Origin of the sequence: Streptomyces sp. TM32 (assembly GCF_004122755.1) — a bacterium.
Classification (GTDB): Bacteria; Actinomycetota; Actinomycetes; order Streptomycetales; family Streptomycetaceae; genus Streptomyces; species Streptomyces sioyaensis.
The window spans coordinates 1-51,602 of sequence record NZ_SDIG01000035.1; the positions used below are offsets into that span (position 1 = coordinate 1).

Below are 51,602 nucleotides of genomic sequence, written 5' to 3' on the forward strand. Positions count from 1 at the left end.
GGTGTGTTCCTGGCGGGCGGCGACTCCGGGAAGGGCGGTAGTGCGGCGCCGCGCGCGTCACCCCCGTAGGCGCAGGCCCCGTGGGGTGGGGTGGAAGCCGGCGGACTCCAGGGTGGCGGCGAAGGGGGAGGTGAGCGCCGCGGTGCCATTGATGCGTTCGGTGGTGATCGTGCCCAGGGCGCCGGCGCGGGCGGCGTCGGTGAGGGCCTCGACGGCGAGCTGGAGGCGCGGCTCGGTGGCGGCCCGGGCCGGGTCATGGCCGAGCGGCCAGACCAGCAGGGTCTTGCCGCCGCGCTCCATGTAGAGCGTCAGCTCGCCGTCGACCAGGACGACCAGGGAGCCCGCCTTGCGGCCGGGCTTGTGGGTGGACCCTTCGGGCGGCTCGGGCCAGGGCAGGGCGGCGCCGTAGGCGTTGGCGGGGTCCGCGGCGGCCAGCAGGACGGCGCGCTGCGGGCCGCCGCGCCGGGACGGCGCCGGGCCGCCGTCCGGCGGCGCCGCATCGGCGGTGCGCTCCCGCTGGGTGCTGACCGCGCGCAGCCGGTCCACCGCGCCGTCCATCGCGAACTGGGCGGCGCCCAGCCCTTCCACCACGTAGCCGCGGCGGGCCTGCCCGGACTCCTCGAAGGCGGCAAGTACGCGATAAGCCGCGGAGAAGCCGCCCTCGACGCCCTCGGCGGCGACCGCACCGCGGGTGACGATGCCGTGGCGGTCGAGGAGCGTACGGGCCAGGGCGTGGGCGCGGTGCGTCGGGTCCGGTTCGGTCGTGGGCAGCAGCGACCAGCGGCCGCCCACGGTCGGCGGGCCGGACCGGGAGGCGGTGGGGCGGCCGCCGCGGCCCGCGCCCGTGGGGTGTCCCCAACGACCCCGGGGAGTGGCGCGGCGGGCGCGATGGGCGGTGGAGCCGGCGGTGCGGCCCGAGCCGAGGAGGGCGCGCAGCGGGGCCAGGGTGTCATTGGTCAGCCGGCCCGACCAGGTCAGTTCCCACAGCGCGTCGGCCAGTTGCGGGTCGGTGGCATCGGGGTGGGTGGTGGCACGGACCTGGTCGGCGAGCTGGCGGAAGAACAGGCCGTATCCGGGGGCGAGGGCGGTCAGCAACGACTCGTGCAGCGCGGACAGTTCCAGCGGGAGCGGCGGCGGGAGCAGCAGCGGGGCGGTGTCGGCCAGATGGAGGGAGAGCCAGCCGTCCTTCCCGGGGAGGGCGCCGGCGCCGGCCCACACCACCTCGCCGGTGGCGGTGAGTTCGTCCAGCAGAGCAGGGGTGTAGCCGCCGACGCGGGATGGGAGCACCAGTTTCTCCAGGGCGGACGCGGGCACCGGTGCGCCCTGGAGCTGCTCGATGGCGCGGGCCAGGCCGTCGATGCCGCGCAGACCGTGCGACGCGCCGCCGGACACCGCCGGCGCGCCGCTCACCGGGGCCGGACGCGGGGCGCCGACGTGCTGCCACTGGGGGAGGAAGGCGGCGAGCGCGGCGGGCGGCACCGGCTCCAGCTCCTCGCGCAGGGCGGCCAGCGAGCGGCGGCGCAGCCTGCGCAGCACCTGGACGTCGCACCACTCCTGGCCGATGCCCGCGGGATGGAACTCTCCCTGGACGACCCGGCCGGCGGCGGCGAGGCGGTGCAGCGCGCCGTCCGTGACGGCCGTGCCCAGGCCGAAGCGGGCGGCCGCCTGCTCGGAGGTGAACGGGCCGTGGGTCCGGCCGTACCGGGACAGCAGATCGCCGAGCGGGTCCTTGACCGGTTCGGTGAACGACTCCGGGACGCCGACCGGCAGCGCCGTGCCCAGGGCGTCGCGGAGCCGGCCGGCGTCCTCGACGGCGGCCCAGTGGTCGGCGCCGGCGATCCGCACCCGGAGGGCGCGGCGGGCGGCGGCCAACTCCCCGGCCCATGCCGGATCCGCGCCGCGTTCGGTCAGCTCGGCGTCGGTCAGCGGGCCCAGCAGCCGCAGGACATCGGCGACCCCCTCGACGTCCTTGACCCGCCGGTCCTCCGTGCGCCACTGCAGCTCGCGCTCCAGCTCGGCCAGCACCTCGGCATCCAGCAACTCACGCAGCTCGGCCTGGCCCAGCAACTCGGCGAGGAGCCGGGAGTCCAGGGAGAGCGCGGCGGCGCGGCGCTCGGCGAGCGGCGAATCGCCCTCGTACAGGAACTGGGCGACATAGCCGAACAGCAGCGAGCGGGCGAACGGGGACGGCTCGGGGGTGGTGACCTCCACCAGGCGGACCCGGCGGGCCTCCAGGTCGCGCATCAGCTCCGTCAGGCCCGGTACGTCGAAGACGTCCTGGAGGCATTCCCGAACAGCCTCCAGCACGATCGGGAACGACCCGAACTCACTGGCCACCTGAAGGAGTTGGGCGGCCCGCTGACGCTGCTGCCACAGCGGGGTGCGCTTGCCGGGGCTGCGCCGCGGCAGCAGCAGGGCCCGGGCGGCGCACTCACGGAAACGGGAGGCGAACAGCGCGGACCCGCCGACCTGGTCCGTGACCAGCTGGTCGACCTCGCCGTGGTCGAAGGCGACATCGGCGGCTCCCACCGGGGACTGCTCCGGGTCGTACTCCGTGCCGCGGGTGTGCAGGCCCGGGTCGGCGGCCGGGTCGAAACCGGCGTCGCCGTCGAGGAGGTCGAGGCCCATCAGATCGGCATCGGGCAGCCGCAGCACGATGCCGTCGTCGGCGTGCATCACCTGGGCGTCCATGCCGTAGCGCTCGGTGAGACGGGCGGCCAGTGCCAGCGCCCAGGGGGCGTGCACCTGCGCGCCGAACGGGGAGTGGATGACCACCCGCCAGTCGCCCAGCTCGTCGCGGAACCGCTCCACGACGATCGTGCGGTCATCGGGGACATGGCCGCAGGCCTGCTTCTGCTCGGCGAGATAGCTCAGCACATTGGACACCGCCCAGTCGTCCAGCCCGGCGGCGGACAGCCGGGCCCCGGCCTCCTCGGGGCCGAGCGAGCCGACCTCACGGAGGAACGCGCCGAGCGCCCGGCCCAGTTCGAGGGGGCGGCCGAGCTGGTCGCCCTTCCAGAACGGCAGCCGTCCCGGAACCCCGGGGGCGGGGGTGACCAGCACCCGGTCACGGGTGATGTCCTCGATGCGCCAGGACGTCGTGCCGAGCGTGAAGACATCGCCGACGCGGGACTCGTAGACCATCTCCTCGTCGAGCTCTCCCACCCGTCGCCCACCACCGCCCTTCCCGGAGTCGCCGCCCGCCAGGAACACACCGAACAGGCCGCGGTCGGGGATCGTGCCACCGGAGGTGACGGCCAGCCGCTGGGCTCCGGGACGGCCCGTGACGGTCTGTGCGACGCGGTCCCACACCAGACGCGGCCGCAGTTCGGCGAAGGCGTCGGAGGGATAGCGGCCGGCGAGCATGTCCAGTACGGCCGTGAACGCCGACTCGGGGAGCGCGGCGAACGGGGCCGCCCGCCGGACGACGGCCAGCAGCTCCTCGACGTCCCAGGTGTCCATCGCGGTCATGGCCACGAGCTGCTGGGCGAGCACGTCCAGGGGGTTGGCCGGCACCCGCAGCGCCTCGATGGAACCCGAGCGCATCCGCTCGGTGACCACGGCCGCCTGCACCAGGTCGCCGCGGTACTTGGGGAAGACGATGCCCGTCGAGACCGCGCCGACCTGGTGCCCGGCCCGGCCGACGCGCTGCAACCCGGACGCCACCGACGGCGGGGACTCCACCTGGACGACCAGATCGACCGCGCCCATGTCGATGCCCAGCTCCAGGCTGGACGTGGCGACCACGGCCGGCAGCCGGCCGGCCTTCAGATCCTCCTCCACCTGGGCGCGTTGCTCCTTGGACACCGAGCCGTGGTGGGCACGGGCCAGCACGGGCGGCGCACCCTTGGCGGCGCCGGCCTCCGCCATCAGCTCCGCGGGGGAGTGGTGCTCGGGCAGGACCTCTCCCGTCGCCCGCTCGTAGGCGATCTCGTTGAGGCGGTTGCACAGCCGCTCCGCCAGGCGGCGGGAGTTGGCGAAGACGATCGTCGAGCGGTGGGCCTGGACGAGGTCGGCGATCTTCTCCTCGACCTGCGGCCAGATGGACGGCTTCTCGCCGGTCTCGCCCTCCTGGACCGGTGAGCCGCCCAGTTCGCCCATGTCCTCCACCGGGACGACCACCGAGAGGTCGAAACGCTTCCCGGACGGCGGCTGCACGATCTCCACCCGGCGCCGCGGCGACAGATAGCGGGCCACCTCCTCCACCGGGCGGACCGTCGCCGACAGCCCGATCCGCCGCGCCGGGCGGTCCAGCTGCTCGTCCAGCCGCTCCAGGGACAGCGCCAGATGCGCGCCGCGCTTCGTGCCGGCGACGGCATGCACCTCGTCCACGATCACCGTCTCGACGCCCGCCAGCGCCTCCCGGGCCGAGGACGTCAGCATCAGGAACAGCGACTCGGGGGTCGTGATGAGGATGTCCGGCGGGCGGTTGGCGAGCGACCGGCGCTCGGCGGGCGGGGTGTCCCCGGAGCGGATGCCGACCGTGATGTCCGGCTCCGGCAGTCCCAGGCGGACCGACTCCTGGCGGATGCCCGTCAGCGGGCTGCGCAGATTGCGCTCGACATCGACGGCCAGTGCCTTCAGCGGCGAGACGTACAGCACCCGGCAGCGCTTCTTCGGCTCGGCGGGCGGGGGAGCGCTCGCCAGCGCGTCCAGGGAGGCGAGGAAGGCGGCGAGCGTCTTGCCGGATCCCGTCGGTGCCACCACGAGGACGTCACAGCCCGCGCCGATCGCCTGCCAGGCACCTTCCTGCGCGGCGGTGGGCGCGCTGAACGCCCCGGCGAACCAACCGCGGGTCGCGGGCGAGAACGAGTCGAGCGCTGCCTTGACCATGTCCCCCATCGTGCACCGGACCACTGACAACGCGGTCCCCGCCCGCTGTCACCTGTGGATTCCCGGCCGTCGAGGCGCCCGCCGTCCGGCCGTCCACCCCTCGGACGTGCAGACCGGCGACCTCCGGGCCGGACGCAGAATGACGGCATGGTCATGGTCAGCGGGGACGGTGCGGCCGACGGCGGCCCCGGCGCGGGCGCCGTGCCGCGGGCGGGCGGCGAGTGGGCGCGTCACTGGCGGTACGCGGGGCTGCCCGGCCTCGATCTGCTGCGCGCCCGCTATGTCCGGCACTCCTTCCCCCGCCATGCCCACGACGGGTACGTCGTCTGCGCGGTCACCTCCGGCATCGAGGAGGTCGGGCTCCAGCAGGGGACCGTCCGGGCCGGCCACGGCGGCATCATCATGATCAACCCGGAGGTTGCGCACACCGCGCGGGCGGGTGCCCCCGAGGGCTGGACCTACGCCACGCTCTACCCCTCTTCCGGCGTCGTCGCCGAGATCGCCGAGGAGACCACGGGGCTGCGCGGCACCGCGGGGTTCCACGAGACGGTCGCCGAGGACCCGCACCTCGGCCACATGATCACCGAGATCCACCGGGCCGCCGAGGCCGGTAACGCGCTCGCCGCCGACAGCCTGCTGCGGCTCCTCGTCGCCCGGCTGCTGCGCCGCTACGGAGGCCCGCTCCCGGTGCGCCACCCCCGCAGTGCCGGCGCCCGTACCGCCGCCCGCGCGCGGACCGTCCTGGAGGAGCGGATGGCCGACCCGCCCTCCCTGGAGCGGCTGGCCGAGGAACTCGGGACCGGCCCGTTCGCGCTGCTGCGGGCCTTCCGCAGCGCCTACGGGATGCCGCCGCACACCTGGCTCACCGATGCCCGGGTGCGCCGGGCCCGCCGGCTCCTGGAAGCGGGCAGCGCTCCCGCCGACGCGGCCGTCGCCGTCGGCTTCACCGATCAGCCCCACCTCAACCGGCACTTCACCCGGATCGTCGGGGTGCCACCGGGTGCGTACCGCAGGGAGCGCACGGCACCGCCGGGCGGCACGGGGGCCGCCGGTGGCGGGCAGCCCGCCTGGGACGCAAGAACGTACAAGACCGCCGAGGGCGCCCGCTCCTAAGGTGCGGGGCGTGGCAGAACAGACACAGATACGCACCCCGGGGCGGGCCGCGGAGCCGCCGGCCGCCTCCGCGAAACCCGACTCCGCCGTCATCCAGGACGCGCTCGGAGTCGGCGTCGCCGTCGGCCTCTCCGGATTCGCCTTCGGCGTGGCCTCGGCCGGCGCCGGGCTCAGCCTCCTGCAGACCTGCGCGCTCAGCCTGCTGGTGTTCACCGGGGCGTCGCAGTTCGCCCTGGTCGGCGCGCTCGCGGCGGGCGGCAACCCGCTCACCGCCGCGGCCGGCGCCTTCTTCCTGGGCGCGCGCAACGCCTTCTACGGGCTGCGGCTGTCCGCCGTCCTCGGCTACCGGGCGACGGTGAAACCCTTCGCCGCCCACTGGGTCATCGACGAGACCTCCGCCGTCGCCCTGGCGCAGCCCGACCGGCGCACCGCCCGACTGGGCTTCACGGTCACCGGGCTGACGTTGTACGTCCTGTGGAACCTCACCACCCTCGTCGGCGCCCTCGGTGCCGGAGCGCTCGGTGACACCGATGCCTGGGGGCTGGACGCGGCCGGCCCCGCGGTCTTCCTGGCGCTGCTCGCGCCCAAGCTCACGACCACGGTCGAGCGGCTCACGGCCGGGCTGGCCGTGGTGCTCGTCATGGTGACGCTGCCACTCCTGCCCACCGGCGTACCGGTGCTGATCTCGGCGCTCGCCGCACCCGCCGTCCTCCTGGCACAGGGGCGACGGGAGCGCACCGAGGAGACGCACGGGACGGAGCGGTCCGGCACCGGCCCGGACGACACCGCGCCCCAGGACGGATCCGCGCAGATCCGCCGCACCAGCGGGGAGGACCGGGCATGAACGTCTGGATCGCGATCGCCGCCACCACCGTCGGCTGCTACCTGGTCAAGTACCTCGGTCTGTCGGCGCCCGCCGGCGTACTGGAGCGCCCGCTCGTCAAACGGCTGGCCGCCCTGCTGCCGGTGGCCCTGCTGGCCGCGCTCACCGCCCAGCAGACCTTCAGCGACGGCCGGCATCTGATGCTCGACGCCAAGGCCGCGGGGATGGCCGCCGCGGCCCTCGCGCTCGTCCTGCGGGCGCCGTTCCTCCTGGTCGTAGGGGTCGCGGTGATCGTCACCGCGGGGGTACGGGCACTGGGAGGCTGAGCGCTCAGCCCAGGGGGCGCCCGTACGCCCGCAGGGTCAGCAGCGCCTTGAGCGTCACCATGGGGCGGCTCTCCAGCGCCGTCCCCGGTGCCCACACCCGCCAGTTGACCGGCCAGCCGCCGTCCTGCTCCTGGAGCGCGGCGAGGTGGTCCAGCGCCCGGTCCATCTCCCCGTCGGTGAACCAGCTGCGGGCCAGCGAGCCGGGGGCGGCGGCGAAGTCGTACGCCAGGTGATGTTCCCCGGGGGCGTACCCCTGCGCCACCGGGACATCCGCGGCCTGCTCCGGGTCCAGCAGGACCAGCTGCTGCTCCCGTACGAGCCGGCCGAGGCGCTGCGCCGCGGCGGCCGCCCGGGGCCGGTCCGGGGCGCCGTCCAGGAAGGCCACCGCCGCTTCGACCTCGTACGGATGGGTCTCCTCCAGCGACTCCACGGCCGCCCAGCAGTAGTCCGTGGCCCGGAACAGCCAGGCGTGCCACACCTCGTTGCGGTGCAGCACCCCCACCACGGGGCCGGTGGCCAGGAGTGCGCTGGGCGGATCGTCGACCACCGGGATCCAGGGCGCGGCCGGATAGCCGCGCAGAGAGGGGTGCAGCGCCGGCAGCGCGCCCTCGGGGGTGGAGACCTTCGTCAGATAGCGGCAGATCCGCTCCACCTGGCGGCCGTCGCAGCGGCCGATCAGATCGAGCACCTTCAGGGCGTGCGCGGTGTGCAGCGGCTGGCTGACCGGGCCGCGGAGGTCGGGCTCCAGGGCATGACCGAAGCCGTCGTCGTCGTTGCGGTACGCGGCGAGTGCGGTCTCGACCGGGTCGGGCCCGCCGCCGAGGAAGTGGTACTCGAAGAGCCGTTGCTCGAGCACCCGGGCGGTCAGCCAGATGAAGCGCTCGGCGCGCGCCAGAGGGGTCGCGGGTGGGCTTACGTTGTCGGCCATGGCCTGACCGTAAGGCGGAAAGGCCCGGCGGGGACCGGCTCGCGCACCGGTGCCCTCCCAGGACGGATTCGGAAGGCCTGCGGTTGACGGCCTGCGGGCCGCCGGGCGGGCGCCCGGACCGGCTGATGGATGCTTGGTGCAGGGCGAGGCGGGAGGCCCGGAGGACTCCGTACGGCCGTACGGGGCGCGAGGGGATGGAAAAGTGCAGATCAGAGTGGGTACGGAGCGGAATTCATGCGGTTGACGATCTTCTGGGAGCGGATGGCGGACCACTTCGGTCCGGCGTACGCCGACTCCTTCGCACGTGATCACGTGATGTCCGGCCTCGGCGGCCGGACCGTGCACGAGGCGCTGGACGCGGGGTGGAGCGCGAAAGAGGTGTGGCGGGTGGTCTGCTCGGTGATGGACGTGCCGCCCGAGAAGCGCTGAGCGGGCGGCGGATGCGCCCCCTGACCTGGGCGGCAAGGGTCCGGCAGCGGCCCGTTGCGGCCGGGCCGCCCGGGCCCGGGCCCGGGATGTCACAGCAGTGCGCGACACTTGGCTCCGTGCCTGAGCCAGATGAGATCAGCAACGACGTCCCACGCCCCGAGGAGCGGCCCGATACACGGATGCCGCCCTGGCTGCCGCGCGCCATGGTGCTGGCGCTCGCCCTGGTGGCCTGTTTCCAGCTCGCCACCTGGGGATTCCACCAGCTGATCACCCTGCTGCTGAATGTGCTGATCGCGTTCTTCCTCGCGCTGGCCGTCGAACCGGCCGTCGACTGGATGGCGGCCCGGGGCATGCGGCGCGGACTGGCCACCGGCCTGGTCTTCCTGAGCATCCTCGTCGCCGCTGCGGGATTCTTCGCGCTCCTGGGCTCCATGCTCGCCGGGCAGATCACGACCATGGTGGAGGAGTTCCCGCAGTACCTGGACTCCCTCATCAGCTGGATCAACAACACCCTGCACACGCATCTGTCGCGGGTCGAGGTGCAGAACAATCTGCTCAAGTCCGACTGGCTGCAGAAGTACGTCCAGGACAGCGCCAACAATGTCCTGGCCGTCTCCGCGACGGTGCTGGGCAGCCTGTTCAACCTGCTGACCGTGGCCCTGTTCTCGTTCTACTTCGCCGCCGACGGCCCCCGGCTGCGCCGTGCGCTGTGCTCGGTGCTTCCGCCGCATCGCCAGACGGAGGTGCTGCGCGCCTGGGAGATCGCGGTCGCCAAGACCGGTGGGTATCTCTACTCCCGCGGGCTGATGGCACTGATCTCCGGTGTCTCGCACTACGTCCTGCTGGAGGTCCTCGGCGTGCCGTACGCCCCGGCGCTGGGCATGTGGGTGGGGCTGGTCTCCCAGTTCATCCCGACCATCGGCACGTATCTCGCGGGCGCGCTGCCCATCCTGCTCGCGTTCACCGTCAACCCCTGGTACGCGCTGTGGGTCTTCGGTTTCGTCGTGACGTACCAGCAGTTCGAGAACTACCTCCTGCAGCCGCGGATCACCGCCAAGACGGTGGACATCCATCCCGCCGTCGCCTTCGGATCGGTTGTCGCCGGTACGGCTTTGATGGGCGCGGTGGGCGCACTGATCGCGATCCCGGCGACAGCGACGCTGCAGGCGTTCCTCGGTGCGTACGTCAAGCGGTACGAGGTCACCGACGATCTGCGGGTCCGCGGCAGGCGCGGGCGCGGTGTCAGTGCCCTGGCCCGGGTCCGGCGGACCCTGCGTGCCGACCAGCCGTCGTCCCCGCTGGAGGACCAGGGGACGGAGGGCGTCCAGGGGGAGGGGCAGGGAGCCCGCTGACGGCTCCGGCGCGGGGCGGACCCTTGACGGGTTCGCCCGGCCATGGGCGTCCGGCCGCGGGGAGGCGAGGGGGCCGCCGCAGGGACGCCGGGGTGTGGGGCCGGCCAGACCGGTGCGACATGGTGTCGGCAGCTGGTGCCGGGGTGCTGCTTGACACCAAAATCGAACATCCATTCTCATTGGAGATCGGGCCTGTGTCCTCGGGTGTTCCGCGGAGTTATCCACAGGCCGGAGCCGGGTCCGGGCGCATTGTCAGTGGCAGGCGTTAGCGTCATGGACGTGAAGCGATCGACTCAAGCAAATCGGGTGGAACCCATGGCAGGCACCGACCGCGAGAAGGCACTGGACGCCGCGCTCGCACAGATTGAACGGCAATTCGGCAAGGGCGCCGTGATGCGCATGGGGGAGCGGTCGAAGGAGCCCATCGAGGTCATCCCCACCGGCTCCACCGCCCTCGACGTCGCGCTCGGCGTCGGCGGCCTCCCCCGCGGCCGCGTCATCGAGGTCTACGGCCCGGAGTCCTCCGGTAAGACGACCCTGACCCTGCACGCCGTCGCGAACGCCCAGAAGGCCGGCGGCTCCGTCGCGTTCATCGACGCCGAGCACGCCCTCGACCCCGAGTACGCCAAGAAGCTCGGTGTGGACACCGACTCCCTGATCCTGTCCCAGCCGGACAACGGCGAGCAGGCCCTGGAAATCACGGACATGCTGGTCCGCTCCGGCGCGCTCGACCTCATCGTGATCGACTCCGTCGCCGCCCTGGTGCCGCGGGCCGAGATCGAGGGCGAGATGGGCGACTCCCACGTCGGCCTCCAGGCCCGGCTGATGAGCCAGGCGCTGCGCAAGATCACCAGCGCGCTCAACCAGTCCAAGACCACCGCGATCTTCATCAACCAGCTCCGCGAGAAGATCGGCGTGATGTTCGGCTCGCCGGAGACCACGACCGGCGGCCGTGCGCTGAAGTTCTACGCCTCGGTGCGCCTCGACATCCGCCGCATCGAAACCCTCAAGGACGGCACGGACGCGGTCGGCAACCGTACCCGCGTCAAGGTCGTCAAGAACAAGGTCTCCCCGCCGTTCAAGCAGGCCGAGTTCGACATCCTCTACGGCCAGGGCATCAGCCGTGAGGGCGGCCTGATCGACATGGGTGTGGAGCACGGCTTCATCCGGAAGTCCGGCGCTTGGTACACCTACGAAGGCGACCAGCTCGGCCAGGGCAAGGAGAACGCCCGCAACTTCCTCAAGGACAACCCGGATCTCGCCAACGAGATCGAGAAGAAGATCAAGGAAAAGCTGGGCATCGGTGTGAAGCCGCAGGACCCGGCGGCGGACCCGGCCGCGGACGCCGCGGTGGCGGCGGGCGAACCGGCCGCCGCGGCTCCGGCACCGGCGGCGAAGGCCGCCAAGGGTTCCAAGGCCGCCGCGGCCAAGAGCTAGCCCGCCATGACACGGCGAACGGAATGGCCGGACAGCGGGGATGCCCCCCGCGGCGCTGCCGGCGACGCCGAGACCCGTAGCGGCCGCAGGGGCCGTCGTGGTGATACGGACAGCGGTGGTCCCTCCTCGTCGAGGGCCGAGTCGGGACCGCCGCGTACGCCCGAGGAGCAGGCGCGGGCCATCTGCCTGCGCCTGCTCACCGGGAGCCCGCGGACCCGCAAACAGCTCGGGGACGCCCTGCGGCAGCGGGGCATCCCCGAGGAGGCCGCGGAAGAGGTGCTGTCCCGGTTCGAGGATGTCGGGCTGATCGACGATGCCGCCTTCGCCGATGCCTGGGTGGATTCCCGCCACCACGGCCGGGGCCTGGCGCGCCGCGCGCTGGCCCGCGAACTCCGCACCAAGGGGGTGGACTCCACCCTCATCGAGGAGGCCGTCGGCCGCCTCGACTCCGCACAGGAGGAGTCCACCGCCCGTGAGTTGGTCGACCGCAAGCTGCGGGCCACCAGGGGCCTGGACCGCGAAAAGCGACTGCGCCGCCTGGCCGGAATGCTGGCCCGCAAGGGCTACGGCGAGGGGCTCGCCCTTCGCGTCGTCAAGCAGGCACTGGAAGAGGAGGGTGAGGATCCGGAACTTCTGGACCAGCACTGTCTGCCGGAGGGGTGAGGACCCACCCCCAACCCCGCCCTCCGCCAAGCCTGGAATCCGCCTGCCAGGTCGGTTGCCCGGTGCAGGCCCAAGTGGCGGAGGGACAGGGCCGCGAGGCTCGATGCGTAGCCCTCGTTGCAGATGACGACGACCGGCAGATCGTGGTGTGTTGCCTCCGGGGCGCGGTGTTCGCCCGTCGGGTCGAGCCGCCATTCCAGCTCGTTGCGCTCCACGATCAGCGCGCCGGGGATGGTGCCGTCCCGTTCCCGCAGCTCCGCGTAGCGGATGTCCACCAGCAGTCCGCCGGCCTCCTGGACCGCGGCGGCCTCCTGGGGCCCGACCCGGTGCCCCAGTTCCCGCCGGGCCCGCGCCAGCAGCTCGTCGACCGCGCTCATGTCCACTCCTCCGGCTGCTCGACCGCTTCGACCCGCAGGACCGCCCCGGTGCGGCTGTAGCGGCGCATCAGCGGCAGCGGCGGGTAGTAGGCGTGCACCGACACCGCATGGGTGTCCTGGGAGGTGTTGAGCACCTGATGCACATGGTGCGGGCCGAACGCCCGGCCGCGGCCGTCGCCGAGCCTGCGCTCACGGTCCACGCCCTCGGCGAGTTCCAGCGTCGTCCAGCCCTCGGTGGGCAGCGGGGCGGCGAGCGACTGTTCCGTCAGTTCACCGGAGGCGGCCGCGAAGGCGCCGTACGAGCCGCCGTGGTCGTGCCAGCCGGTACCGGTGCCGGGCGGCCAGCCGATCAGCCACGCCTCGCTGCCGGCCGGCCCGGCCAGCCGGATCCAGGTACGGCCTTCGGGGTCGAGCGGGAGCGAGGCGATGAGCGCCGGGTCCGCCGCGCTGCGGCGGACGAAGTCGAGGAGTTCGGCTGCGCTCGGTCCGCCGTCACGGTCGGAGGCATGCGGGTGCGCAGGGGTACGTACGTCGGGCACGGAAACCGTCCTGAATGATCGCGAAGAGGCGCGGCTGCCGGGTAGAGGCGGGCCGCGCGGGGGAGAAGAAGCGGATCAACAGGAGGGACGACACATGCAGCCCGCATAGCGGACCAGGTCGAGATGGACCCTCCGCCAGAATCGCGAGCTGTGTTCAGTCATTCTCGGAGTGAAGCATGGAGGTTCCCACAGGGTCAACTGCGGAATCCTCGCCCTCCTCGGCTCCGTTGCCGCCGGACGCCGCGGAGTTCCCGGTTCCGTCGGACCGCGGGGACCGGCCTGTCGCGACCTGCCGCCCGTGTGCCCCGCCCCGTACGGCGTCCGCGCAGGCGGCCATGTCGGCCCGGCGGACACCGGACAGGGTGGTGACCAGATGGCCGTCCGGCCGGACCAGCAGCACGGTGTGGGCGGCCGCGCCCGGATAGGCCTCGGCGACCAGGATCTCGGCGTCCATCGGCAGCGCCTCGACCGCTTCGGCCAGACGGGGCATCAGGCCCGCCGACTGCCAGTGCCGCCGGTCCCAGACGCCGGTGCCGGGCGCCACCAGCACCACCAGCAGGCCGCGCCCGAGCCGGTCGCGCAGCCGGACCACCGAGCCGTCGGACGCGGTCACCGCCACATCCGCGACCGGCGCGCCGGGCAGCGTCTCGACGGGCGGCCCGCCGGTGTGCTCGGCGGGTGGCGCCAGCGGGGTGCGGGCGTAGACCGGGGGTGCGCCGAGGGGGCCGCGGCCCAGGTGGCCGTCGGTCAGCAGGGTGCTGCGGCCGCGCACCGCGCCGGGCAGGACGGTCCGCCAGCGGGCGGCGCCGCCGTCCCGGAGCAGCGGCAGCGCCTGGTCGGCGGCGCGCAGCCGGGCCGCGACGGCGCCCCGGCGCTCGGCCTGGTAGCTGTCGAGCAGCAGCTCGGAGGCGCCGTGGTGCCAGGCCAGGCCCAGCTTCCAGGCGAGGTTCTCGGCGTCCCGCAGGCCTTCGTCCAGGCCCTGGGTGCCGAGCGCGCCCAGCAGGTGCGCGGCGTCCCCGGCGAGGAAGGCCCGGCCCTCCCGCCAGCACCGGGCCAGCCGGTGGTGGACGGTGTGCACTCCGGTGTCGAGGAGTTCGTAGGGCGGGACCTGCTGGCTGTGGCCGCGGCCCCGTGCGAGCGGCCCGCCGCCCCCGTCGCCGGTCTCCTCGGCGACGTCCGCCGGGGGGTCGGTGGTCCAGCCGGCCAGGGAGTCGCGGATCCGGGCGACCAGGGCGTCCGGGGTGACCAGTTCCCGGCCCGGCGGCAGCAGCCAGTCCAGCCGCCAGACGTGGTCGGTCAGCGGCCGGGCCGAGACCTCGCTGCCCGGTCCGCCGCCGTGCCGGGTCGGCGAGCGGTGCAGCAGGGCCTCGCCGGGCCAGGGGAGTTCGCAGCGCAGCGCGGCCACCGCATGCCGCTCCACGGCTGTCCGGCCCGGGAAACGGATGTCGAGCAGCTTGCGGACGGTCGAGCGCGGGCCGTCGCAGCCGATGAGGTAACTCCCGCGCCACCAGGTGCCGTTGGGGCCGCGGGTCTGGGCGCTGATGCCCTGCCCGTCCTGTTCGAGAGCGGCGAGCCGGCTGCCGGTGACGACCTCGGCGAGTTCCTCGTCGGCGAGTGCGGCGCGCAGGGCGCGGGTGAGCGCGTGCTGGGGGAGGTGCAGCGGGGAAGCGGTGGTGGGGGCGGCCGGGCCGTCCGGGGCGAAGGCGACGCGTTCCAGCAGACGGCGGCGGCGCATGGTGCGCCAGGCCGTCCAGCGGGTGCCCGCGGTCTCCAGGGCGGCGGCGCAGCCGATCCGTCCGACGAAGGCGGCGGTGTCCGGGCGGAGCACGGCGGTGCGGGCGGGCCGGGTGTCCTCCTGGCCGGTGGTCTCGTCGAGGACGACGGTGGGGACGCCCAGACGGGCGAGGGCGAGCGAGAGGGAGAGGCCGACCGGGCCGGCCCCGACGACGATCACCGGGTCCACGGCGCAGCTCCCCGGGGCCGCTGGTACGTACGGGTCAGGCGGGAACTGGCAGTTGGAGCCCGGTGCGCGATCACACAGCGTATGCAACCCACTGCGGCCGCTCGCGTCAAGTGACGGAGGCGGTGGCGCCGGTGCCACCGCCTCCGGAGGGTCTCTTCCCGGCCGCGACCCGCCGTCGTGCCGTCAGCGCCGGCCGGGGTTCACGGACGGAGTCTCACTCCTGCTTGGCCGCCGGGCCGCCGGGGACCGCGTCGGCCACCTCCATCGCATCGGCGGCCACCACCGGCTCACCGGCCGAGGCCACCTCGATACCGGTCCGGGCGCGGCGGCCGCGCCGCTCGATCCAGTTGGCGAGGGAGGACAGCGCCAGGCACATCCCGACGTAGATGCTGCCGGTGACGATGATGACCGGGACGTAGGTGTCGTTGCCGTTGACGATGATGTTGGTGCTCATCTGCCGGGCGGTGAAGAGCAGTTCCTCGAAGGTGATGATGTAGCCGAGGGAGGTGTCCTTCAGGGTCACCACGAGCTGGCTGATGATCGTCGGCAGCATCGCCCGGACGGCCTGCGGGATCAGCACCGTCGTCATGACCTGCGTCTTGCTCATGCCCAGCGCGTAGGCGGCCTCGCGCTGCCCCGTCGGCACGGCGTTGATGCCGGCCCGCAGCACCTCGGCCTGCACCGCACCGTTGTAGACGGTCAGCCCGATGACCAGCGCCCAGAACTGCGGCTGGCTGCCGGTGAGCCCGAGGCTGTCCCGGTTGGCGAGCAGGGTCACCCACACCGCGTAGATGGTGATCAGCAGCGGGACGGCGCGGAAGAGTTCGATGAAGCCGGTCGCCAGCCAGCTGACCGGCTTGTGGTCCGAGAGCCGGGCCACCGCGAGCAGCACGCCCAGCGCCAGGGACAGCACCGCCGCCACCGCGAAGACCTGCAGTGTCGTCAGGACGCCGTCGCGGATGCCGGTGCGCACACCGGCATTGTTGAAGATGTTCCAGACCTCGGGTTCGAGCTGGCCCCGGCTGTTCAGCCGCAGGAAGGCGAACGCGATCAGCCCGAGCACCGCGAGGGAGCCGAGGACGGAGTAGACGCGGTTGCGCGCCTTCGCCTTCCGTCCGGGGACGTCGTAGAGAACGCTGGCGCCGCTCATGCCTTTACCTCGCTTCGTTCCGCCCCGCCGTTGTGCGGCGCCCACGTCGTACCGTTGCCTCTGCCGCGTCCGCCGCTCATCGGGCGACCCCCATCCGGCGCTCCAGCAGCCGGAAGAGACCGCTGATGGAGAAGGTGATGACGAGGTAGCCGAGCGCGGTCCACAGGAAGATCCAGGCGACCGTGTATCCCTTGTCGTTGAGCAGCTTGGAGACGCTGAACAGCTCCGGGAAGCTGAAGGCGCCGGCGATCGCGGAGTTCTTGGTGAGCGCGATCAGGATGCTGCTCAGCGGGGCGAGCACGGTGCGCGTGGCCTGGGGGAGCACGATCAGGCGCAGCGTCTGGGCGAAGGTCATACCGATGCTGCGGGCGGCTTCCGCCTGGCCCAGCGGCACGGTGTTGATGCCGGAGCGCACCGCCTCGCACACGAACGAGGAGGTGTAGAAGCCCAGCGCCAGCGTGGCCAGCACGAACGGGCTGGCGCCCTGGAAGAGGATCTGCGGCACGACGAAGAACGCGACGAGGAACAGCAGCGTCAGCGGGGTGTTGCGCAGGACTGTCACCCAGGCCGTCCCGAAGGCGCGCAGCGGCGGAATCGGCGAGACCCGGAAGCCGGCTATGAGCACGCCGAGCACCAGGGCGAGCAGCCCGCTGGACGCGGTGATCTCCAGGGTTCCGAGGAATCCGGCGCGGAACTCGGGCAGATAATCGAGGAGTACGTTCATGGGGTCTCCGCGGTAGCGGTCATCGGGTCGGCGGCGGGGGACGGCCCGGGGGCCGGGAAACGGGTGACGACAGCGCGCCCCGTACACCCGCCGCGGCGGGCGTACGGGGCGGCGCAGTCAGAAGAGAAACCGGAAGCCTCAGTACCGCGGCAGCGGGGTCTCCGGGGCGACGTACTTCGAGCCCGACTTGCCGAGCGTACCTTCGTACGCCTTCTTGTAGTCGCCGTTCTTGATGTGGTTCTCCAGGGCCTTGGTGATCGCGTCACGCAGGGCCTTGTCGTCCTTGTTCATGCCGACGCCGTAGGGCTCCTTGGTGAACGGCTTGCCGACGACCCGGAGCTTCTCGGGGCGCTGGGCGGCGTAGCCCTTGAGGATCGCGTCGTCGGTGGTGACGGCGTCGGCGCCGCCGTCCAGCAGGACCTTCACGCAGTCCGAGTACTTGCCCAGCTCGGTGGTGTCGGCGCCGTACTTCTTCTTCTTGATCTCCTGGAGCGGGGTGGACCCGGTGATCGAGCAGACCTTCTTGCCCTTGAGGGAGTCCGGCCCCGTGACGCTCTTGTCGTCCTTGCGCACCAGCAGGTCCGCGCCGGCCGTGTAGTACGGGCCCGCGAAGCCGACCTGCTTCTTGCGCTCGTCGTTGATGGTGTACGTGCCGACGTAGTAATCGACGTCGCCGTTGGAGATGGTGGTCTCGCGGACGTTGGAGTCGATCGTCTTGAACTGGATCTGCTTCGTGGAGAAGCCCAGGTCGGCGGCGACCATCTTGGCGATCTCGATGTCGAAGCCGGAGTACTTGCCGGTGCCGGGGTCCTTGAAGCCGAGGAAGGGCTGGTCGGCCTTGACGCCGATGACGATCTTCTTGGCCTTCAGGGCCTTCTTCAGCACCGGAGAGTCGATCTTCGGGGCGGCGGCGACCTTGTAGTCCTTGCTGAATACGTCGCCGCCGGCCGGCTTGTCGCCCGCCGTGCCCGACTCGCCGCCGCAGGCGGTCGCCGTCGCCGCCAGCGCGAGCACCATGGCACCGGCCGCAGCAGTCTTACGAATCCTCATGGTGAACATCCTTTGGTTCAACAAGTGGTGGCAATGAGGGTGGCCCAACTGCGGCCTCAGTGATGGAGGATCTTCGACAGGAAGTCCTTGGCGCGTTCGCTGCGCGGGTTGTTGAAGAACTGGTTCGGCTCGGCCTCTTCGACGATGCGGCCGTCCGCCATGAAGACGACCCGGTTCGCCGCGGAGCGCGCGAACCCCATCTCATGGGTGACCACGATCATCGTCATGCCGTCCCGGGCGAGCTGCTGCATGACGTCCAGCACCTCATTGATCATCTCCGGGTCCAGCGCGGAGGTCGGCTCGTCGAACAGCATCACCTTCGGGTCCATGGCCAGCGCGCGGGCGATCGCCACGCGCTGCTGCTGACCGCCGGAGAGCTGTGCGGGGTACTTGTCCGCCTGGGTGCCGACACCGACCCGGTCGAGCAGTGCGCGGGCCTTGTTCGCCGCCGCCGCCTTGTCGGTCCTGCGGACCTTGGTCTGCCCCAGCATCACGTTTTCGAGCACGGTCTTGTGCGCGAAGAGGTTGAACGACTGGAAGACCATGCCGACATCGGCGCGCAGCCGGGCCAGCTCCCGGCCCTCCTGCGGCAGCGGCTTCCCGTCGATCGTGATGCTGCCGGAGTCGATGGTCTCCAGGCGGTTGATCGTGCGGCAGAGCGTCGACTTGCCGGAGCCCGAGGGCCCGATCACGACGACGACCTCACCGCGGTTGATCGTCAGGTCGATGTCCTGGAGCACGTGCAGCGCGCCGAAGTGCTTGTTCACGTTGTCCAGCACGACCAGCCGGTCCGCTGCGGGCGCAGGACCCCCGGCGTTCTTGGTCACCGATACTTCGCTCATCGGCGGGTAGCTCCGTCCTCCTCGATTGGGGAGGACCCTAGTAATGCCCTGCGACCAGCGTCATCAGTTCTGAGCGAAGCTTGAGCATAACGATCCGGCCTCGGGTGGACACGGTGAGTGAAGCCGGCGCCGCGTAGAGATGTCGTCACGATATGCCACGGGAGTACCGGCTGGGTAACGGATGGCGGCGCGGAGGTGGCCGCCTCTTGACGCGCACACCCCCCATCGCCGTAGATGCCCTGTGGCCTGTACGCACGCACCTGGGAGGAGGTCCGATGAGACTGCTGCTCGTCGAGGATGACGAACACGTCGCCGCGGCGCTGTCCGCGGTGCTCGCCAAGCACGGCGTGGCCGTCGTGCACGCACGCAACGGCGAGGAGGCGCTCAAGGCCCTGCTGCCCGACCACGCGGAGCCGTTCGCGGTGGTGCTGCTCGACCTCGGGCTGCCCGACCAGGACGGTTTCGAGGTGTGCGGCCGGATCCGCAAGATCTGCGCCACCCCCGTCATCATGGTCACCGCCCGGGCCGATGTGCGCTCCCGCATCCACGGCCTCAACCTCGGCGCGGACGACTATGTCGTCAAGCCGTACGACACCGGTGAGCTGCTGGCCCGTATCCACGCGGTGAGCCGGCGCACCGCGCCCGGCGGCGCCGAGCAGCCGGTCGACGAGGGCGCGGCCGACGACGCGCTCCGGCTGGGCGCCGTCACCGTCGAACTCCCCACCCGCCAGGTGTCCGTGGACGGCGCGGCCGTCCCGCTCACCCGCAAGGAGTTCGATCTGCTGGCCCTGCTGGCGCAGCGCCCCGGTGTGGTCTTCCGCCGGGAGCAGATCATCAGCGAGGTGTGGCGCACGAGCTGGGAGGGCACCGGCCGGACCCTGGAGGTGCACATCGCCTCGCTCCGCGCCAAGCTGCGGATGCCCGCGCTGATCGAGACGGTGCGCGGCGTCGGCTACCGCCTGGTCGTCCCGGCCGCCGGGTCGCCCGCCGCCCCGGCCTCCTGAAGGCCGCCGCGGTCACGTGCGCACCCGCCTGCTCCCGCTGCTGATCGTCCTGATGGCTGCCGTGCTGCTCGCGCTCGGCTTCCCGCTCGGTGTCATCACCGCCGGTGTGGAGCAGCAGCGGGTGGTCGTCGACCGGATCGACGACGCCGCCCGCTTCGCCTCCCTCGCCCAGTTCGTCACCGCCCGGCCCGCCACGAACGCCCGGGACAAGACCCCCGAGGAGGACGAGCGGCTCGCCACCCTCGGCACCGAACTCGACCGCTACTACAGCCTCTACGGCATCCGCGCCGGCGTCTTCTACCGCGATCACACCACGATGGCCGCCGCCCCCGCCGGGCTGTCGGTACCGCACGACGGCGAGGCCGCCCAGGCCTTCCGCGAGGCGCTGGCCGGCCGCCGCAGCCACGACCCGCACCAGATCTGGCCCTGGGACGACGCCGGCCGCATTCCGGTCGCCTCACCGGTGATACGCGACGGGGATGTCGTCGCCGTCGTCGTGACCGACTCGCCCACCGGGCAGATGCGTGCGCGGATCCTGCGCAGCTGGCTGCTGATCGCGGCCGGTGAGTGCGCGGCCATGCTCGTCGCCGTCAGCGCGGCCGTCCGCCTCACCGGCTGGGTGCTGCGGCCGGTACGGATCCTGGACGTGGCGAGCCACGACATCGCCACCGGGCGGATGAACGCCCGCGTCGCCGCCACCGCCGGACCGCCCGAACTGCGCCGCCTGGCCCGCTCGTTCAACGAAATGGCCGACCATGTCGAGGACGTCCTGGAACAGCAGCGCGCCTTCGTCGCCGACGCCTCCCACCAACTGCGCAACCCGCTGTCCGCGTTGCTGCTGCGCATCGAGCTGCTGGCGCTCGAACTCCCCGACGGCAACGCGGAGATCGCCGCGGTCCGTACGGAGGGCAAGCGGCTGGCCCGCGTCCTGGACGATCTGCTCGGCCTCGCGCTCGCCGAACACTCCGATGCCGACCTCCAGCTCACCGATGTCGCGGCGCTGGCCGCCGAACGCGTGGACTCCTGGCGCCCGTTGGCCGAGGCCAAGGGCGTCCGCCTCACCTACGAGGGGCAGAGCGCCGTCACCGGCTGGGCCGACCCGGTCGCCCTGTCCAGCGCCCTGGACGCCGTCGTCGACAACGCCCTGAAGTTCAGCCCGGAAGGGCGGCCGGTGACCGTCGGCGTCGCCCCGGACGGCGAGCGTGTCCAGGTCACCGTCACCGACCGCGGCCCCGGCCTGACCGACGACGAACTGGAGCGGATCGGTGACCGCTTCTGGCGCAGCGGCCGCCACCAGAACGTCTCCGGCTCCGGGCTCGGCCTGTCGATCACCCGCGCCCTGCTCGCCGCGGGCGGCGCCACCATCACCTACGCCCCGCATCCGCCGCACGGACTGAAGGTCACCGTCACGATGCCGCGGACCGCCCCGTGACCGGGTGCCCGCGTGACCCGGGGCGGCTCCCCGAGGGTGTGTTAGCGTGGGCCGTGTTGCAGTTGTGGTACCCATGATGAACTTTGTGCGCGCCCGGAAGCTGAGGCTCCGGGCGTTCCTTGTTTTCCGGACCTGTTCCGGTGTGGGGCGATCATCTCGGCGACAAGGAGGCCGCGCGGTGCGGTCTCCGGTTTGCCCCATGAACGGAGAAAAACATGGCTTCCGGCACCGTCAAGTGGTTCAACTCGGAAAAGGGCTTCGGCTTCATCGAGCAGGACGGCGGCGGCCCCGACGTCTTCGCCCACTACTCGAACATCAACGCGCAGGGCTTCCGTGAGCTCCTCGAGGGCCAGAAGGTCACCTTCGACGTGACCCAGGGCCCGAAGGGCCCGCAGGCGGAGAACATCGCCGCCGCCTGACGCACCGCGCGTCCCACGACAGGGCCCGCACCGGCCTGGCCGGTGCGGGCCCCGTCGCGTGCCCGGCGGCCCGGGGAGGCCGCGTGCCGCGCCGCCGCCTTCTCAGGGTTTCTGGGACACGTAATAGCGCCGGGCGCCCTCGTGCAGCTCCAGCGGATCGGTGAAGACCGCCGTCCGCAGGTCCACGTTCTGTGCGGCGTGCACCTGGCGGCCGATCCAGTCCCGGCTGTCGATGACGGTACGGGTGATCCCCTCGGTCAGCGCGGCGTCCTCGCGGTCCGTGGTCACCAGCAGGTTGGCCACCGCGATCGTCTTCACCGCCTCGCCGCTCTGGGCCATCGGGTAGGCATCGGCGGGCATCACCGCGGCACGGTAGTAGCGGGTGCGCTCGCCCTGCCGGTGCAGCGCCTCGCTCAGATCGCCGAGCTGGACCAGCCGCACCGGGAACCGCTGTGCCAGGTGCTGCACCGCCGTCGTCGGCAGCCCGCCGGACCAGAAGAAGGCATCCAGCTTGCCCTCCTCCAGCAGCTTGGGCATCCGGTCGATGCCGACCCGCACCGGCACGATGTCCGTGTCGAAGTCCAGCCCGGCCGCCTCCAGCAACCGCCGGGTGATCAGCTGTACGCCGGAGCTGTCGGCCCCGACCCCCACCCGCAGCCGCCGCAGGTCCTTCGTCGAGCGCACCGACGACTTCTTCGGCACCACCAGCTGCATGTAGTCGTCGTACAGCCGCGCACAGGCCCGCAGCCGGTCCGCCCCCAGCTCGCCCCTGACCTGGTACGCGGCGACCGCGTCCGCCGTCGCGATGGTGAATCCGGCCCGCCCGGCGACCAGCTGCCGCAGATTGTCGATCGAGCCCTCGCTGCGGGTCAGCCGCAGATCCACCTCCGGCAGGTCATGGGCCAGATCCTGCTTCAGCAGCTCGCCGTAGCGCGCATACACCCCGGTCGGCACGCCCGTCGCCATCGTCACCCGCCCACCGGGGGAAGGGGAGCTGCCCATCGACAGCAGCCCCCACAGCAGCAGCCCGAGGGCGACCGGTGCCGCGAGCGCCGCCATGAGGGAGCGGCGGCCGAGGCGGGGGAGTGCGGGGACCATGGGCGGGATCCTGCCAGCACTCCGGCGGGAAAGGGAGGGGTGGGGGGCGGTCCGCGGAAGCCACCGCTGCGCGGGCCTCTCGGCGGCGGGCTCCTCGCGGCGGTCGAGGGCGCATTCTCTCCCCACTTGCGGAAGTCCGCATGCGTAGAAAGATCGGTTGTAGCGCTGTCGAGGGGCAGTCAGCTTTCCCTCCCACCGTTTCCCGCCGTTCCGCGCTTCTGCCGCGGTTCCACGCAGCGGGGACCCGGCACGTCCCCACCGCGCGCCAGGCGGCGCGCAGCCCCTGACCGTCCCCCACCATGAGCGCACCGGCGCCGGTGTCCGACACCGCGGCCCCATGGCGCGCCGGTGCGGGAAGCGACACCCTCATGAAACCGCTCACCGAGCTGCGGCCGGACATCCGGGCCCGGCCCGACATCCACCGTCCACCTCCGCTCGGCGCCGATATCGGCCTGCTCGCTCTCCGCCTCACGGTGGGGCTGATCATGGCCGGGCACGGCGCCCAGAAGCTCTTCGGCCTCTTCGGCGGCCAAGGTATCGCCGGCACCGGCAAGGGATTCGCGGCACTCGGCTACCACCCCGGCGACTTCTACGCCGGCCTCGCCGGTGTCTCCGAGCTCGCCGGCGGCCTCGGTCTCGCGGCCGGGCTGCTCACGCCGCTGGCGGCCGCCGCGCTGGTCGGGGTGATGATCAACGCCATGGTCATCGGTGCTCCCCAAGGACTCTGGGCGCTCGGCGGCGGCATCGAGTACCCGCTGACCATCGCCGTGGTCGCGCTGACCGTCGCGGCGACCGGACCCGGCCGCTTCGCGCTCGACCGCCCCTTCCGCTGGCGGGACGGCGGGCTGCGCTGCGCGGCCTTCGCCCTGGGGGTGGGCGGCATCGGCGCCGCCATCGTGCTGGCTCTGTGAGGCGCCCACGGTCCGGGCCGGCGGCACATGCCCCGTGCTCCCCGCCGGAGGCCTCACCGGCGTCCGGAGCAATGCCGGGCACCGCCTACCCTGGAGGCATGACCAGCAGCGACCGGAGCCAGGCAGTGGGCGTCAACAGAAGCTACGAGATCCGCACCTACGGGTGCCAGATGAACGTCCACGACTCCGAGCGGCTCTCCGGCCTGCTGGAGGAGGCCGGGTACGTGCCCGCCCCCAAGGACGGCGAGGGCGCGGACGTCGTCGTCTTCAACACCTGCGCGGTGCGGGAGAACGCCGACAACCGGCTCTACGGCAACCTCGGTCAGCTCGCCCCGAAGAAGGCCGCGCGGCCCGGCATGCAGATCGCCGTGGGCGGCTGCCTCGCGCAGAAGGACCGGGACACCATCGTCAAGAAGGCCCCCTGGGTCGACGTGGTCTTCGGGACGCACAACATCGGCAAGCTGCCGGTCCTGCTGGAGCGCGCCCGCGTCCAGGAGGAGGCGCAGGTCGAGATCGCCGAGTCGCTGGAGGCGTTCCCCTCGACGCTGCCCACCCGGCGGGAGAGCGCCTACGCCGCCTGGGTCTCCGTCTCCGTGGGCTGCAACAACACCTGCACCTTCTGCATCGTGCCCGCGCTGCGCGGCAAGGAGAAGGACCGCCGGCCCGGCGACATCCTCGCCGAGGTCGAGGCGCTGGTCGCCGAGGGCGTCAGCGAGATCACCCTGCTCGGCCAGAACGTCAATGCCTACGGTTCCGACATCGGCGACCGCGAGGCCTTCAGCAAGCTGCTGCGTGCCTGCGGGACGATCGAGGGCCTGGAGCGGGTCCGCTTCACCTCACCGCACCCCCGTGACTTCACCGACGACGTCATCGCCGCCATGGCCGAGACGCCGAACGTCATGCCGCAGCTCCACATGCCGCTGCAGTCCGGCTCCGACCGGGTCCTGAAGGCGATGCGCCGCTCGTACCGCCAGGAGCGCTTCCTCGGCATCATCGAGAAGGTGCGCGCCGCGATGCCGGACGCCGCGATCTCCACCGACATCATCGTCGGCTTCCCGGGCGAGACCGAGGAGGACTTCGCGCAGACCCTCCACACGGTCCGCGAGTCCCGCTTCGCCCAGGCCTTCACCTTCCAGTACTCCAAGCGCCCCGGCACCCCCGCGGCCGACATGGAGGGCCAGATCCCCAAGGCCGTCGTCCAGGAGCGTTACGAGCGCCTCGTCGCCCTCCAGGAGGAGATCTCCTGGGCGGAGAACAAGAAGCAGGTGGGCCGCACGCTGGAGGTGCTGGTCGCCGAGGGGGAGGGCCGCAAGGACGACGCGACCCACCGGCTGTCCGGCCGGGCCGCCGACAACCGCCTCGTGCACTTCACCCGTCCCCAGGAGCCGGTCCGGCCAGGCGACATGGTGACGGTCGAGGTGACCTACGCCGCCCCGCACCATCTCCTGGCGGAGGGCCCGGCCAAGGCGGTGCGCCGTACCCGCGCCGGTGACGCCTGGGAGAAGCGCACCGCCGCCCCGGCGGAGAAGCCCCAGGGCGTGCTGCTGGGCCTGCCCACCATCGGCGCCCCGGCGCCGGCCCCGGCGCCCGCGGCCGGCTGCGGCTGCGACTGACCGGCGCACACCGGACACCACCCCAGGGGCGGGCCACCACTACAGGGCGCCGACACCGGGGCGCACCCGGGGCGTTACGCTGCGTGCATGCTCGTAGCCGCCGCCTTCTGCCCCTGTCCGCCGCTGCTCGTCCCGGAGGTGGCCGCCGGCGCCGCACCCGAGCTGGACGCGCTGCGCGCCGCCTGCGTGGATGCGGTCGGCGTGCTCGCCGCGGCCCGCCCCGACCGGCTGGTCGTCCTCGGCCCCGCCGACGAGGCCGGCCAGGGCCCGCACCCGCAGGGCGCCCTCGGCTCGTTCCGCGGCTTCGGGCTCGACCTCGATGTGCCGCTGGGCGCCGCCGAAACCGTGCCCGGACGAGGACTCCCGCCGTCGCTCTCCGTCGGTGCCTGGCTGCTGTCCCGTGCGGACTGGGCCGACGCCCCGGTGGAGGCGCTGGGGGTGGCGCGGCAGCTGGCGCGCGAACGGTGTGCGGCGACGGGCCGGGAGATCGCCGCCGCCGCGCCCCGGGTGGCGCTGCTGGTGATGGGCGACGGCAGTGCCTGCCGGACGGTGAAGGCGCCCGGCTACTTCGACGAGCGGGCCGAGGCCTTCGACGCGACGGTGGCGCACGCCCTGGGTGCCGCGGACCTCGCCGCGCTGACCGCCCTCGACGAGGAGCGGGCCACCGGTCTCCAGGCGTCCGGACGGGCCTGCTGGCAGGTCGCGGCGGGCGCGGCCGAGGGCGCGGACCTGCGCGGCCGGCTGCTGCGCGAGGAGGCTCCGTACGGCGTGGGCTACTTCGTGGCGACCTGGTCGTAGCGCGGCACCGGGAGAGTACGGCGACGGCCGCGGGGCGATCCGCCGCGCGGCCGTCGTGCCGTGTGCTGCCGGTCCGGCGGAGCGGGTCCGCGCGGGCCTGCCGTCAGTGCCGCGCGCTCTCGCCGGACTCGCTGTCCGCCGCGGCCTGTGCCGACTGCTGCCGGGGAATGCCGGCGCTCTCGCCGGCTTTCTCGCCGCGCGGCCCGTCGGCGGCCGCCGTCTCTCCCGCCGGCTTCCCGGATGCCTCCGGAGCCGCCGCGGCCTCGCCGTCCGGCGTGACCTCGGCCGTGGGCTCGGCGTCGCCGCCGGTGTGCGCGGCGTCCGTGGACTCCGTGGTGTCCGCGGACTCCGTGGCGTCTGCGGACTCCGTGGTGTCCACGGACTCTGCCGTGTCCACGGGCTCTGTGGCGTCCGGGGACGACGAGGTGTCCCGGGACGCCGTGGTGCCCTGGGACTCGGTGCTGACCTGAGTGTCCTCGGTGTCCACCGAAGCCGCCGATTCCGCCGGCTTCTCCGTCGCGGTCGGCACGGCCGTAGCGGCGCTCTCCTCCGTCAACGCTTCGGACTTACGGCGGCGAAACCGCGAAAACACGCCCATAACTGCTCCTACGCTCTTCATGTGGCGACGTCCCGTGCCGCCCGGGGCGGACCGTTGCGCCGCCCCCGGGCGCCGGTGCTGCACCGGCTCCCGGGACCTCGCAACAGGCAACGAACCCATTGGTTGCCCGTCACGTCGCTCGTTCGAGAGGGGGGCGTGATGTTTGCGAGACTGACGGGGTGAACACCGCCGTTCCCGCTCCGCGGGTCATCGCCGTCGTCGGCCCCACCGCGGCCGGAAAGTCCGATCTGGGCGTCGCGCTCGCACAACACCTGGGCGGCGAGGTCATCAATGCCGACTCCATGCAGCTCTATCGCGGCATGGACATCGGCACCGCCAAGCTCACCCTGGAGGAGCGGCAGGGCGTCCCGCACCGCCTCCTGGACATCTGGGACGTGACCCGCGCCGCCAGCGTCGCCGAGTACCAGCAGCTGGCCCGTGCCGAGATCGACCGGCTGCTCGCCGAGGGCCGCACCCCGGTCCTGGTCGGTGGCTCCGGCCTGTACGTACGCGGCGCCATCGACGCGCTCGACTTCCCCGGCACCGACCCGGAGGTACGCGCCCGCCTGGAGGCCGAACTGGCCGAACTCGGCAGCGGCGCCCTGCACGCCCGGCTGTCCGCCGCCGACCCCCAGGCCGGTCGCGCGATCCTGGCCGGCAACGGCCGCCGCATCGTGCGCGCCCTGGAGGTCATCGAGATCACCGGCCGCCCGTTCACCGCCAACCTGCCCGGCCATGAGGCGGTCTACGACACCCTGCAGATCGGCGTGGACGTCGAGCGCCCCGAGCTCGACGAGCGGATCGCGCGGCGGGTCGACCGTATGTGGGAGGCGGGCCTGGTCGACGAGGTGCGCCGGCTGGAGGGCGAGGGGCTGCGCGAGGGCCGTACGGCGTCCCGGGCGCTGGGCTATCAGCAGGTGCTGGCCCAGCTCGCGGGGGAGTGCACCGAGCAGGAGGCGCGTGACGAGACGGTGCGCGCCACCAAACGCTTCGCGCGACGCCAGGACTCGTGGTTCCGCCGGGACCCCCGGGTCCACTGGCTCAGCGGGGCCGCCGACCGCCGGGTGGAACTTCCGGAGCAGGCCCTGACGTTGCTCGAACGACCGGTCACAGCCTGATCACGTCATGGCATCGGGACGCTCCGGCCGTCATCCGGGCTCTTGAGGGCGTGTCATCATCGACCTTCGATCGAGGCGTGCAGTCTGGAGTGGGGAGGGCGCGTGGCAATGGAGGCCGGCCCTCGCAACAGAGCGCAGCAACCGGACAGCGGTGCGGAGACGGCGCCGCTGACCGATGACGGTCCGGACACCCGTGACGGCCTGTCCGGCACCGCCGGCGACCCGCTCACCGACCCCGCGACCCTGGACGACCCCGAGGGCTTCGACTCCGGTGCCGAACGGCCCGGCGAGGGCGGTGAGTCCTTCCGGGAACTGCGCCCGCCGCGCCGGCTGCGACTGTGGCAGCTGGCACCGGTCGTCGGCCTCGCCGCGCTCGGCTCGCTGATGTTCGCCTTCCCGCTCGCCTTCGAGTTCGGCGGCGATGGCGGCGCGGTGATCGCGATGCTCGGCCTGCTGCTGTGCTGCTGTGCCGCCGGCTGGGGCATGATGGCCGCCCGCCGCGTCCACTACACCTGGCCCGGCCTCCCGGTGCCCGGCTCCGGCGGCCGGGCCGGCTGGCGCGTGGTGCTGATCTACGCCCTCGTGGTCGCCGTCCCGGCGGCGCTGGCGATCTGGCGCGTGGCGCGGCTGCGGTGAGCCGCGGGGTATGAGCGAGCGGGGTGGGCGGGGTGCCCGGCGGGTGCTCTCCCGGTCCGTCCTCGGTTCGGTTTTCCGGGCTGGGCTTCCCCTGCTGGTTTTCCCCGGGCTGGGTTTCCGGTGGCTTTCCCTGCTGGTTTTCCCGGTTGGTTTTTTCCCCGCCGCCCACCCCCCTTCGGGGGGTGGGCGGGTGTAGAGGGCAGGTCTCGGGTGGACGGGCGTAGAAGCCAGGCCTCGGGCGGGCGGGTGCAGAGGCCAGGCCAGTTCCTACGCCCGCCTCCGGTTCCCACGCCCGCCCCCCGGGCCGCACCCGCACGTCGTCGCCGCTCCCTGCTCCCCCCGCTCCCCGCTCCCTCGCCCTCCCCGTACGATGCCAGGGTGACCAGTACGCAGCGCCTCGCCTTTCTCAAGGGCCACGGCACCGAGAACGACTTCGTGATCGTCCCCGACCCGGACGGCCTGCTGGACCTGTCCGCGAGCGCCGTCGCCAGGATCTGTGACCGGCGGGCCGGCCTCGGTGGCGACGGTGTGCTGCGCGTCGTCCGGTCCGCCGTGCACCCGGAGGCGCGTGCCCAGGCGGACGAGGCCGAGTGGTTCATGGACTACCGCAACGGCGACGGCTCGATCGCCGAGATGTGCGGCAACGGCGTCCGCGTCTTCGCGCGCTATCTGCTGCACGCCGGCCTGGTCGAGGCCGGCGACCTCGCCATCGCCACCCGCGCCGGCATCCGCCGTGTCCACCTCGCCAAGAGCGGCGATGTGACGGTCTCCATGGGCCGCGCCGAGCTCCCCGAGGAGAGCGTCGTCGTCACGCTCGACGGCCGCAGCTGGCCGGCCCGCAACGTGAACATGGGCAACCCGCACGCCGTCGCCTTCGTCGAGGACCTGGCCCACGCCGGCGACCTGCGGGACGTACCGCCGTTCAGCCCAGCGGCGGTTTATCCCGACGGCGTCAACATCGAGTTCGTCGTCGACCGCGGTCCGCACCATGTGGCGATGCGGGTTCACGAGCGCGGCTCGGGGGAGACCCGCTCCTGTGGCACCGGCGCCTGCGCGGTCGCCGTCGCGGCCGCCCGCAGGGACGGACTGGACCCGGCCGACACCGGAGCCCCCGTCACATACACGGTCGATGTGCTCGGCGGCAGCCTGACGATCACCGAGCTGCCCGACGGCACGGTGGAGATGACCGGGCCCGCCGAGATCGTTGCCGAGGGCACCTTCGAGGCCGCCTGGCTGGCCGGCGCGCTCGCCTGACGCACCCCGCGGCGTCCCGGGTTCCGCTCGCCCGCGAGGAGCGGTTCCGGCCAAAAGTTTCGCTCGAACGGGTGATCCGTATCACTCTGAGCAAGAGGCGAACAGCGCTGCGTGATGGGCTCGATAGCATCAAGCACCGGCCCGGACGTCGGAACCGACGCATCCCACCGCCGGTCGACGCTGCCGGAGGTGCCCATGAGCGCAGAGGCCACTGACCCTGGTAACCATGGAGCGGCGGCCCGCAAGCGCGGCCGCCGTCGACTGGAACTCCGAGGACTGCGCCGTATCGGCCGCGCCGCGCTGCTCGGCCCGGCCCCGCGCGACGGTCTCCCGCACGCCCTCAAGCACGTCGCCAAGGTGCACCGCCACCACCACCCGGACGCCGATCTGGAAACCCTCACCCAGGCCTATCTGCTCGCTGAGTCCTCGCACCGCGGGCAGGTGCGCAAGAGCGGCGAGCCGTACATCACCCACCCGCTCGCGGTGACCCTCATCCTCGCCGAACTGGGCGCGGAAACCACGACCTTGACCGCCTCCCTGCTCCACGACACCGTCGAGGACACGGAGGTGACGCTGAATCAGGTACGGGAACTGTTCGGGGAGGAGGTCTGTTATCTCGTCGACGGTGTCACCAAGCTGGAGAAGGTCGACTACGGCGCCGCCGCCGAGCCGGAGACCTTCCGCAAGATGCTGGTGGCGACGGGCAACGACGTCCGGGTGATGTCCATCAAGCTCGCCGACCGGCTGCACAACATGCGCACCCTCGGCGTGATGCGCCCCGAGAAGCAGGCCCGGATCGCCAAGGTGACCCGCGACGTGCTGATCCCGCTCGCCGAACGCCTCGGTGTCCAGGCGCTGAAGGCCGAGCTGGAGGACCTGGTCTTCGCGATCCTGCACCCCGAGGAGTACGCCACCACCCGGGCCCTGGTCCGGGAGTACGCCACCCGGCCCGATCCGCTCGCCGTCCTCGCCGCGCGGATGCGCACGGTCCTGGAGGAGGCCGGCATCGACGCCGAAGTCCACGTCCGTCCGCGGCACTTCGTCTCCGTGCACCGCGTTCGCCTCGCGCGCCGTGAGCTGACCGGCGCCGACCTGGGGCGGCTGCTGGTGCTGGTGGCCGAGGACGCCGACTGCTATGCCGTCCTCGGCGAGCTGCACACCTGCTTCACCCCGGTCGTCTCCGAGTTCAAGGACTTCATCGCAGCCCCCAAGTTCAACCTCTACCAGTCGCTGCACACCGCGGTCACCGGCCCGTCGGGGGAGATCGCCGAGACCCTGATCCGTACGCACCAGATGCACCGGGTCGCCGAGGCCGGAGTGATCGCGCTGGGCAATCCGTACGCACCCACCGACGGCGCGGACGCGCCCGAGGGCGAGCGGGCCGACCCGACCCGCCCCGGATGGCTCTCCCGGCTGCTGGAGTGGCAGCGCACCACCCCGGACCCGGACACCTTCTGGACCTCGCTGCGCGACGATCTCGCCCAGGACCGGGAGATCACCGTCTTCTGCGCAGACGCCCCGTCGGACGGCTCGTCCGGCCTCACGGGCGGCACCATCGGCCTGCCCGCCGGGGCCAGCTGTGTGGATGCCGCGTACGAGCGACACGGCGAGGCGGCACACTGCTGTATCGGTGCCCGGGTCAACGGCCGGCTCGCGACCCTCTCCACCGTCCTGCACGACGGCGACAGCCTGCAGCTGCTGATGGCCCCGGACTCCGCGGCCGGGCCGCTGCCGGAGTGGCTCGAACACGCCCGCACCCCCGCCGCCCGGCTCGCCATCGCCCGGTGGCTGGCCGCGCGGCAGGACCCCGGCGTCCGCCCGGCCGGGCCCGGTGAGACGAGCGCCGCGGTGCCCCCCGCCGACCGTCGCACCGCAGGCCAGGTCCGCTCCGGAGCGGACCCGCTCCCCGCCTCGCCGCTCGCGGTGGCGGATCTGCCGGGTGCGACGGTACGGCTGGCCGGCTGCTGCACCCCGGTGCCGCCGGACACCGTCACCGGATTCGCCGTACGCGGCGGCACGGTCACCGTGCACCGCGCGCTGTGCCCCGTCGTGGCGCGGATGGCCGCCACCGGCCGGCAGCCGGTCGGGGTGCACTGGCGCGGCGCCGGCCACGGCTGCCGGGTCACCCTCCTGGCCGAGGCCTTCAGCCGGCCACACCTCCTCGCCGACCTCACCGAGGCCATCGCCTCCCAGGGGGCCGCCGTGGTGTCGGCCGCCGTCGAACCCCCGCACGAACAGCGGGTCCGCCACACCTACACCCTGCATCTGCCGAACGCCGCCGGACTGCCCTCCCTGATGCGGGCCATGCGCCAAGTGCCGGGCGTCTTCGACGTGTTGCGGGCCGGGCGCGCCCGCCAGGCCGCGGTCGTGCGCCCCTGAGGGCCCCGAGGGGACGGAAGATGACGGACCGTCGGAATCCGGTCTCCGCCTGGCGGCGTAAGACGGGCGCCCGATCCGCCGCCCGTTCGGGTGCCGTTTGCCGCCTCACCCGCGCCGGAGGGGGCCGCGTTGGTAGCCGTAGTGCATGTCCCTTCCCCTGCGTCGCCCGTCCCGCGACCCCGCTCGCGCCGTCCCCGCCCGCGCTCTGCCCCGTACCCTGCGCGGCCGGCTCCGGTGGGCCGTCCGCCGGGCCGCCGTCCTCGGTCTGGCCGCCGCCTGCCTCGGCCTGACCGCACCACCGGCTCCCGGAGAGGCGCAAGGCCTCGGTGACCGCCTCTTCCCCACCCTCGGCAACACCGGCTACGACGTCACGTCCTACGACGTCTCCCTGGACTACTCCGGCCACAACAACCGGCCGATGAACGTCACCACCGAGATCACCGCCGAGGCCACCACCGAGCTCGACCACCTCAACCTCGACTTCGCCCGCGGCACCGTACGCTCCGTGACGATCGGCGGTCAGCCCGCGCGGCACGAGCAGCACGGCGAGGACCTCGTCCTCACCCCGGCCTTCCATGTCTCCCGGGGACAGGAGGTGAAGATCTCCGTCCAGCACACCACCGACCCGCGCGGCACGGGCGACGGCGGCTGGATCCGTACCGGCGACGGGCTGGCGATGGCCAACCAGGCCGATGCCGCGCACCGCGTCTTCCCCTGCAACGACCACCCCTCCGACAAGGCGCTCTTCACCTTCCGCATCACCGCGCCCCAGGAGCTGACCGCCGTCGCCAACGGGCTGCCCCAGGGCACCGCCACCCGCGCGGCCCGCCGCACCTGGACCTATCGCACCGCCCACCCCATGGCGACCGAGCTCGCCCAGGTCTCCATCGGGAAGTCCAGCGTGCTGCTGCACCACGGACCCCACGGCCTGCCGATCCGCGATGTCGTCCCGACCGCGGACCGCCCCGCCCTCGCGCGCTGGCTGGGCAGGACCGCGGACCACGTGGCCTGGATGGAGCGCAAGGTCGGCCCCTACCCCTTCGAGGCGTACGGGGTGCTGATCGCCAATGCCACCACCGGCTTCGAGCTGGAGACCCAGACCCTCTCGCTCTTCGAGAAGCCCCTGTTCGGCGCGAACCAGCTGCCCGGCTGGTACGTCGAGTCGGTGATGGTGCACGAGCTGGCCCACCAGTGGTTCGGCGACAGCGTCAGCCCGCGCCGCTGGTCCGACGTCTGGCTCAACGAGGCCCATGCCACCTGGTACGAAGCCCTCTACGCCCAGGAGCGGGGCGACAAGCGGGCCTCGCTGGAGACGCGTATGCACCGCGCCTACCAGCAGTCCAACGGCTGGCGCGCCGAGGGCGGGCCGCCCGCCGCGCCCAAGGCCCCCAGCCCGGGACAGAAGATCAGCATCTTCCGCCCGATCGTCTACGACGGCAGCGCGCTGGTCCTGTACGCCCTGCGGCAGAAGATCGGCCCCGCGGCCTTCGACCGCCTCGAACGCGAGTGGGTGGCCCGGCACCGTGACGGTGTCGCCGACACCGCCGACTTCGTCCAGCTGGCCTCGGAGGTCGCCGGACAGCACCTCACCGACTTCTTCCAGGACTGGCTCTACGGCGACCGGACCCCGCCGATGCCGGGGCACCCGGACTGGCGCTCCGCGGGCGCGGTGACCCCCGTCCCCAAGGGGACCGCCGAAGCCCCGGCGCCCAAGAGCACCGGCGGGAGCGCGGCACCCAAGGGAACCGCGGGCACGCCCGCGCCCAAGACTGCCGCTCAGGCGCCTGGCCCGAACGGTGCCGCCGGGACCCCCGCGCCCCAGGGAGCTGCTCGGGCCCCCGCGACCAGGGGGCCCGCCGGGGCCCGTGTGCCCTAGGGGGGTGCCCGGGCGCCCGGCGCCGGGGGAGGGGGCCGGAACTCCGGGGAAACCCGCGTGACGGCCCTTTCCGGTCGTGGGACCATCAGGGGGTCGGCACCGGCCGGACCGGGGAATCTCCGGGACGGCTCGGACGTTGACACCTTCGACGGCCGCGGATCTCCCGCGACGGTCGTGGCACCACCGACAGTCCCGGTGGGGCAGCAGGCCCCGCAGGGGCTCACCGACGACGCAAAGGATCAAATGACCTCCTCTTCTTCCCTTCCGCAGGACCGGCAGCGCCTCTCCGAGAGCCTTCGGGCCCACGCCCTGATGGAAGAGGACGTCGCCTGGAGCCACGAGATCGACGGGGAGCGTGACGGCGAGCAGTACGACCGGTCGGCACGTGCCGCGCTGCGCCGTGTGGCGGGCCTCTCCACCGAGCTCGAGGACGTCACCGAGGTCGAGTACCGGCAGCTCCGCCTGGAGCGGGTGGTGCTCGTCGGCGTCTGGACCACGGGCACGGTCCAGGAGGCGGAGAACTCCCTCGCCGAGCTCGCCGCCCTGGCCGAGACCGCCGGCGCCATGGTGCTCGACGGCGTCATCCAGCGCCGCGACAAGCCCGACCCCGCCACCTACATCGGCTCGGGCAAGGCTCTGGAGCTGCGCGACATCGTGCTCGAATCCGGGGCCGACACCGTGGTCTGTGACGGTGAGCTCTCCCCGGGCCAGCTGATCCACCTCGAGGACGTCGTCAAGGTCAAGGTGGTCGACCGGACCGCCCTGATCCTCGACATCTTCGCCCAGCACGCCAAGTCCCGGGAGGGCAAGGCGCAGGTCTCGCTGGCGCAGATGCAGTACATGCTCCCCAGGCTCCGTGGCTGGGGTCAGTCGCTGTCCCGGCAGATGGGTGGTGGTGGCTCCGGTTCGGCCGGCGGCGGTATGGCCACCCGTGGGCCCGGTGAGACCAAGATCGAGACGGACCGTCGGCGGATCCGCGAGAAGATGGCGAAGATGCGCCGGGAGATCGCGGAGATGAAGACCGGCCGGGACATCAAGCGTCAGGAGCGCCGGCGCCACAAGGTCCCCTCGGTCGCCATCGCCGGCTACACCAACGCCGGCAAGTCCTCGCTGCTCAACCGCCTCACCGGCGCCGGTGTCCTGGTGGAGAACGCCCTGTTCGCCACCCTGGACCCGACCGTCCGCCGGGCCGAGACGCCCAGCGGACGGCTCTACACCCTCGCCGACACCGTCGGCTTCGTCCGGCATCTGCCGCACCACCTCGTCGAGGCGTTCCGCTCCACGATGGAGGAGGTCGGCGAGGCCGATCTCATCCTGCATGTGGTCGACGGTTCGCATCCGGTGCCCGAGGAGCAACTGGCCGCCGTACGCGAGGTGATCCGCGAGGTGGGCGCGACGGACGTGCCGGAGATCGTGGTCGTCAACAAGGCCGACGCGGCCGATCCGCTGGTGCTGCAGCGTCTGCTGCGCCAGGAGAAGCACGCGCTGGCGGTCTCGGCCCGTACGGGCCAGGGCATGGCGGAGCTGCTGGAGCTGCTCGACGAGGAACTCCCGCGGCCGCAGATCGAGATCGAGGTGCTGGTGCCCTACACGAAGGGCGCCCTGGTCTCGCGGGCGCATGCCGAGGGCGAGGTCATCTCCGAGGAGCACACCGCCGACGGCACGGTCCTCAAGGCACGGGTGCACGAGGAACTGGCCGCCGCGTTCGAGCCGTTCGCGGCGGCGGCGTAACCGCTGCACAGACAGGACGAAGGCCCGCCCCCGGTCTCCCGGGGCGGGCCTTCGTCCTGTCTGTGGAGGGAGGGCGCCGCGGACGGCGCCCCCTCACCGGGCTACTGCTTGCTCGCCCACTTCTGGCTCATCTTGTCGAAGATGGCCTTGGCCTCGGGGCCCAGGTGCGGGGCGGCCGACCAGCGGGCCGGACGCGGCCCCATCGACATGTTGGAGACCAGCACCGGCTTGCCGTCGGCGCCCTTGATGAACCAGGGGCCACCGGAGGAACCGCCGGTCATGGTGCAGCCGATCCGGTACATGGTCGGCTTCTTGGCGTCCATCGACAGCCGGGTCGGCTTGTCGGTGCACTGCTGCTGCGCCGCACCGTCGAACGGCGGCTCGGCCGGGTACCCCTGCGCCGTCATGCTCGGGATCTTGGCCATCGCCGGCGCGTTGAAGTCGACCTGGTAGGCGCCGCCGGCCACCTCTTCCAGCGACTTGCCGCCGGTGTTCTCCTCCGGCTTCACATGCATCAGCGCGAAGTCGTACGGGGCCATCGGCACGCCGGGAACAGCGCCGCCGGCCTTGATCCACTCGCTGGACGTCGCCATGTCGTCCGCCCACCACTTGCCCGACGGGACGCGGTCCTCGAAGGGGGTGGTCTTCAACTTGTCGGCGGAGCCGCCGTTCTTGTTGAAGTTCGGCACGAACATCATGTTGCGGTACCAGCCGCCGTTCTTGCCGGCGTGCACACAGTGCGCCGCGGTCCACACCAGGTTGGACTTACCGGGGTGCGCCGGGTCCTTGACGACGGTGGCGGAGCAACGCGAGCCGCCCTCAGGGGTGCTGAACAGCAGCAGGCCCACGCCGGGAGCGGTGGAGGTGTACGGGGTCCGGACGGGACGGGCCGGAACGGCGGCGGGCTCAGGATCGGTCTTGCCCTGGTCCTCGGAGATGTCCTCGGGCTTGCTGGGGTCCTGGGGCGGCTTGACCTTGTCGATCTTGTCCTTGTCCCAGAAGTCCTTGATGATCGGGTTGATGAACTCCCCGGCCTCCCGGAGCCACTTGTCCCGGTCCCAGTTCTTCCACTCGCCGTTCTTCCACTTGTCCAGGTTGATGCCGTGTTCCTTGAGCTTGTCCTGGATGTCCTGAGGAATCTTGAAATCACCCCCGCCCGTGGTGTCCTGGGCCGCGGCCTGGCTGGGCTTGGCGTCCGCGTTGTCGCCCTCCGGTCCGCAGCCGGTGGCGGTCAGTGCCATGACGGCGGTGAGGGCGGCGGCGGCCAGGACCGGCCGACGTATGGATCGCATGGGTGAGTTCCCCCTGGTGAATTCGGCCTGAGCCGGTGTGACTTCTGCGGTGCTGCGCCGGTTTGTTCTTTGTCATGAACCCCAAGATCCGGCGCAACACCCCACTATGCCGGTGACGATGGGGACGGCGGAACTCGGGTCCCCGGTTTCACGCCCCTCAAGGATCTTGTCCTCAGCCGTGATCCCGGGTCCCCGCCGTCGTTGGTACGTACGGGGGACGGCCGGGCTGCCCGCAGGGCCCGCGCGGCTTTCAGCCGCTCACCAGCAGGAGGACACAACTGCCGTGGCGTTGACCGAATCCGTTCCGGCGGCCGCGCCGCCGGCCCACCAGGGGATCCTGCGCCGACAGTCCCTGCGTGAGTCCGCTGCCCGTACGTACGCCCGCTCGCTGCCCATCGTTCCGGTGCGCGCCCGCGGGCTGACCATCGAGGGCGCCGACGGCAGGCGCTACCTCGACTGTCTCTCCGGCGCCGGCACCCTGGCGCTCGGCCACAACCACCCCGTGGTGCTCGAAGCGATCCGTGCGGTCCTCGACTCGGGGGCGCCCCTGCACATCCTCGACCTGGCCACGCCCGTCAAGGACGCCTTCACCACCGAGCTCTTCGCCACGCTCCCCAGGGAGTTGGCCGAAAAGGGGCGCATCCAGTTCTGCGGCCCGGCCGGCACGGACGCCGTCGAGGCCGCCTTCACCCTCGTCCGCACCGCGACCGGCCGGGAGGGGCTGATGGCCTTCTCCGGCGCGTATCACGGCATGACCGCACAGGCGCTGGCCGCCTCCGGGGGAGCGCAGCACACCAGCGTGGTCCGGCTGCCCTATCCGTACGACTACCGCTGTCCGTTCGGCACCGGCGGTGAGCGGGGCGCCGAACTCGCCGCGCGCTGGACCCAAAGCCTGCTCGACGACCACAAGAGCGGGGTGCCGGGGCCGGCCGGGATGATCCTGGAACCCGTCCAGGGCGAGGGCGGCGTGATTCCCGCACCGGACAGCTGGCTGCGGCGGATGCGGGAGCTCACCGCCGCCCGGCAGATCCCGCTGATCGTGGACGAGGTACAGACCGGCGTCGGCCGCACCGGAGCCTTCTGGGCCATCGAACACAGCGGCATCGTGCCCGATGTGCTGGTGCTGTCGAAGGCCATCGGTGGCAGTCTGCCACTGGCCGTGATCGTCTACCGCGAGGAACTCGACGGCTGGCAGCCCGGCGCCCATGCGGGCACCTTCCGCGGCAACCAGCTCGCCATGGCCGCCGGACGGGCCACCCTCGCCTACGTCCGCGACAACGGCCTCGACCGGCGTGCCGGGGAGCTCGGCGCCCGGATGCTCGCACGGCTCACCTCCCTCGCCGGCGCCCACGACTGCATCGGCGACGTCCGCGGCCGCGGACTCATGCTCGGGGTCGAAATCGTCGACCGCGACGCCGATGCCGATGCCCACGGCGCCCGCCCCGCCGATCCGCGGCTCGCCGCGGCCGTCCAGCACGCCTGCCTGGACCGCGGCCTGATCGTCGAGCTGGGCGGCCGGCACTCCGCCGTCGTCCGGCTGCTGCCGCCCCTGACCATCACCGACGAACAGGCGGACGCGATCCTCGACCGCCTCGCCGACGCCATCTCGGCGGCGGTCCGCATCCTCCCCGGGCCGACGGGCTCGTCCCCCACGACAATGCGAGGCATCTCCCCATGAACGAACGACCCGGCCCCGACGGCGGTCAGCCTGCCGAGCGCGTCCCCGCCCACCAGGGTGCGGGCACCATCGAGTCGGTGCCGCGCCAGCAGCGCCGCGCCGCGGACCACGCCTGCCACCAGCAGACCCACGAGGACGCCGGCCGGGCCGCCGCCCACGACAGCCCGGGACCGTACGACCGTGCCCGCTGCGGTGAGCACGACCCGCTCGACCACCCGGATCCGGCGGTCGCCGCCGACGCCGCGGGCATCGAGCATCTGCTGCGCTGCTGGCTGCGCGAGAGCGGCGCCGACCGTCCGGCCGACGGCCGGCTGCGTCTTCCGCTGCGGGCCGTCGCCGGCGCCCTGCACATCCCCGTGCGCTACTGGTCACCCACCGGCTGGCACCGCCTGGGCGCCCCCACCCTCGAAGGCGCCCCGCCCGGGGCCGCCCCGCTGGACGCCGTCACCCTCGCCGCGCTGCTGCGCCGGGAGGCCGCGCACGGCGACCGCCGGGCCTCCGACGGCGGGGAGCACCGCGTGGCGGACGCCGACGAGCGGCCGGACCCGGACACCGGGCAGCAGCGGGCACCGGACGGCGACGGCGCCGAACTCATCGGCCGCGTCGCCAACTCCGTACGCAACGTCGCCACCTTCCTGACCGACCGGCGCGCCCGGCCCGCCGACGAGCACGGCGCCCTCTTCCTCGAAGCCGAACAGTCCCTCCTCCTGGGCCATCCGCTGCACCCCACGCCCAAGAGCCGCGAGGGGCTCTCCGATGCCGAACTCCGCGCGTATTCGCCCGAAATGCGGGGCGCCTTCCGGCTCCACTGGATGGCCGTGCACCGCTCCGTCCTGGCCGCCGACTCCGCCTGGACCGAACGTGGCAAGCCCGTACCGGCCGAGCGGCTGGTGCTGCGCCTCGCCGGGGACGGCCTGCAACTCCCCGACGAGACCGTGCCGTTGCCGCTGCACCCCTGGCAGGCCAGGGAACTCGCCGACCGCCCCGAGACCGCCGCCCTGTGCGCCGCCGGCCTGCTCCACGACCTCGGCGCCCACGGCGCCCCCTGGCACCCCACCTCCTCCGTCCGCACGGTCTACCGTCCCGACGCCCACGCCATGCTCAAGCTCTCCCTCGGGCTGCGCATCACCAACTCCCGCCGGGAGAACCTCCGCAAGGAACTGGCCCGCGGTGTCGAGGTGCACCGCCTGCTGCGCACCGGCCTCGCCGAGCAGTGGCAGTCCGTGCACCCGGGCTTCGACATCGTCCGCGACCCGGCCTATCTGGCCGTCGACGGCCTCGGCGGCGAACCCGTCCAGGGCCTCGATGTCGTCATCCGCCACAACCCCTTCAGCACCACCGACGACGCCGTCTGCATCGCCGGCCTCACCTCGCCCCGGCCCTGGCCCGGCCACCCAGGGGTGCGCTCCCGGCTCGAGGACCTCGTCACCACGCTCGGCGCCCGCACCGGCCGCACCCTCGACGCGGTGGCCACCGAGTGGTTCCTGCGCTATCTCGAAGTGGTCGTACGGCCCCTGCTGTGGCTCGACGGCACCGCCGGCATCGTCCTGGAAGCCCACCAGCAGAACACCCTGGTGCTGCTGGATCCCGACGGCTGGCCGGTCGGCGGCCGCTACCGCGACAACCAGGGTTACTACTTCCGGGCCTCCCGCCGCGCCGAGCTGGAACGGCGGCTGCCCGGCATCGGTGCCGCCAGCGACACCTTCGTCTCCGATGACGTCACCGACGAACGGTTCGCCTACTACCTCGGCATCAACAACGTCCTCGGGCTGATCGGAGCCTTCGGCGCCCAGCGTCTGGTCCGCGAGGAGATCCTGCTCGCCGCCTTCCGGCGGTTCCTCGCCGATGCCGCCGCGGCCCCCCGCGCCCACCGCTCGCCCCTGCCCGAGCAGCTGCTGGCCGCCCGCACGCTGCGCTGCAAGGCCAACCTGGCGACCCGGCTGCACGGCCTGGACGAACTCGTCGGCCCCGTCGAAACCCAGTCCGTCTACGTCACCCTGACCAACCCCCTCGCCCCGTAGCCGCCCACCGCACCCCCCGACAGCAGCATCCCGTACCCCGGAGCCGGCGCCCCGCGACCGATCAGGCCACGCGGCACGCGGCCACGAGAGGAGAGCGTCGCCGTGCCACCGACCGATTCCGGCCTCCGCTACAGATCCGACGACCCCCTCGCACTGCCGCTCCCGCCCGACTGCGGGGCGCTGTGCGGGGACGGCCGCGAGCAGCCGGCGTCCCCGGACGGCGGCCCGGCCGCCGGGCCGCTGCTCGACAACCTGGCGGGCTGGGCAGCGGCCGACACCCCCGCCGGCCCGTTCGCGCTCGTGCCCGTCCGGCCGGACCGCGACCTCGACCGGGTCACCGGCTGGATGAACGATCCGGCGGTCGCGGCCTTCTGGGAGCTGGCCGGCCCGCCGGAGACCACCGCCGCCCATCTGCGCAGCCAGCTCGACGGCGACGGCCGCAGCGTGCCCTGCCTGGGGGTGCTGGCCGGAGTCCCGATGAGCTACTGGGAGATCTACCGCGCCGATCTCGACCCCCTCGCCCGCCACTACCCGGCCCGGCCCCAGGACACCGGCATCCATCTGCTCCTCGGCGCCGGGTACCGCGGGCGCGGGCTGGGCGGCACGCTGCTGCGCGCCACCGCCGACCTCGTCCTCGACCACCGGCCGTCGTGCACACGGGTCGTCGCCGAGCCCGATCTGCGCAACACCGCCTCCGTCGCGGCCTTTCTGAGCGCCGGATTCCGCTGTGCCGACGAGCTCGAACTGCCCGTCAAACGCGCGGCGTTGATGGTCCGCGACCGTGCCCACCGCCAGCTGCTCTGACCCCGGGACCGTCCGTCGACGGTCCCGTTCCGGTTCGCTGTCCGTTCCGCTGCCCCGGTTGTCCCCCACACGAGCCGGGGCGGTCCCGTTTCGAGGAGTCCCGCCTTGTCTCCTGAACCCCAGCCTCCGCACCGCGCCTGGCAGCACGCCGCGCGCCGACTGTTCGCCAAGATCCTGGCGGAGTTCGCGTACGAGGAAATCCTCACCCCCGAGCCCGACGGCACCGCCCCCGACGGCACCGCGCAATACCGTCTGCCGGTCACCGACGACCTCGTCTACCGCTTCCGTGCCCGCCGCGGCGCCTACGGGCACTGGCGCATCGACCCCGCTTCGATCACCCCCGGCACCGACCCCTTCCACTTCCTCACCCACGCCCATGACACCGTCCTGGGCCTGTCCGGCGACACCACCGGCCATCTCATCCGGGAGCTGACCGCCACCCTGACCGCCGACACCCGGCTCGACGCCACCGCCCTCAGCGCCGCCGACCTCGCCGACCTGGACTACGCCGGCCTCGAAGGCCACCAGACCGGCCACCCCTGGCTCGTCGCGAACAAGGGCCGGCTCGGCTTCTCCGCCCAGGACGCGGCGACCTGGGCCCCCGAGGCCCGCACCGCACGCCGTCTGCCCTGGCTCGCTGCACACCACCGCATCGCCCACTACCGCGGTGTCCCCACGCTGGCCACCCCCGACCGTCTCTACGGCGAGGAGCTGGACCCCGCCACCCGTCATGCCTTCGCCCGCACCATCACCGACCAGGGCCACGACCCCGCCGACTACCTCTACCTCCCCGTGCACCCCTGGCAGTGGGACGAGACCATCGCCCCGCTCTTCGCCCCGCAGCTCGCCGACGGATCCATCATCGCGCTGCCCACTGACAACGACCTCCGCCTGCCGCAGCAGTCCATCCGCACCTTCCTCAACGTCAGCCGTCCCGAGGCCCGTACGGTCAAGCTTCCGCTGTCGATCCTCAACACCCTGGTGTGGCGCGGCCTGCCCACCGAGCGCACCCTCGCCGCCCCCGCCGTCACCCGTTGGGTCCACGGCCTGCGCGACGCCGACCCCTATCTGCGCGACGAGACCCGGGTGATCCTGCTCGGCGAGACCGCCTCCGTCACCGTCGAGCACCCCCTCTACGACCGGCTGCCCGGCGTCCCGTACCAGTTCAAGGAGCTGCTGGGCTGCATCTGGCGCGAGCCGGTCAGCGGCCGGCTCGACCCCGGCGAACGCGCCCGCACCCTGGCGGCGCTGCTGCAGACCGACCCCGAGGGCCGTGCGCTGACCGCGGAGCTGGTGCGCCGCTCGGGACTCGCCCCGCGCGACTGGCTGAGCCGGCTGTTCACCGCACTGCTGCCGCCCCTGCTGCACTTCCTCTACCAGTACGGCACGGTCTTCTCCCCGCACGGCGAGAACGCCATCGTCGTCTTCGACGCCCACGACGTCCCCACCCGCCTCGCGGTCAAGGACTTCGTCGACGACGTCAACACCAGTTCCTGGCGGCTCCCGGAGCACGACGCCATGCCGGACGACGTCCGCACGGTCCTGCTGACCGAACCGCCCTCCTTCCTCACCCAGTTCATCCACTCCGGCCTGTTCGTCGGGGTCTTCCGCTACCTCGCGCCGCTGTGCGCGGACCAACTGGACGTCCCCGAGGCCGAGTTCTGGTCACTCGTCCGGGCGGAGATCCTGCGCCACCACGAGCGCTTCCCCCACCTCAAGGAGCGGCACGAGACCTTCGACCTGCTCACCCCCCGGATCGAGCGGCTGTGTCTGAACCGCAACCGTCTGCATGTGGACGGTTACCGCGACCGCCGCGACAGACCGCACGCAGCCGTGCACGGCACCGTCCCCAACCCCCTGCATCTGCCGTGAACCGGGTGGCTGTCAGTGGTCCCACGTAGGCTTGCCACGCTATGACGAAGCCCTCCCTCCCCGATCTGCTCCACGCCGCCGTCACCGCCGTCGGCGGCACCGAGCGCCCCGGCCAGGTGGCGATGGCCGAGGCCGTCGCCGAAGCCGTGGACGACACCGCCCATCTGCTCGTCCAGGCCGGCACCGGCACCGGAAAGTCCCTCGGCTATCTGGTTCCGGCGCTCGCCCACGGCGAGAGAGTCGTCGTCGCCACGGCCACCCTCGCGCTGCAGCGCCAGCTGGTGGAGCGCGATCTTCCGCGTACCGTCGACGCCCTCCATCCGCTGCTGCGCCGCCGCCCGGAGTTCGCCATGCTCAAGGGCCGCTCCAATTACCTGTGTCTGCACCGCCTCCATGAGGGCGCCCCACAGGAAGAGGAGGACGGCCTCTTCGACGTGTTCGAGCAGGCGACGCCGACCAGCAAGCTCGGCAAGGATCTGCTGCGGCTGCGCGACTGGGCGGACGAGACCGAGACCGGCGACCGCGATGCGCTGACCCCCGGAGTCTCCGACCGTGCCTGGGGCCAGGTGTCGGTCTCCTCCCGCGAATGTGTGGGCGCCTCGAAGTGCGCCTACGGGGCGGAGTGCTTCGCCGAGGCCGCGCGGGAGCGCGCCAAGCTCGCCGATGTGGTCATCACCAACCACGCACTGCTCGCCATCGACGCGATCGAGGGCGCCCCGGTCCTCCCGTCGCACGAGGTCCTGATCATCGACGAGGCCCATGAGCTGGTCTCCCGGGTCACCGGCGTCGCCACCGGCGAGCTCACCCCCGGCCAGGTCAACCGCGCCGTCCGCCGGGCGGCCAAGCTCGTCAACGAAAAGGCCGCCGACCAGCTCCAGACCGCCGCGGAGTCCTTCGAGCGCCTGATGGAGCTGGCCCTGCCCGGCCGCCTCGAAGAGATCCCCGAGGATCTCGGCTACTGCCTGATGGCGCTGCGGGATGCGGCCCGTACGGTCGTCGCGGCGCTCGGCGCGACCCGCGACAAGTCGGTCCAGGACGAGGACGCCGTCCGCAAGCAGGCGCTCGCCTCGGTGGAGAACGTCCATGCCGTCGCCGAGCGGATTGCCAACGGCTCCGAGTACGACGTCGTCTGGTACGAACGCCATGACCGCTTCGGCGCCTCCCTGAGGGTGGCCCCGCTCTCGGTCTCCGGTCTGCTGCGCGAGAAGCTCTTCGAGGACCGCTCGGTGGTCCTCACCTCCGCCACCCTCAAACTGGGCGGCGACTTCAACGGCGTCGCCGCCTCCCTGGGCCTCGCCCCCGAGGGCACGGCGGGCGAGGACGTCCCGCCCTGGAAGGGGCTCGACGTCGGCTCCCCCTTCGACTACGCGAAGCAGGGCATCCTCTATGTCGCCAAGCATCTGTCCCAGCCGGGCCGTGAGGGCAGCCGCACCGACATGCTCGACGAGCTCGCCGAGCTGATCGAGGCGGCGGGCGGCCGCACCCTCGGCCTGTTCTCGTCGATGCGCGCGGCCCAGGCCGCGGCCGAGGAGCTGCGCGGCCGGCTGGATCTGCCGATCCTGCTCCAGGGTGAGGAGACACTGGGCGAGCTGATCAAGGCCTTCGCCGCGGATGCCCGTACGTGCCTGTTCGGCACGCTGTCGCTGTGGCAGGGCGTCGATGTACCGGGCGCGAACTGCCAGCTGGTGGTGATGGACCGGGTGCCGTTCCCGCGCCCCGACGACCCGCTGATGAGTGCCCGGCAGAAGGCCGTGGAGGAGGCCGGCGGCAATGGCTTCATGGCGGTCGCGGCGACCCATGCGGCCCTGCTGATGGCCCAGGGCGCCGGCCGTCTGGTCCGCGCCACCGGGGACCGCGGCGTGGTGGCCGTCCTCGACCCCCGGGTGGAGCGGGCCCGCTACGGCTCCTTCCTCCGCAGGTCGATGCCCGATTTCTGGTACACGACCGACCGCAACCAGGTCCGCCGCTCCCTGGCCGCCATCGACGCAGCAGCAAAGGCCGCACAGACCGACGCATAGGCGGCGCACCATCCGGTGGCGCCGTAACCCTCCCTTGCGCACCCCCACCGGACCGCCATCCCTTCCGCGAGAGACGTGCGGAGGAAGCGGAGCCCGCTCAGGTGCAACAAACAGAGCCCCGGAACCGGCGCAGTGGTTCCGGGGCTCGGTCGTGAGGGGTGGCTCAGACGCGGCGGAGCACCGCCACCACCTTGCCGAGGATGGTCGCCTCGTCGCCGGGGATCGGCTGGTACGCGGAGTTGTGCGGCAGCAGCCAGACGTGGCCGTCCTCGCGCTTGAAGCGCTTGACCGTGGCCTCGCCCTCCAGCATGGCGGCGACGATGTCGCCGTTCTCGGCGACCGGCTGGCGGCGGACCGTGACCCAGTCGCCGTCGCAGATCGCGGCCTCGATCATGGAGTCGCCGACGACCTTCAGCACGAACAGTTCGCCGTCACCGACGAGCTGACGGGGGAGCGGGAAGACGTCCTCGACCGACTCCTCGGCGAGGATCGGGCCACCGGCGGCGATCCGGCCGACCAGGGGCACATAGGAAGCGGCGGGCTTGCCGGCGGTCTCCGTCGCCGTCGAGCTCGACTGGTCCGAGCCGCGGACCTCGTACGCCCGGGGGCGGTGCGGGTCACGCCGCAGGAAGCCCTTGCGTTCGAGCGCCATGAGCTGATGGGCGACGGACGAGGTGCTGGACAGCCCGACGGCCTGGCCGATCTCGCGCATGGACGGCGGGTAGCCGCGGCGCTGCACCGAATCCCGGATCACCTCGATCACCCGGCGCTGGCGGTCGGTGAGCCCGGAACTGTCGGCCCGGATCCCGGGTGGCCGGCCAGGAAGCGAGCGGGCGGGCTTCTGCTCTTCGGAGTCCAACGTGGCGTCGTCCATCGGCGGCCGCTGTGCCTTGTGCGGATGCTCGAACCGGCCCTGGGAGTGGCTTTGTGCGGTGATGGTCGCGCTGTCTGCGGTGGTGGTCACGTCGGCCCCTCTCGAAATGTTCTCCCTGGTTAGCCAACGGTAGTTGCTTTCGAAAGGTTGCGCCAAACACACGTTCGAGTGAAATATTCGCCGATTGGCTGACCCGGGCGAGGGGCTGGGTGTATGGCCGCGCGGCGTTCCGTGCACTCGTCGCCCCGTCCCGCTCGCGACCCGGGCCGGCCGGCGTGCCCCGGAAGCGTCGGGGCGTGGAGACCTGGGTGGCCGTCGCCGCGACCCCGCCGATACTGTCACCCCGCCCCGCCGCGCTCCCGGCCGGGGCGCTTCCCGTACCCTCGTCTGCGGCCGCCCGACCCGCCGCCACCGCGACACGCGGTAGGCGCATGTAAGCGGCCCGACACCACATCTAGTGGTTAGATGCCTTCGACTACCTAGAAGTTGTGGTCCCTGGTCTCTCGACGAGGCGGGGATCGCTTATGCTGGGTACTGCTCCGAAGGGCCCGTACGGACCGGCCGGAGGTCTGTCGCTGTGCGCTGGGTTCGTTGGCGTACGTACGTCCGTATATCAAGGGTGAGGAGGGTGGACCGTGCACTGCCCCTTCTGCAGGCACCCGGACAGCAGGGTCGTCGACAGCCGTACCACCGATGACGGGACGGCGATCCGCCGGCGCCGCCAGTGCCCCGACTGCGCCCGCCGTTTCACGACGATCGAGACGGCGTCGCTGATGGTGATCAAGCGGAGTGGGGTCACCGAGCCCTTCAGTCGCGACAAGGTCATCGCGGGAGTGCGCAAGGCGTGCCAGGGGCGCCCGGTCACCGAGGACGCCCTCGCCAAGCTCGGCCAGCGGGTCGAGGAGGCGGTGCGCGCCACCGGCAGCGCCGAGCTGACCACCCATGACGTCGGGCTCGCCATACTGGGCCCGTTGCAGGAACTCGACCTCGTCGCGTACCTGCGCTTCGCGTCCGTTTACCGGGCATTCGATTCACTCGAAGACTTCGAGGCGGCCATCGCCGAGCTGCGGGAGCAGCGCGAGCAGGGGCCGCCCGGGCAGGACCACGGGACCGAGGGCGAAGGCCCCGCCGTTCCCGTGCCCGCCACCGCCGCCGACTGAGCTCGGCGCACATCCAGGACCTGAACCGGGGCGAGAGCAGGGCGTCCCGGTGGCAGAAAGACAAACACCGTGCCACGGAATGAGTGCGCACATATGGGCGTTTGCCCGTATACAGGGAGGCGGAATGACAGAGACGACGAGCGGCCCGGCACGAGGCTCCCGCGCCAAGGGCAGCAAGGCGAGCAAGGGGCTGCGTATCGAGCGCATCCACACCACCCCCGGCGTGCATCCGTACGACGAGGTGGAGTGGGCGTCTCGTGACGTCGTCATGACCAACTGGCGCGACGGCTCGGTCAACTTCGAGCAGCGTGGCGTCGAGTTCCCCGAATTCTGGTCGGTGAACGCGGTCAACATCGTCACGAGCAAGTACTTCCGTGGCGCGGTGGGGTCCCCGACCCGTGAGTCCAGCCTCAAGCAGCTGATCGACCGCGTGGTCAAGACGTACCGCAAGAGCGGCGAGGAGAACGGTTACTTCGCCTCCCCGGCGGACGCCGAGATCTTCGAGCACGAGCTCGCCTACGCCCTGCTCCACCAGGTCTTCAGCTTCAACTCCCCGGTGTGGTTCAACGTCGGCACCCAGCAGCCGCAGCAGGTCAGCGCCTGCTTCATCCTCGCCGTGGACGACTCCATGGAGTCGATCCTCGACTGGTACAAGGAAGAGGGGATGATCTTCAAGGGGGGCTCCGGCGCCGGCCTGAACCTTTCCCGCATCCGCTCCTCCAAGGAGCTGCTCTCCTCCGGCGGCAACGCCTCCGGTCCGGTCTCCTTCATGCGCGGCGCCGACGCGTCCGCCGGAACGATCAAGTCGGGCGGTGCCACCCGGCGCGCGGCCAAGATGGTCGTCCTGGACGTGGACCACCCCGACGTCGAGGCCTTCATCGAGACCAAGGTGAAGGAGGAGGAGAAGATCCGCGCGCTGCGCGACGCGGGCTTCGACATGGACCTGGGCGGCGACGACATCACGTCCGTCCAGTACCAGAACGCCAACAACTCGGTCCGGGTCAACGACGAGTTCATGAAGGCCGTCGAGACCGGCTCGAAGTTCGGGCTGCGCGGCCGGATGACCGGCGAGGTCATCGAGGAGGTCGACGCCAAGGGCCTCTTCCGCAAGATGGCGGAGGCCGCCTGGGCGTGCGCCGACCCCGGCATCCAGTACGACGACACCATCAACCACTGGCACACCTCGCCGGAGACGGGCCGCATCACCGCGTCCAACCCGTGCAGCGAGTACATGCACCTGGACAACTCCTCGTGCAACCTCGCCTCGCTCAACCTCCTGAAGTTCCTGCGCGACGACGACCTGGGCAACCAGTCCTTCGACGCCGAGCGCTTCGCCAAGGTCGTCGAGCTCGTCATCACCGCGATGGACATCTCCATCTGCTTCGCCGACTTCCCCACCCAGAAGATCGGCGAGACCACCCGCGCCTACCGCCAGCTGGGCATCGGCTACGCCAACCTCGGCGCCCTGCTGATGGCCACCGGCCACGCCTACGACTCCGACGGCGGCCGTGCGCTCGCCGGTGCCATCACCTCCCTGATGACCGGCACCTCCTACAAGCGCTCCGCCGAGCTCGCCGCGGTCGTCGGCCCGTACGACGGCTACGCCCGCAACGCCGACGCCCACAAGCGCGTCATGAAGCAGCACTCCGACGCCAACGGTGTCGCCACGCGCATGGACGACCTGGACACCCCGGTCTGGGCGGCGGCCACCGAGGCCTGGCAGGACGTGCTGCGTCTGGGCGAGAAGAACGGCTTCCGCAACGCGCAGGCCTCCGTGCTGGCCCCGACCGGCACCATCGGCCTGATGATGGACTGCGACACCACGGGCGTCGAGCCGGACCTGGCCCTGGTCAAGTTCAAGAAGCTGGTCGGCGGCGGCTCCATGCAGATCGTGAACAACACGGTCCCCAAGGCGCTCAAGCGGCTCGGCTACCAGCCCGAGCAGGTCGAGGCGATCGTTGCCCACATCGCCGATCACGGCAATGTCATCGACGCGCCCGGCCTCAAGCCGCAGCACTACGAGGTCTTCGACTGCGCCATGGGCGAGCGCTCCATCTCCCCGATGGGCCATGTCCGCATGATGGCCGCGGCCCAGCCGTTCCTCTCCGGTGCGATCTCCAAGACGGTCAACGTCCCCGAGTCGGCCACCGTCGAGGAGATCGAGGACGTCTACTTCCAGGGCTGGCAGCTCGGCCTGAAGGCGCTGGCGATCTACCGCGACAACTGCAAGGTCGGCCAGCCGCTCTCCGCCAAGAAGAAGGAGGAGGAGAAGAAGGCCGAGCCGGTCGCCGAGAAGAAGGTCGTCGAATACCGCCCGGTGCGCAGGCGCCTCCCCAAGGGCCGTCCCGGCATCACCACCTCCTTCACGGTCGGCGGCGCCGAGGGCTACATGACCGCCAACTCCTACCCGGACGACGGTCTCGGTGAGGTCTTCCTGAAGATGTCCAAGCAGGGCTCGACCCTCGCGGGCATGATGGACGCCTTCTCCATCGCGGTGTCGGTGGGCCTCCAGTACGGCGTGCCGCTGGAGACCTACGTCTCGAAGTTCACCAACATGCGCTTCGAGCCGGCCGGCATGACGGACGACCCGGACGTGCGGATGGCGCAGTCGATCGTCGACTACATCTTCCGCCGCCTGGCGCTGGACTTCCTGCCGTTCGAGACCCGCTCGGCGCTCGGCATCCACTCCGTCGAGGAGCGCCAGCGCCACCTGGAGACCGGTTCGTACGAGCCGTCGGACGACGAGGTCGACGTCGAGGGCCTGGCCCAGTCGGCGCCGCGCCAGATCGAGTCGGCCCAGGAGCCCGCTCCGGCCGTGAAGATCGTCGAGGACGCCGCCGCCCCGGCTCCCCAGCAGGCGCACACCAACGCCGAACTCGTCGAGATGCAACTGGGCATCAACGCCGACGCGCCGCTGTGCTTCTCCTGCGGGACGAAGATGCAGCGGGCCGGCAGCTGCTACCTGTGCGAGGGCTGCGGGTCGACCAGCGGCTGCAGCTGAGCAGGAGCGAGGCCGCGCGGGAGGGTTCCTCCCGCGCGGCCCGCGGCCCGGGCTGACACGGCCCGGGCAAGTGTGGAGGGGACCGGCCGGGCGCCGGTCCCCTCCGTCGTGTGTGCCGGGCGATGTTCAGCGGTGTGCCGCACGTCCGGCGAACGGCCGGCGGAGCGCAGCCGTCGGCGTGGCCGTCAAGCGCCGCCGGTGCGCCGGGGAACAGTGACCCCGTCCCGTCAGCGCCCCATCAGTGAGACGAACGCATCCGGATCGGCGTCGAAGCCCCGGAGGCCGGGACGGAAACGCCATTTGCCCGTCTCGTCCCGGGTGAATTCGGCGACCGTCGCGGCGGTTGCCTCCGCTACCGAGGCGAAGTCGTCCTCCGCCAGATCGGTGTACCCCTCGCGGATCCGTACGGCGGTGTTCGCCACGTCTCCGAAGACCTTGCGGCCCTCGCCCTGCTGGATGGCCACCCCCACGAGGACCCGGGCATAGGTCTCGGACAGCCGGTCCAGTTCCAGCGTCATGATCTCGTCGGCGCCGAACCCCTGGCCGGTCCTGCTGTCCCGGTTGAGGGTGATCGTCCCGTCGGGCGACCGGCTGTCGAAGGCCACCAGATAGGCCGGGTCGCCGTGCGGCGCGTCGGCCGGGTACGTCGCCGCGACGATGTCGAGGTCGTTGTCCGGTGTTCCGATGGGACTGGGGTCCCACTTGAGTGTGACCTCGACCTTTTCGATCCCCTTGTTGAGCGTGCTCACCGGGCTTCCCCTCCTTCATCTCCCGGGGACGCGGCCCGACCCGCGCGATGATCACGCGGACTACTCCCCGGGACTTCCCGTTGGTGGACCATCGTGCCACGCCCGGTGACCCGTGGGCGGAAGCAACTTTCCCTGGCGGCAGGCGATATGAAGCCGGTGTGGGTGGCTGGAAAGCGTCCACCGGGGGCTGGCCTGAACCCATGGGCCGGGGCAGTGGTCCGCTCACCCCAGGGCGGTCGAGATGTCCGTGCGGGACATCGGGCGCCGTGGTGGGGGAGCGGCAGATGAGCGGGTTTGTGTGGTGGTCAGGTCGCGGATGAGGCCGCGGGCGGCGCGGAGCCGCGTGGCCCGGGTCTGTCGCGCAGCAGGGGCGATCAGCCGGGCGGACGCCAGCGGCATTCCGCCGGAGTGGATACGCAGAGTTTCGGACAGGTACGGATCGGTGGTGGCTTCGTTGCCCGGCAGGAACGGTGCCTGGACGTGGTCGAGGCGACGGAGCGAGAACCGGGCCTGAGCCTCCCCATCGGTCCGCGTCCGTATGGAAGTTCGGGGTGGTCGGATTGTGACACGCAGTGATTCCGGTCCGGCCGCGGGCCGTACGATGGCGCGGTGCTTGTCAAGTGGATTCGCCTCACCGTCGTGGACCGTCGAGGGTTCGAGCGGGGGCAGCGGAAATGGGCGGGGCTGCTGGGTGAGCCGGGCTTCCGAGGGCAGGGC

Annotated in this window: 41 protein-coding genes and 1 pseudogene; 27 read left to right on the forward strand and 15 right to left on the reverse strand. The window is 72.2% G+C overall.

Annotated features, from left to right (window positions below; all coding sequences use genetic code 11):
• Positions 1 to 57 precede the first annotated feature (57 nt).
• Entirely contained in the window at positions 58 to 4,833 is a 4,776-nt protein-coding gene (locus EST92_RS11275; protein ID WP_129280800.1) for a DEAD/DEAH box helicase, read from the reverse strand.
• A 147-nt stretch (positions 4,834 to 4,980) separates the two neighbouring features.
• Here EST92_RS11275 and EST92_RS11280 point away from each other — a divergent pair, with 147 nt between their 5' ends.
• Genes EST92_RS11280 through EST92_RS11290 form a run of 3 tightly spaced genes read left to right on the forward strand, consistent with a single transcriptional unit; the run spans position 4,981 to position 7,095 of the window.
• A complete protein-coding gene (locus EST92_RS11280; RefSeq protein WP_129280801.1) occupies positions 4,981 to 5,946 on the forward strand; it encodes an AraC family transcriptional regulator in 966 nt (321 codons plus the stop codon).
• Between the two features lie 28 nt (positions 5,947 to 5,974).
• The gene (locus EST92_RS11285) at positions 5,975 to 6,790 is read left to right on the forward strand and encodes an AzlC family ABC transporter permease (protein ID WP_254068773.1); all 816 of its coding nucleotides are present in this window, start codon (positions 5,975 to 5,977) and stop codon (positions 6,788 to 6,790) included.
• Positions 6,787 to 7,095: an AzlD domain-containing protein gene (locus tag EST92_RS11290; protein ID WP_129280803.1), complete on the forward strand. Its 309-nt coding sequence runs from the start codon at positions 6,787 to 6,789 to the stop codon at positions 7,093 to 7,095. The genes EST92_RS11285 and EST92_RS11290 overlap by 4 nt, the downstream gene beginning before the upstream one ends.
• Before the next feature lie 4 nt (positions 7,096 to 7,099).
• Here EST92_RS11290 and EST92_RS11295 read toward each other — a convergent pair whose 3' ends face one another.
• Positions 7,100 to 8,023, reverse strand: coding sequence for a hypothetical protein (locus tag EST92_RS11295; protein ID WP_129280804.1), 924 nt, complete (start codon positions 8,021 to 8,023; stop codon positions 7,100 to 7,102).
• Between the two features lie 234 nt (positions 8,024 to 8,257).
• Between EST92_RS11295 and EST92_RS11300 the strand changes: the two genes are divergently transcribed.
• The 4 genes from EST92_RS11300 (at position 8,258) to recX (ending at position 11,904) form a co-directional block, all read left to right on the forward strand.
• Positions 8,258 to 8,452, forward strand: a complete 195-nt coding sequence (locus EST92_RS11300; RefSeq protein WP_129250994.1) for a DUF3046 domain-containing protein — start codon at positions 8,258 to 8,260, stop codon at positions 8,450 to 8,452.
• Between the two features lie 116 nt (positions 8,453 to 8,568).
• On the forward strand, positions 8,569 to 9,804 hold the full coding sequence (locus EST92_RS11305) for an AI-2E family transporter (protein WP_129280805.1): 1,236 nt from the start codon (positions 8,569 to 8,571) through the stop codon (positions 9,802 to 9,804).
• A 315-nt stretch (positions 9,805 to 10,119) separates the two neighbouring features.
• The gene (gene recA, locus EST92_RS11310) at positions 10,120 to 11,241 is read left to right on the forward strand and encodes a recombinase RecA (protein WP_129280806.1); all 1,122 of its coding nucleotides are present in this window, start codon (positions 10,120 to 10,122) and stop codon (positions 11,239 to 11,241) included.
• Between the two features lie 6 nt (positions 11,242 to 11,247).
• A complete protein-coding gene (gene recX / locus EST92_RS11315; protein WP_129280807.1) occupies positions 11,248 to 11,904 on the forward strand; it encodes a recombination regulator RecX in 657 nt (218 codons plus the stop codon).
• Here recX and EST92_RS11320 read toward each other — a convergent pair.
• The 8 genes from EST92_RS11320 to EST92_RS11350 all read right to left on the reverse strand — a co-directional run bounded on the left by EST92_RS11320 (position 11,805) and on the right by EST92_RS11350 (position 18,549).
• Positions 11,805 to 12,281 carry a rhodanese-like domain-containing protein gene (locus EST92_RS11320; RefSeq protein WP_254068770.1) on the reverse strand — a complete coding sequence of 159 codons (477 nt, stop codon included), beginning with the start codon at positions 12,279 to 12,281 and terminating at the stop codon, positions 11,805 to 11,807. The genes recX and EST92_RS11320 overlap by 100 nt on opposite strands.
• Positions 12,278 to 12,820, reverse strand: coding sequence for a cysteine dioxygenase (locus EST92_RS11325; protein WP_129280808.1), 543 nt, complete (start codon positions 12,818 to 12,820; stop codon positions 12,278 to 12,280). The genes EST92_RS11320 and EST92_RS11325 overlap by 4 nt, the downstream gene beginning before the upstream one ends.
• 75 nt (positions 12,821 to 12,895) lie before the next feature.
• On the reverse strand, positions 12,896 to 12,982 hold the full coding sequence (locus EST92_RS32705) for a putative leader peptide (RefSeq protein ID WP_338059684.1): 87 nt from the start codon (positions 12,980 to 12,982) through the stop codon (positions 12,896 to 12,898).
• Positions 12,975 to 14,783: an FAD-dependent monooxygenase gene (locus EST92_RS11330; RefSeq protein WP_129280809.1), complete on the reverse strand. Its 1,809-nt coding sequence runs from the start codon at positions 14,781 to 14,783 to the stop codon at positions 12,975 to 12,977. Before EST92_RS11330 ends, EST92_RS32705 begins: the two co-directional genes overlap by 8 nt.
• Positions 14,784 to 14,997: 214 nt before the next feature.
• Positions 14,998 to 15,933, reverse strand: coding sequence for an amino acid ABC transporter permease (locus tag EST92_RS11335; protein WP_129280810.1), 936 nt, complete (start codon positions 15,931 to 15,933; stop codon positions 14,998 to 15,000).
• A gap of 76 nt (positions 15,934 to 16,009) precedes the next feature.
• On the reverse strand, positions 16,010 to 16,657 hold the full coding sequence (locus EST92_RS11340) for an amino acid ABC transporter permease (RefSeq protein WP_129249159.1): 648 nt from the start codon (positions 16,655 to 16,657) through the stop codon (positions 16,010 to 16,012).
• A 138-nt stretch (positions 16,658 to 16,795) separates the two neighbouring features.
• Entirely contained in the window at positions 16,796 to 17,707 is a 912-nt protein-coding gene (locus EST92_RS11345) for a glutamate ABC transporter substrate-binding protein (RefSeq protein ID WP_254068771.1), read from the reverse strand.
• Between the two features lie 56 nt (positions 17,708 to 17,763).
• A complete protein-coding gene (locus EST92_RS11350) occupies positions 17,764 to 18,549 on the reverse strand; it encodes an amino acid ABC transporter ATP-binding protein (RefSeq protein WP_129280811.1) in 786 nt (261 codons plus the stop codon).
• Positions 18,550 to 18,824: 275 nt separating this feature from the next.
• Between EST92_RS11350 and EST92_RS11355 the strand changes: the two genes are divergently transcribed.
• From EST92_RS11355 to EST92_RS11365, 3 genes are all read left to right on the forward strand, one after another.
• Positions 18,825 to 19,553, forward strand: a complete 729-nt coding sequence (locus tag EST92_RS11355; protein ID WP_129280812.1) for a response regulator transcription factor — start codon at positions 18,825 to 18,827, stop codon at positions 19,551 to 19,553.
• A 16-nt stretch (positions 19,554 to 19,569) separates the two neighbouring features.
• Entirely contained in the window at positions 19,570 to 20,985 is a 1,416-nt protein-coding gene (locus tag EST92_RS11360) for a HAMP domain-containing sensor histidine kinase (RefSeq protein ID WP_129280813.1), read from the forward strand.
• 215 nt (positions 20,986 to 21,200) lie between these two features.
• Complete coding sequence (locus tag EST92_RS11365) at positions 21,201 to 21,404, forward strand: cold-shock protein (RefSeq protein WP_042160117.1); 204 nt, start codon at positions 21,201 to 21,203, stop codon at positions 21,402 to 21,404.
• A gap of 102 nt (positions 21,405 to 21,506) precedes the next feature.
• Here EST92_RS11365 and EST92_RS11370 read toward each other — a convergent pair whose 3' ends face one another.
• The gene (locus EST92_RS11370; protein WP_129280814.1) at positions 21,507 to 22,502 is read right to left on the reverse strand and encodes a TAXI family TRAP transporter solute-binding subunit; all 996 of its coding nucleotides are present in this window, start codon (positions 22,500 to 22,502) and stop codon (positions 21,507 to 21,509) included.
• A 368-nt stretch (positions 22,503 to 22,870) separates the two neighbouring features.
• Between EST92_RS11370 and EST92_RS11375 the strand changes: the two genes are divergently transcribed.
• The 3 genes from EST92_RS11375 to EST92_RS11385 all read left to right on the forward strand — a co-directional run bounded on the left by EST92_RS11375 (position 22,871) and on the right by EST92_RS11385 (position 25,824).
• Complete coding sequence (locus tag EST92_RS11375; protein ID WP_129280830.1) at positions 22,871 to 23,413, forward strand: DoxX family protein; 543 nt, start codon at positions 22,871 to 22,873, stop codon at positions 23,411 to 23,413.
• A gap of 98 nt (positions 23,414 to 23,511) precedes the next feature.
• Positions 23,512 to 25,026 (forward strand): tRNA (N6-isopentenyl adenosine(37)-C2)-methylthiotransferase MiaB, encoded by a 1,515-nt coding sequence (gene miaB / locus EST92_RS11380; protein ID WP_129280815.1) that lies wholly within the window; start codon positions 23,512 to 23,514, stop codon positions 25,024 to 25,026.
• 87 nt (positions 25,027 to 25,113) lie between these two features.
• Entirely contained in the window at positions 25,114 to 25,824 is a 711-nt protein-coding gene (locus EST92_RS11385; RefSeq protein ID WP_129280816.1) for a class III extradiol dioxygenase subunit B-like domain-containing protein, read from the forward strand.
• A 103-nt stretch (positions 25,825 to 25,927) separates the two neighbouring features.
• Here EST92_RS11385 and EST92_RS11390 read toward each other — a convergent pair whose 3' ends face one another.
• Entirely contained in the window at positions 25,928 to 26,353 is a 426-nt protein-coding gene (locus EST92_RS11390; protein ID WP_129280817.1) for a hypothetical protein, read from the reverse strand.
• A 248-nt stretch (positions 26,354 to 26,601) separates the two neighbouring features.
• Between EST92_RS11390 and miaA the strand changes: the two genes are divergently transcribed.
• The 6 genes from miaA to hflX all read left to right on the forward strand — a co-directional run bounded on the left by miaA (position 26,602) and on the right by hflX (position 35,416).
• Positions 26,602 to 27,540 carry a tRNA (adenosine(37)-N6)-dimethylallyltransferase MiaA gene (gene miaA, locus EST92_RS11395; RefSeq protein WP_129280818.1) on the forward strand — a complete coding sequence of 313 codons (939 nt, stop codon included), beginning with the start codon at positions 26,602 to 26,604 and terminating at the stop codon, positions 27,538 to 27,540.
• A 108-nt stretch (positions 27,541 to 27,648) separates the two neighbouring features.
• On the forward strand, positions 27,649 to 28,176 hold the full coding sequence (locus tag EST92_RS11400) for a hypothetical protein (RefSeq protein ID WP_129280831.1): 528 nt from the start codon (positions 27,649 to 27,651) through the stop codon (positions 28,174 to 28,176).
• 378 nt (positions 28,177 to 28,554) lie between these two features.
• Positions 28,555 to 29,430 (forward strand): diaminopimelate epimerase, encoded by an 876-nt coding sequence (gene dapF / locus EST92_RS11405; RefSeq protein WP_129280819.1) that lies wholly within the window; start codon positions 28,555 to 28,557, stop codon positions 29,428 to 29,430.
• A 195-nt stretch (positions 29,431 to 29,625) separates the two neighbouring features.
• The gene (locus EST92_RS11410) at positions 29,626 to 31,809 is read left to right on the forward strand and encodes an HD domain-containing protein (RefSeq protein WP_129280820.1); all 2,184 of its coding nucleotides are present in this window, start codon (positions 29,626 to 29,628) and stop codon (positions 31,807 to 31,809) included.
• A 145-nt stretch (positions 31,810 to 31,954) separates the two neighbouring features.
• Positions 31,955 to 33,685, forward strand: coding sequence for a M1 family aminopeptidase (locus tag EST92_RS11415; protein WP_254068772.1), 1,731 nt, complete (start codon positions 31,955 to 31,957; stop codon positions 33,683 to 33,685).
• Between the two features lie 243 nt (positions 33,686 to 33,928).
• On the forward strand, positions 33,929 to 35,416 hold the full coding sequence (hflX, locus tag EST92_RS11420) for a GTPase HflX (RefSeq protein WP_129280821.1): 1,488 nt from the start codon (positions 33,929 to 33,931) through the stop codon (positions 35,414 to 35,416).
• A gap of 101 nt (positions 35,417 to 35,517) precedes the next feature.
• Here the strand turns inward: hflX and EST92_RS11425 are convergent, their stop codons facing one another.
• Positions 35,518 to 36,708 carry a hypothetical protein gene (locus EST92_RS11425; RefSeq protein ID WP_129280822.1) on the reverse strand — a complete coding sequence of 397 codons (1,191 nt, stop codon included), beginning with the start codon at positions 36,706 to 36,708 and terminating at the stop codon, positions 35,518 to 35,520.
• A gap of 283 nt (positions 36,709 to 36,991) precedes the next feature.
• Between EST92_RS11425 and EST92_RS11430 the strand changes: the two genes are divergently transcribed.
• The 5 genes from EST92_RS11430 to EST92_RS11450 all read left to right on the forward strand — a co-directional run bounded on the left by EST92_RS11430 (position 36,992) and on the right by EST92_RS11450 (position 45,101).
• Positions 36,992 to 38,386 carry a diaminobutyrate--2-oxoglutarate transaminase family protein gene (locus EST92_RS11430; RefSeq protein WP_129280823.1) on the forward strand — a complete coding sequence of 465 codons (1,395 nt, stop codon included), beginning with the start codon at positions 36,992 to 36,994 and terminating at the stop codon, positions 38,384 to 38,386.
• On the forward strand, positions 38,383 to 40,407 hold the full coding sequence (locus tag EST92_RS11435; RefSeq protein ID WP_129280824.1) for an IucA/IucC family protein: 2,025 nt from the start codon (positions 38,383 to 38,385) through the stop codon (positions 40,405 to 40,407). The genes EST92_RS11430 and EST92_RS11435 overlap by 4 nt, the downstream gene beginning before the upstream one ends.
• A 102-nt stretch (positions 40,408 to 40,509) precedes the next feature.
• Positions 40,510 to 41,211, forward strand: coding sequence for a GNAT family N-acetyltransferase (locus EST92_RS11440; RefSeq protein ID WP_129280825.1), 702 nt, complete (start codon positions 40,510 to 40,512; stop codon positions 41,209 to 41,211).
• Between the two features lie 105 nt (positions 41,212 to 41,316).
• Positions 41,317 to 43,083 (forward strand): IucA/IucC family siderophore biosynthesis protein, encoded by a 1,767-nt coding sequence (locus EST92_RS11445; protein WP_129280826.1) that lies wholly within the window; start codon positions 41,317 to 41,319, stop codon positions 43,081 to 43,083.
• Positions 43,084 to 43,124: 41 nt separating this feature from the next.
• Positions 43,125 to 45,101, forward strand: coding sequence for an ATP-dependent DNA helicase (locus EST92_RS11450; RefSeq protein WP_129280827.1), 1,977 nt, complete (start codon positions 43,125 to 43,127; stop codon positions 45,099 to 45,101).
• A 163-nt stretch (positions 45,102 to 45,264) separates the two neighbouring features.
• Here the strand turns inward: EST92_RS11450 and lexA are convergent, their stop codons facing one another.
• On the reverse strand, positions 45,265 to 46,065 hold the full coding sequence (gene lexA, locus EST92_RS11455; protein ID WP_093485531.1) for a transcriptional repressor LexA: 801 nt from the start codon (positions 46,063 to 46,065) through the stop codon (positions 45,265 to 45,267).
• A gap of 545 nt (positions 46,066 to 46,610) precedes the next feature.
• Here lexA and nrdR point away from each other — a divergent pair.
• A complete protein-coding gene (gene nrdR, locus EST92_RS11460) occupies positions 46,611 to 47,135 on the forward strand; it encodes a transcriptional regulator NrdR (protein WP_129280828.1) in 525 nt (174 codons plus the stop codon).
• A 124-nt stretch (positions 47,136 to 47,259) separates the two neighbouring features.
• The gene (locus tag EST92_RS11465) at positions 47,260 to 50,136 is read left to right on the forward strand and encodes a vitamin B12-dependent ribonucleotide reductase (protein ID WP_129249177.1); all 2,877 of its coding nucleotides are present in this window, start codon (positions 47,260 to 47,262) and stop codon (positions 50,134 to 50,136) included.
• A 227-nt stretch (positions 50,137 to 50,363) separates the two neighbouring features.
• Here EST92_RS11465 and EST92_RS11470 read toward each other — a convergent pair whose 3' ends face one another.
• The gene (locus EST92_RS11470; RefSeq protein WP_006602680.1) at positions 50,364 to 50,885 is read right to left on the reverse strand and encodes a TerD family protein; all 522 of its coding nucleotides are present in this window, start codon (positions 50,883 to 50,885) and stop codon (positions 50,364 to 50,366) included.
• A gap of 609 nt (positions 50,886 to 51,494) precedes the next feature.
• Between EST92_RS11470 and EST92_RS11475 the strand changes: the two are divergent.
• A pseudogene (locus tag EST92_RS11475) lies at positions 51,495 to 51,602 on the forward strand (DUF4937 domain-containing protein); the annotation flags it as partial.

What these genes read in the sequence shown, in the direction of transcription:
- EST92_RS11275 (WP_129280800.1), bottom strand. Translation starts at nt 4,833, where the DNA reads ATGGTCAAGGCAGCGCTCGACTCGTTCTCGCCCGCGACCCGCGGTTGG.
- EST92_RS11280 (WP_129280801.1), top strand. Translation starts at nt 4,981, where the DNA reads ATGGTCATGGTCAGCGGGGACGGTGCGGCCGACGGCGGCCCCGGCGCG.
- EST92_RS11290 (WP_129280803.1), top strand. Translation starts at nt 6,787, where the DNA reads ATGAACGTCTGGATCGCGATCGCCGCCACCACCGTCGGCTGCTACCTG.
- EST92_RS11295 (WP_129280804.1), bottom strand. Translation starts at nt 8,023, where the DNA reads ATGGCCGACAACGTAAGCCCACCCGCGACCCCTCTGGCGCGCGCCGAG.
- EST92_RS11300 (WP_129250994.1), top strand. Translation starts at nt 8,258, where the DNA reads ATGCGGTTGACGATCTTCTGGGAGCGGATGGCGGACCACTTCGGTCCG.
- recA (WP_129280806.1), top strand. Translation starts at nt 10,120, where the DNA reads ATGGCAGGCACCGACCGCGAGAAGGCACTGGACGCCGCGCTCGCACAG.
- recX (WP_129280807.1), top strand. Translation starts at nt 11,248, where the DNA reads ATGACACGGCGAACGGAATGGCCGGACAGCGGGGATGCCCCCCGCGGC.
- EST92_RS11320 (WP_254068770.1), bottom strand. Translation starts at nt 12,281, where the DNA reads ATGAGCGCGGTCGACGAGCTGCTGGCGCGGGCCCGGCGGGAACTGGGG.
- EST92_RS32705 (WP_338059684.1), bottom strand. Translation starts at nt 12,982, where the DNA reads ATGACTGAACACAGCTCGCGATTCTGGCGGAGGGTCCATCTCGACCTG.
- EST92_RS11335 (WP_129280810.1), bottom strand. Translation starts at nt 15,933, where the DNA reads ATGAGCGGCGCCAGCGTTCTCTACGACGTCCCCGGACGGAAGGCGAAG.
- EST92_RS11340 (WP_129249159.1), bottom strand. Translation starts at nt 16,657, where the DNA reads ATGAACGTACTCCTCGATTATCTGCCCGAGTTCCGCGCCGGATTCCTC.
- EST92_RS11345 (WP_254068771.1), bottom strand. Translation starts at nt 17,707, where the DNA reads ATGAGGATTCGTAAGACTGCTGCGGCCGGTGCCATGGTGCTCGCGCTG.
- EST92_RS11350 (WP_129280811.1), bottom strand. Translation starts at nt 18,549, where the DNA reads ATGAGCGAAGTATCGGTGACCAAGAACGCCGGGGGTCCTGCGCCCGCA.
- EST92_RS11355 (WP_129280812.1), top strand. Translation starts at nt 18,825, where the DNA reads ATGAGACTGCTGCTCGTCGAGGATGACGAACACGTCGCCGCGGCGCTG.
- EST92_RS11365 (WP_042160117.1), top strand. Translation starts at nt 21,201, where the DNA reads ATGGCTTCCGGCACCGTCAAGTGGTTCAACTCGGAAAAGGGCTTCGGC.
- EST92_RS11370 (WP_129280814.1), bottom strand. Translation starts at nt 22,502, where the DNA reads ATGGTCCCCGCACTCCCCCGCCTCGGCCGCCGCTCCCTCATGGCGGCG.
- EST92_RS11375 (WP_129280830.1), top strand. Translation starts at nt 22,871, where the DNA reads ATGAAACCGCTCACCGAGCTGCGGCCGGACATCCGGGCCCGGCCCGAC.
- miaB (WP_129280815.1), top strand. Translation starts at nt 23,512, where the DNA reads ATGACCAGCAGCGACCGGAGCCAGGCAGTGGGCGTCAACAGAAGCTAC.
- EST92_RS11385 (WP_129280816.1), top strand. Translation starts at nt 25,114, where the DNA reads ATGCTCGTAGCCGCCGCCTTCTGCCCCTGTCCGCCGCTGCTCGTCCCG.
- EST92_RS11400 (WP_129280831.1), top strand. Translation starts at nt 27,649, where the DNA reads ATGGAGGCCGGCCCTCGCAACAGAGCGCAGCAACCGGACAGCGGTGCG.
- EST92_RS11410 (WP_129280820.1), top strand. Translation starts at nt 29,626, where the DNA reads ATGAGCGCAGAGGCCACTGACCCTGGTAACCATGGAGCGGCGGCCCGC.
- EST92_RS11415 (WP_254068772.1), top strand. Translation starts at nt 31,955, where the DNA reads ATGTCCCTTCCCCTGCGTCGCCCGTCCCGCGACCCCGCTCGCGCCGTC.
- hflX (WP_129280821.1), top strand. Translation starts at nt 33,929, where the DNA reads ATGACCTCCTCTTCTTCCCTTCCGCAGGACCGGCAGCGCCTCTCCGAG.
- EST92_RS11425 (WP_129280822.1), bottom strand. Translation starts at nt 36,708, where the DNA reads ATGCGATCCATACGTCGGCCGGTCCTGGCCGCCGCCGCCCTCACCGCC.
- EST92_RS11435 (WP_129280824.1), top strand. Translation starts at nt 38,383, where the DNA reads ATGAACGAACGACCCGGCCCCGACGGCGGTCAGCCTGCCGAGCGCGTC.
- EST92_RS11450 (WP_129280827.1), top strand. Translation starts at nt 43,125, where the DNA reads ATGACGAAGCCCTCCCTCCCCGATCTGCTCCACGCCGCCGTCACCGCC.
- EST92_RS11465 (WP_129249177.1), top strand. Translation starts at nt 47,260, where the DNA reads ATGACAGAGACGACGAGCGGCCCGGCACGAGGCTCCCGCGCCAAGGGC.